Genomic DNA, 57,671 nt, shown 5'->3' on the forward strand with positions numbered 1-57,671 from the left:
GACGCTGCTCGCCGAGGTGATCCACGAGGTCGGCCTGCCGGTCGGCACGTTCAACCTGATCCACGGTCACGGCGCGGGCGCCGCCGGGGAGTTCCTGACCGCGCACCCGGACGTCGACGCGATCGCGTTCACCGGCGAATCGGCCACCGGTACCGCGATCATGCGCGTCGCCGCCGAGCACATCACCCCGGTCTCCTTCGAACTCGGCGGGAAGAACCCGGCGATCGTGTTCGCGGACGCCGACTTCGAGCAGGCCGTGGCGGGCACCCTGCGCTCCGCCTTCACCCACTCCGGGCAGATCTGCCTGTGCACCGAGCGGGTCTACGTCGAGCGCTCGATCCACGCCGACTTCGTGGCCGAACTGGGCCGCAGAGCCGCCGCGTCGACCGATTACGGGCCGATGATCTCGGCCGCGCACCGGGACAAGGTGCTGTCCTACTACCGGCTCGCGGTCGAGGAGGGCGCGACGGTCGTCGCCGGCGGCGGGGTACCGAGCTTCGGCGACGAGCGCGATCGGGGCTTCCACGTCGAGCCGACCGTGCTGACCGGCCTGCCGCAGAGCGCGCGCACCGTGCGGGAGGAGGTGTTCGGACCGATCTGCCACGTGGCGCCGTTCGACACCGAGGACGAGGCGGTCGCGCTGGCCAACGACAGCCCGTACGGCCTCGCGGCGACGGTCTGGACCCGCGACCTGTCCCGCGCGCATCGGGTGGCCCCGCGCGTCGCGGCCGGGATCGTCTGGGTCAACTGCTGGAATCTGCGTGACCTGCGCACCCCGTTCGGCGGGATCAAGGCGTCGGGCATCGGCAGAGAGGGCGGCGAATACTCGCTGGACTTCTTCTCCGAGCCGGTCAACATCTGCATCGCCATCTGAAGGCGTCGAAAATATTGAAGGCATCGAAGGCATCGAAGGCATCGAGGACACCGAAGGCTCTGGAGGGTCCGGAACAGTGACGAATGCCAGCGGGACGGCCGGCGAGGCGACCGACGGGAGAGCCGACCGGGGAGTCGTCGAGGCGGCCGCCGCACGACTGCTCGACGCGGAGCGAACGGGCGTGCCATGCGCACCGGTTCGCGACCTGATCCACGGCGTCGAGCAGGCGTACGCGGTCCAGGAACGACTCACCCTGACCCGGCTCGCCGAAGGCCGCCGGCTCGTCGGCCGCAAGATCGGCCTGACCTCCGCCGCCGTGCAGAGCCAACTCGGGGTGCACGAGCCGGACTTCGGCATGCTGTACGCCGACATGGCGGTGCCCGACGGGGCCGAGATCCCGGTCGGCGCGGTGCCGCAGGCGCGCGCCGAGGCGGAGGTGGCCCTCGTGCTGGCCGCCGACCTCACACACGAGCGGCACACCGTCGCCGACCTGATCCGGGCCACCGCGTTCGTCCTGCCCGCGATCGAGGTGTGCGGCAGCCGGGTGCGCGACTGGGACATCTCCATCGCGGACACGATCGCGGACAACGCCTCGTCCGGGATGTACGTGCTGGGCAACCGCCCCGTGGCGCTCGCCGACGTCGACCTGCGGCTCGCCGGCATGGTCCTGGAGCGGCGCGGCGAACCGGTCTCCACCGGCGTCGGCGCGGCCTGCCTGGGCCATCCGCTGCACGCGGCCCTGTGGCTCGCCGACCGCCTGGTCCGTCTCGGCCGCCCGCTGCGCGCCGGAGACACCGTGCTCACCGGCGCGCTCGGCCCGATGGTGCCGGTCGTCCCGGGCGATGTGCTGGAGGCGCGGATCGACGGACTGGGCGAGGTCCGGGTCGCGTTCGCCGGGAACGACACCAAGGAGAACGACCGATGAGCGGTTCGCACGACGCAGACCTCGTCGCGGCGCTCGCCGCCCGGCTGGACGAGGCCGCGCTCGCCGGGCGGACCGCCGAGCGCCCCACCGACACCGCCGACCTCGACCCGGCGACCGCGTACCGGGTCCAACGCGCCGTGATCGAGCGGCGGATCGCCCGCGGCGAGGCGCAGATCGGCGTCAAGATGGGCTTCACCAGCCGCGCCAAGATGATCCAGATGGGCGTCGACGACGTGATCTGGGGCCTGCTCACCGATGCGATGCTGATCGAGGAGGGTGGGGTTCTGGACACCGCGGGCCTGATCCAGCCGCGGATCGAGCCGGAGATCGCGTTCCTGATCGGCCGCCCGCTCGCCGGCGCGGTCACCCCGGCCGCGGCGGTGCGCGCGGTCGCCGGGGTCGCGGTCGCCTACGAGGTACTGGACTCGCGCTACGCCGACTTCGCCTTCACCCTGCCCGACGTGATCGCGGACAACGCTTCGGCGGCCGGCTTCGGCGTGGGTCCGTGGCAGGACCCGGGTGCGGTCGATCCGGCCAACCTGGGCCTGCTCGTCGAGATCGACGGCCGGCCCGTGGCGACCGGGTCGTCGGCGGCCATCCTGGGCAACCCGCTGCGCTCGCTGATCGCCGCAGCCCGGCTCGCCGCCGGGGCCGGCCTGGAACTGCGGCCCGGGTGGATCGTGCTGGCCGGCGCCGCCACCGCCGCGCTGCCGCTGTCGAAGGGTGTCCATGTACGGGTGTCCGCGGCGGGGCTGGGCCGGGCCGAGGTGAGCACCCGGTGAGCGCCGACGACGCCATCGTGGTCGCGGGCAAGGCCGCCCCGCGCGGCCGGTTCCCGCACGTGCGCCGGGCCGGCGACTTCGTCTACGTATCGGGGACCAGCTCGCGGCGCCCCGACGGCGGCATCGTCGGCGCCCGGGTGGACCCGGCCGGTACCACCGACCTCGACATCCGCGCGCAGACCCGGGCCGTGATCGAGAACATCGCCGATCTGCTCGCCGCCGCCGGGGGCGGGCTCGCCGACGCGGTCTCGGTGACCACGTACCTCGTGAGCATGAACGACTTCGGCGGCTACAACGAGGTCTACGCCGAGTACTTCGACGAGACCGGACCCACCCGCACCACCGTCGCGGTGCATCAACTCCCGCATCCGCACCTGCTGATCGAGATCTCCTGCGTCGCCCACATCCCGCGGCCCGTCCCGTCCGGGGAACGTCCGGGGACGCCGCCACGATCCGAACCGTCTCCTCCGCTGCCTCCGTCGTCGAGTCCTGAGAGGGCGAGATGAGTCTGCCGAAGCCGAGCAACGGCCTGCCGTTCAACTTCACCGCCTGGATCGACGAGCATCGGGACCTGCTCCGGCCGCCGGTCGGCAACGTCCAGATCTGGACCGGGACCGACCTCGTGGTCACCGTGGTCGGCGGCCCCAACCAGCGCACCGACTTCCACGACGACCCGCTGGAGGAGTTCTTCTACCAGCTCCGGGGGTCCATGGTGTTGCGGGTGATGGAGGAGGAGGGCAGGCCACCGGTCGACATCCCGATCGACGAGGGCGATGTCTTCCTGCTGCCGCCGCACGTCCGCCACTCGCCGCAACGACCGGAGCCCGGCAGCGTCGGACTGGTGATCGAGTCCAGTCGGGCGGAGGGTGAGGTCGACGCGTTCGAGTGGTACTGCGTCGAGTGCCACCACTTGGTGCACCGCTCGCCGGTACAGGTGCGCTCGATCGTGGACGACCTGCCGCCGCTGTTCGAGGCGTTCTACGCCGGCGACCGCGCCTGCCCGCATTGCGGCGCGATTCACCCGGGCCGGGTCTGGCCCGAGGCGATGCGGCCGAGGATCGGGTCCCGGCCCGGGGTGGCCGAATGAGCCTCGACCGCGCCGCCCGCTCCCCTTACGCTGCGACCGTCGGCCGGGCCCGGCGGTGGACCACGGAGGTTTCGTGACCGTCATCGACGTCCACGCGCACGTCTTCCCCAGGATCTCGCGGGCCGAGAGCCGGGTGCTGGCGGGCGCGGGCGAGCCGTGGTTGCGGGTGCGCGGGGACGGCACCGGGATGATGATGAGCGGCCCGGACGAGTACCGCCCGGTGCGCGCGCCGCTGTGGGACGCGGAGAGCCGGTTGGTCGAGATGGACACGCTCGGCGTGGACGTCCAGGCGATCTCCTCGACCCCGCTGATGTTCGGCTACGCGGCCGAGACGGCGCGCGCGGTCGAGTGGTGCGACCTGGTCAACGACCGCATTCTCGACTACTGCGCGGCCGACTCGCGGCGGCTGCTGCCGCTGTGCCAGGTGCCGTTGCAGGACCTCGGCGCGGCCCGGGCGACGGTGTCGCGGGCGGTCGCGGCCGGGCATCGCGGCGTACACATCGGCAACCACGTCGGCGAGCGCTACCTCGGCGACGACGGCATCGTCGAGTTCCTGGCGCACTGCGGGGACGAGGGCATCCCGGTCCTGGTGCACCCGTGGGACATGCTCGGCGGCGACCGGATGCGCGACCACATGTTGCCGTGGCTGGTCGGGATGCCCGCGGAGACCCAGCTGAGCATCCTGGGGATGATCCTGCGGGGCGCGTTCGAACGGCTGCCCGCGTCGTTGAAGTTGTGCTTCTGCCACGGCGGCGGCAGCTTCGCGTTCCTGCTCGGGCGGGCCGACAACGCGTGGCACAACCGGGATCTGGTGCGGGCCGACTCGCCCAGGCCGCCGTCGGAGTACGTGCGCAGGTTCTACGTCGACTCGGCCGTGTTCGACCCGCGCGCGCTGCGGTTGCTGGTCGAGGTGATGGGCGCGGACCGGGTGATGCTCGGCACCGACTTCCCGTTCCCGCTGGGTGAGTCGGACCCCGGCGGGGTGGTCCGGGACTGCCCGGAGCTGAGCCCCGACGAGCGGGCGCTGATCCTCGGCGGCAACGCGGCGCGCTTCTTCGCACTCGCCGACCCGGCCGCGGATCGGGCCGTCGGCCGGGCGTCGGCGGGTCGGGTCGGTGGATCGGTGTCGGCCGCCGCGATCAGGCGGGCGGGGCCGGAGGTTCGCCCTCTACCGTGACGCGCGCGACCGTGTCGTAGAAGCACAGGTGACCGGCGATGTCGGGCACCGACTCGATGGGCTTCGGGTATTCCCAGGCCACGTCCGGGCGCGGGGCGGAGTCGGCGCCGCCCAGGTAGGTCCAGTAGGACGCCTCGCCCTTGAACGGACACGTGGTGTGCGTGTCGGTGGGCTCGAAGCGGGTCAGGTCGACGTCGTCCGGCGGCAGGTAGTAGCGGACGGGCAGACCCGTCTCGTAGAGCACGACGGGGCGGGTGGAGCGGGCCACCACCTCGCCGTCGATCTCGACGGTCACGGTCTGGGTGCTGTGCACGGTGGTCACGACGTGGCCGGGTGTGGACGTCGGCATGGGCTCTCCTCCGGCGGGCAGTGATGGTGGTCCTTCGTCGCTACAACCGTCCGAACCCGGGACGCATTCCGGCCGGGCACGGGCCGAACGTGTGAGCAACGTGTGGATCGATGTATGGATCGATTCAATTGGTATAGACCTATTGCTCGCGCCGATGGCACGGGCTAGCGTTTTCCGCGTGCGCGCCGGCACCACATGTTCCACATGTTCAGCCCGAACGACCTTTCCAACGACCCGAGTTGGCCTCGGGTCGAGAACGGAGTCGAGCACATGCGCAAGGCTATGGCGGGTATCGCGTTGGCTGCGGCAATGTTGGGCGTGGGGGTTGCCGCGCAACCCGCGATGGCGGATCCGAGCGGCTTCTACCTCTGGGGTTACTACCCGAACGCCGAGTCGTGTGACGCGGCGGGCAAGGCCACGGTCCCGGCGCACGGACCGGTGTACCTGTGTCTGAACAACGGCGGCACCGTCTACGCCCTTTGGGTGCACTGACGGATCGGTAGCCGGGGACGGCTACCCACCGGCTCGGCAGGCGGGGCGACGTCATCGAGAGATGACGCCGCCCCGCCCGCCGGCGTCACACCACCGCCGGCGTCACACCACCGCCGGCGCCGCGACGATCGCGGCGGCGCCCCGGGAGGAGTCCTTGGCCCGAAAGGCCACGAGGCGCCGATCGCGCCCGACGGCGGTGACCGGGGGGACGAGCGCGAACGCCATTACGAGGTCGCTCTTCTCCGGTTCCATGGTCGGGTAGACCAGCACACAGCCCCGCCGGGGTCCGGCCAGACCATCCGCGACCGGGTCGCCGATCGAGGTGTCGGTGCCGACGATCCGCCGCGCCGCGAATCGATGGGGACCGAAGCTGACCTTGTCGAACAGTCCGCCCTCGCGCCGACGTCGACTCACCACGTCGAGCGGACCGAAGCCGTGCAGTGTCACCGGGTCGAGATTGGGACTCTGCAACTGCGGCGCGATCACCACCCAGTCGTCGATCTTCGCGACGATCTCCGGGTTCTCCAGGTAGGCCAGATCCGGCCGGAACTGGGCGGGTTCGGCCCAGCGCAGCTCGCGCAGCACCGACAGCATCGGAGCGTGCGCGATACGCCCGATGTAGGCGGGGAAGCGCAGCAGCCGATCCTCCACGGGATAGGCCAGTTCGGTGCGCTCCGCCGCCAGCGACCGGATCACCGGCTCGAACCGCTGCACGTTGTGGCGGAGTTCGGCCGGCTTGCTCGGATAGGCCGAGCGCTCGACCCACCGGCCCGGCGATCGGGTCTCCACCAGTTCCGCGTTGAACATCTTGTTGCGCGCCGTCGGCTTGAGCCACGGCAGCCGCTGGGTGACCAGGGGCGGAATCTGAGCCAGCGTCACCTGCGGTGCGCCGTCCACGAGTTCGGCGTACAGCCGGAGCTGGTCGCGGAACTCCTCCTCGTCCCGGCAGATCGCCTCGAACGCCTCGTACAGGTCCCCGTTGCGACCACCCTCGTCGCGGCCGATGTAAAGCCGGACCAGATCCCGGTAGTTCTTGCGGAAGCCGAACCAGCGGCCCATCTGCATGAGCGTGTCCGCTGTCAGCGTCTTGCGGCGGTAGTAGGAGACGGTCAGGCCCTCGATGGTGAAGCCGCGCGAAAGCTTGGCGCCGCCGACCAGGATCCTCCAGACCTTGTCCCGGTCGAAGTCGGCGGCGCGCTGCTCGATCTCCTTGTCGCCGTTGACCACCACGACCGGACTGCCGTTCGAGTCCTCGATCCGCATCGCCGCGATGCCGATGTAGGGGGCGATGTCGGCGAACGAGTCGGGGATCGACGCACCCGCCGCGTGTGCCTCGCTGACCGGGCACACGTCCTCGTCGTACAGTGCGCGCAGGCGCTTGTGCGCCCCCGCGCCGAGATACCCCGCGCGGCGCCAGATCCCGTTGATCAGCTCGGCCTGGTCCCGGTGCACGTGGGTGCGCACCGATTCGTGCACGAGCATCGTGTGGTGGCGGAAGTGGTCCGCGCCCAGCCCGTGGTCCTCGCGAAACAGCTTGATCGCGCCGGTCAGCACGAACATGTCGATCGCGGTGCGCAGATCGCTGTCGTCGTCGTCATGTACCGGTCGCACCGAGCGTACGTGCGCGAGCCCGGCCGAGTTGGCCACAGTGCGCTCGGCGGAGGGGATCGTGGAGTCGATGTCGTGGAAGTCGGCCACGCCCATGTAACCGTCCGGGCGGTCCAGCGAGATGACGAAGTCCTTCGGAAAGATGTCCTCGGAGTCGGCCGGATCGATGAACACGTTCGCGAACGGGGTCGCGGTGTATCCGACGTACTGAGCACGCGGCAGCATGCGGAGCAGTTCCGAGATGATCCCGTTGATCGCCGTGCGCTGGACCTGATCCTGGGCCCACTTCTTCGGGTCGGAGGTGTTGACCGAAGCCTGATCGGATTCGTCGTCGATGATCAGCGCGGGAATCTCACCGCGCTCGGTTTTGATCCGGGCCAGGTCCTTGACCAGCTTCTTCAACACCGACGCGTTCTTCTTGACCACCATCAACCGGGCCGAACTGCGATGCAGGTTCTCGGGCGCGTAGAGCGGTGTGAACCGGTCCGCCTTTTCGAACTCCAGCGCACTGAGTCCTTGGCGCAGCGCCTGGTAGTCGTCCTGATGCCGGGTCAGCCGAACGATGTCGAACCCGCCCAGTCGGGACGGCAACGCGCCGTGTCGGAGGAACCTTCCACCGAGCCGGTCCCGGTCATCGAGGTAGTCGTAGTCCCGGAACGGGAGCGTGCCGGAGTCCGGATCCTGGCCGTAGTAGATGTTCTCGACACCGACCAGTTCCATGTCCAGGCGGCGCTGGGTCTGGGCGCGTAGGGCTTCGATGGTGCCGGTGAGCACGATGACCAGGCGGTAGCCCGCGTCTATTGCCTTGGCGGCTACCCCGGTGAAATTTGCGGTCTTGCCGCTCTGGACATAGCCGACCACCAGGCCCTTGGACTGGTAGGGCTGTTCGGAGGCGGGATCGGCCAGACGTTCGACCACCTTGGTGGTGTTGCGGTCGAGGGCCGAAATGGCATCGGGCTGCCACTGCTTGCGCACGAGACAGCTGCGGTATCCGTCCCAGTAGTGACTACGGAGCCGGGCAACCGTCGGGGTGTACCACGGCTGCCAGTCCTCATCCGTGATCACCACCGCTCCAGTACTGGGCGCAAACGGCGAGCGCCGATCGAGGAGTTCGCGGGTGGTCGATTCGAGGCCGAGCGCATCGTACGTGGCGTTGCGACGCTTGGCGGTGTTGGGCGGGGTGTCGCCGTCCGCGAAATCCCAGCGGCTCAACCGATCACGCCACAGGAAGAGCAACGGGTCGTCGGGGTGGGCGTGGTGCAGGCGTCGGCGCAGCGCCGATTCGTCCAGGGCCGGCAGTGGCCCGGCATGCTCTCCCGCCTGGAAGGAGAGTGCCTTGGCAAAGTTCCTGGGCGGGCCGGACATGCCACCGAATGCGGCTCGGTGCAGGTCCAGCAGTACGAGGTCGTCGTCGTTCACCGAGAGTCGTCCTTCGGGTCGTGCAAGTCTGACGCGACATCGGGAGGCAGCACCCGCAACAGGTCGACCACCACGCCGATTCCGTCCGGTGCAGCCATGGCCGGAGAGCCCGCGTCGGCGACATCGATGCGGTAGTCCACATCGAGGATACGCGCGGCCGTGGCCGGTGGGAGAGTCGCGAGGATACCGCCGGTCAACCGCGGAAAGTGCTCGTCGACCGGCATCGCCAATGGGGCTTCGTGAGGCGACCAACGGTGCTCGCGGGGGACTTCGTACTCGGACCCGAGCCACGACTGGAGCCGCGTGTCGAAGCCGTCCAGCGCCGAGGGAGCCGCGATCCGGACCGACGATCGGATCCCCTCCACAAGTCCGAGCACGGAGCGCCCCGAATCGCTTACGTCGAGCACATGCGAGACGAACCACAGTGGCCGATTCCGATGTGGGGTGAGCTGGCCCAGGCCGTGGATCGTGTGCACCCGGGCGCCGCCCGCGACCGTCTTGACCTCCACGTCGTAGAGACCGACGGTGAAGTCGTGGTCCGCGCACTCGGGGTGTTGCCAGGCGTCCACCGCAGCATGCCAGCCGCGGGCTGCGGCCAGCCCGATCAGTGTCAGCAACTCCCCGAACAGGCCGACCTCGGCCTCCAACGGCATACGGCGTCTGCGCGCCAGGAGTTTGCGCCAAGCCATCACTGTGGTGTGGACGGCAACGACCGGCGCGGTCCCCTCCAGTTGCACCCGATCCGCGATCTCGCAGCACACGATGTGGAACTCGCGCAGCAGGTCGGTCTGTTCGGTGTACACGTGCAGGAACTGCTCGCCGCCGTCCAGGACGCACACCGCCCGCACGCCCTGCATGCCGAGCCGGGGTGCCTTCGTGCCGGCCGGGACCGGGATGCGCAGGGCGGGTCGCCGCCCGCCCGCCTCTAGGTGCCAGTACAGCGGCGGGTCACCCTCGACCGGGATCAACATCGGCGCCCCGTTGTCGAGATGGTCGCGCAGCGCCTCGCAGCCCAGGTGTCGGCTGCACCCGTCCGCGCCGCTCACGCGCCGCCCTCCGAACCGTACTTCGCCGTCTCGCTCTTGACCGCGGTGAGCAGCAACGACTGCCACAGGTCGAGGTTGTCCTTGACCCGGGGGCCGATGCGCTCGCCGGTGAACGCCTCGTTCATCAGCAGGTACAGCAGCGTCTTGAGCACCGGCACGTCGTTGAGCCCGCCGCGCCGGCCGCCGAGCAGCGCCGCGCGGAACTGTTTGTTCAGCAGCAGTCGGCGCTCGTCCCGGTCGATCGAGAAGAACACGTCCCCGCCGAGCGGTACCCAGCGCACCTCGATCGGCTCCTCGCCCGGGACGAACGGCAGTTCCTCCTCGATCGCCGTGCGCAGCTCCGGCGCGAAGCCCTTCCCGGGTGGCAGCACCGCCTTGCGCTCGCGCGTGGTGGTCCGGGCCTGCCGATAGGCGCCCTCGGCGTCCTTGAGGTAGTCGAGGAAGGTGTGCCCGTCGGCGTCCACGGCCCGCTCGACCGCGTCCACGAAGCCCGGTACGGGCTGGAGTTCGGCCTTCTTCACGGTCAGCCCGAACGCATGCTCGGAGTCGGCCGGCAGGTCGAACGCGACCCGGGCCGGCGACAGGTGCTGCTCGCTCTGGCGCAGGCCGTACCAGCCGCCGGCCTGGACGAGCCGGTCGTGGCGGTACGCGTACAGGCCCTGACGGGCCAGGATCCCGCCGGGCAGGCGGAATTGCTCGGCGTTCGAGCGCGGCGTCCAGACGTGCGCGGTCAGCGTCAGCGGGCCGACGCCCTCCAGTTCGGTGGTGAACACGCGCGGATAGCCGGGCAGTCCGGACACGGCGTAGCCGAACGGGTCCACGGCCTGGACCTGCCAGGTCATCGGCGGCACCTCGTCGTCGGTCCCGGAGACCGCGATGGTGATCCGGATCCGCCCGTCGGCCAGGAACCGGTGCAGGTGCAGCCCGAGGTGGTCGGCCAACGAACGCATCGTCTTGGTCACGTAGATGTCGGTCTGCCCGGCGTCACCGCGCGCCGGGAAGTCGCGGACGCCGTCCCACCGCACCGCCGTGCCGTTCCACACCACGTACTCGTCGTACAGGTCGAGGAAACGTTTGGCGAACTCCAACTCGACGATGTCGCACTGGAAGCTCTCCTGCGCCGACTCGGTCCGCCAGCGCCGCCCGACGGTGCCGGCGCGCTTGGCCCGACTGATCACCGTGACGCTGTCGGCGTGGCTGAAGGACGCGGCTTTCAGGCCCATCCCGAACATGCCGAGCGATGTGTCGTCGTACGCCCGCCGCTTGCCGACGGTCATCGCGGTGTCCAACTCGGCCTCGGTCATGCCGCGTCCGTTGTCCACCACGACCAGCGAGGTCAACAGGTCGCCGGTGCGCCGGAAATGCACCACGACCTCGGACGCGCCGGCGTCGATCGAGTTGTCCACGAGGTCGGCCACCGCCTCCTCGAAGCGATAACCCTGACTGGCGAGTCCCTTGATGTACCCGGGATCCGGAGGCAGGTGCTTACTGCCGCTCGTAGGTACGTCGATACGCCAGTCGTCCATGCCCACCCCTGGATCCCCACACCTTCGGTGCGCGCTGTCACGCGCCCGCCCCCACTTGCGCCGGACCGACCGTAGCGGTTGGACCGACGCGCCGAAAGCGGAACCCCCGAGTCGTGACCGGGTGGTGCCCGAGCGGAGATGTGCCGGCCGCGATCATGGCCGGAAAACACGGCCGGAGATCATGGCCGAAGGGCGTGACCGAGGTCCGCCGTCATAGGTCGCGGCGCAGCCGGGAACGGGCGAAGTCCGCCCAGTGCGTGGGGAAGTCGGCCTCGACCCGACGGGCGAGCGCGGCCTCCTCGCCGTAGAGCAGGCCCCACGTGAAGGCGTTCTCGCCCGCGGCATGTGCGGCGATCGCAAGGCGCCGCAGCGCCTTGCGCGTCTGCACGCTGTCCTGGTGCGTGCCGAGCAGGCCCTGCATCGCCTTGGCCCGCTTGGTGAGCCGCTTGGCCGGCTTGCCCAGGGCCGGGCCGGTGGCCTCGCCGGCGTAGCGGACCCGCTTGGCGGCCTTGCGTACCTCGTGCAGGGCGGTGTCCCGGGCCCGGCCGGCGGGGGTGCGCAGTGCGACGCGGGCGCGCCGGAACGTGCGGCGGTCGGCCCGGCGCAGGGCCGCCGCGGCCGGCCGTTGGGCGGGTCGATTCGCCTTGACGGTGAACGGGGGCCGCGCGACCAGGGCGTCCAGCGCGTCCAGCAGCGCGAAGTAGCGGGGGCCGTCGAGATCGGCCAGGATCCGCGCCCGCGCGTCGTTGCGCCGCCGTGCGTCCCAGGCGGTCAGGCGGGCCTCCACCGGCCCGAGCACCGCCTCGGCCGGCAGCGCGGCGACCCGCTCGTGCAGTCGCGCGGCCAATACCTCCTGGTCCCGCGCCCGACCCAGCTCCGCCGCCAGCCACTTCAGTTCAGCGCCCAAAATCCCGGTCACCCGCTCGTCGAGCACCCGCGAGAACACCCGGAATGCACTGCGCAGCCGCCGCGTGGCGACGCGCATCTTGTGCACCGAATCGGGCTCGTCGAGCCGGACCCGGGGGTCGTACGCGAACAGGGTGTCGACCTGCTCCCGGATGTAGTCGAGCGCCACCGCCCCGGCGCTGCCCGCCCGCGGCTTGGCGATCCGCCGCTTCGGCCGCGCTCCCGCCTCGGCCAGTGCGTGTCCGAGCTTGGACGCGGACTCGGAGCGCCGCCAGCCATCCTTGATCAACCGTCGCTCCAGCGCGTCTGCCAACGCCGCGTCGCCGTCCACCAGTTCGACTTCCAGCTCGGACCAGGAGGTGGTGGTCACCTTCGACCCGAGGAAGACGTCCGCGGTCACCGTGTCGTGCGCGATCTCGGCCAGAGTGGGTCCGTCCGCGCGAGCGATCCGCAGCTCGCGCACGGTCCGCAGGCGCACCACCGGCACCTGCTCCGCGCCGCGCGCGTACGCCCGGATCCGCACCGCGAGTTCGTCCGGCACCACCCGCTCGGACGCACCCAGCGGCGCGCGTACCTCGTCGCGCGCGTCCACGCCGGCCGGCAACTTCAGATGCCACCCGGCATCCCCGCCCCCGGTCCGCCGCCGCAGCGTGATGCCGCGCGCGGCCAGCGCCAGGCCGGGCGTGTCGAAGTACATCGCGTCCAACTCGACGGTGTCGCCGACCTCGACCCGCACCCCGTCCGCCACCCCGACGAAGTCCGGCACGCCCACCCCGTCCGGCGCCACATACTTCCGCTCGACCTCACGCACGACCTCTGCCATGGCACGCACCTGCTTCCTGGGGGCGGCACGAGGCGTTCGACCGGGTGGTCGAACGACCCTCGGGGGCGAATGGTCGGCACGTCCGGGACCGGAGCTCGCCGACCGGGCTCGCGGATACGTGTGCCCGAATCGGCCGGTCCGACACGGATCACCCGGGCCGGGTGGGGTCAGGTGTCGAAGGTCCAGCCGAACATGGTGTGGTCGGATTCGGTGGCGGGGGCCGTGGAGCGGTAGGTGGCCATGGCGGCCTCGTTGGCGCGTTCGGTGAGGACCCACATGCCGTAGCAGCCGCGTTTGCGGGCCAGTTCGGCCAGGGCCTCGGTGAGGGCACGGCCGATGCCGAGGCGCTGGTGGCTTTCGGCCACGGCCAGCTCGTACAGGAACATCTCGGTGCCCTTGTCGGGATGGGTCGTCTCGACGCCGGTGACCATCCCGACCGGGGTGGCGGCCACGTAGGCGAGCAAAATGTGATGGCCCGCCTCACCCAGGAAGCGGGCCGCCCAGTCCGGGCGTACCGGTTCGTCGAACAGGTCCCCGGCCGCGAGCACATCGGCCACCGTCGTCACACGCCGAATCGACGCCACATTCGTATCCACGACGACATTCAACGAGATTTGGTCCCATTCCAGAAGCCGCAGTCGGCAATGGACACCCCATGATTGGGGGACCTCTCGGGATGGTACGGGGCGAAATGGCGGTATCGAGCTAGCTGCCGTCGGAGGAGCCGCGTCCGCGGAAGCCCAGCGCGCGGCGTACGTCGCGGCCGGCCAGGCGGGTCTGCTCCCAGACGGTGCGGAACACCGCCCGGACCGGGACGACGGTGTGTCCCCAGGCGCGCCGGGCCGCCCGACCGGCGGGCGCCACAATCGTCCGACCGACCCATGCCGAAGGCCGCACCACCGTCGCCCGCAGCCCGCGACCGGCCATCCGCGCACCCGACCGGGCCCGCCGCCCGCCCCACAGCGCGGGCCGCACGATCACGAACCGCAGCCCCCGGCCGAGGAACCGGACCACGAGCACGACCTTGCGGCCGGCCCATCGCGCGGGGAGCACCGTGAGGACGTACAGGCCCCGGCCGAGCAGGCGGACGAGGAGGACGACCTTGCGGCCGGCCCATCGGGCGGGGAGCACGGTGAGGACGTACAGGCCCCGTCCGGTCGCGCGGCCGAGGCGGATGCCCCGGCGCCAGACCCAGGCCGCCGGCCGCGCCACCAGCACGACGAACCCGACGCGGATTCCGCGTCCGGTCGCGCGCAGTCCGCGCAGGAAGCCGCGAGCGAGCCATCGCGCCGGGACGAACAGGCCGTGGTACAGGCCCTGTCCGACGGCCCGGGTCACCACCACCGCGCCGCGCCACACCCACCGGGCGGGGATCAGTACCAGCCACCGAAGCACGACGAGGACACCGCGCCCCACCAGCGCCAGACCCCGAAGCAGGGCGCCCGCCCCGCGCAGCGCGACCCGACCGCAGGCGACGAGGCCACGCCAGAGCGCCTTCGCCGGTACGACCAGGACGTAGTACAGCCACCGCCCGAAGCCCCGTGCGAGTCCCCGAGCCACGCGCCACGACCACCGCCCGGGCACCAGCACCAGGTAGTACAGCGTGCGCCCGAGCGCATGGCCGGCCCACCGACCGGCCGTGACCAGCCCGGCGGCCAGGGGCCGCAACACCGCATCCCGAAGCCACCGCAGCGGCAGCACGATCCCGTATCGCCCGAGCAGCCGCAGCCCCCGCCAGAGGCCGTTCCCGACCAGCCGCAGCCCACGCCACAGCCCGATCACGGCCCAGCCAAGCCCACGCCACACCACCCGGGCAACCGCCGCCGCCCCGCGCCACAGACCCACCACGGCCCAGCGAAGCCCGCGCCACACCACCCGGGCAACCGCCGTCAGCCCGCGCCACAGCACCTTTTCGACCAGTCGACGCAGCCCCCGGCCGACAACCGCGAGCGCATACGCGATCGGTACCAAGAGCCGGTCCCACAACAACCACCGCAACCCGCGCCCGATCACCGCGACCAGCCGACCCGTCGGGACCAGCACCCAGTCCCGGACCGCGCGCCCGGCCACCTTCACCAGTTCCCACGCCAGTCGGGCGGGCAACAGCACGATCAGCGCGACGATGCGGATCGGCCAGCGGATCAGGTGGTAGAGCAGCCCGGTCGGCTCCTCCGCCGATGCGGGGCTGCCGGACCGGTTGCCGGGCCGATCGCCGGAGCGCTCGACCGGCCGATCGGCCGGCTCCGCGTCGGTGCCCGTTGGAGCGGCCGCCGCCGGGCGATCCTTGCTCAGATCGACCGGAACAATTGCTTCCGCTTGTCTGCCATCGCCCATCGTGTCCCCCGTGTGCACCATCGCGTCGCGCCGACTCCCGTCGGGTCACGTGCTCTTGGGACACACCGAACGGCACGTGCTCACGGTCCGTTCGCAAGGATTTTCGGCTCGACGCGAGTGACCCGCGTCACCCCCGGCGCCGCGCCGCCCGCCTGCACGATCACCGCCCGCGCCACCCGAACGGCCGCCTCCATCCGAGGAGTTCACCCAAGGCAACCGCCCCGCGCCGACCGTACTCACCGCAGACGCATCGCGGTCCCGGACAACCTCAAGCGCCACGCCGGACCGATCATGGGCGCCATCGCCCATGAGCCCGGTTCGCGTCGCCGAATCGTGGTGACGCGAACCGGGCCGGTGCCGATCAGGCTTCCTGGCGCGCGGGTTCGGGCAGGGCCGCGTCGCCTTCCTCCGCCGCTTCGGCGAGCGCGGGGGCGGGCGCGGCGCCGGCCGTGTCCGCCGCCGGACCGCGGCGCAGCACCAGACCGACCGCGCCGACCACCAGGGCGATCGCGATCAGATAGCCGAACGTGCCCTGGAAGGCCGGGACGACCGTGTGCGCCTCGGAGCGGTTCTGCAGGACCAGTGCGGCGATCGCGATACCGAGCGTGCCGCCGATCTGGTTGCTCAGGTACACCGCCGCCGTGGCGCTGGGCACCGACTCGGGTGCCACCGAGCCGAACACCGACGACATCGCCGGCGCCCCGACGAAGCCGAGCCCCGCTCCCGTCACCACCGAATAGCCCACAAGCAGTGCGGTGTTGGTGCCGCCGTCGGCCGTACTGAAGCCCAGGATGCCCAGCGCGGCCAACACCCCGCCGAACGGGATCAGTGCCCGGGCACCGACCTTGTCGAACAGCTGCCCGGCGATCGGCATGCCGATCCACACCCCGACCCCCTGCGGCACCAGCAGCAGACCGGCCGCCATCACGCCCCGGTCCCGGGCGAGTTGGTAGTAGAGCGGGATCAGGAACAGCAGCGAGAAGAGCAGGATGCCGGTCAGGAACACCGCGCCGATGCCGCCGGCGAAGCCGCGGATCCGGAACAGCCGTACGTCGATCAGCGGGTGCTCGGCGCGCAGCGCGTGCAGGACGTAGCCGGCGATCAGCGCGACGCCCGCGATCAGCGCCGCGAGCACGCGCGGTGCCCCGAAGCCGCTGTCGCCCGCGGCCTGGGAGAGGCCGTAGACGACCAGCGCGAATCCTGGGCACAGCAGCGCGATGCCCCGAGCGTCCAGCGGCGGCGGGTCGCCCTCGCGCGGCGGGTCGGCGGGGATCTGCCGGTACGCCAGTGCCAGCGCGACCAGGCCGATCGGCAGGTTGATGATGAACATCCAGCGCCAGTCGACGTGTTCGAGCAGAACACCGCCGAGCACCGGGCCCAGGATCGGACCGAGGGTGACCACCGCGCCGACGATGCCGATCATCTTCCCGGCCCGCTTGGGTCCGGCGGCGACGGCCAGCATGGTCAGCAGGGTCGGCTCCAGGGCGCCGACACCGACGCCCTGGATCACCCGGAAGGCGATCAGGCTGCCCGCGTTCCAGGCGACCGCGGACAGCGCGGAGCCGGCGAGGAAGACGATCAGGCCGGTCAGCCAGACGGTCTTGCCGCCGAAGCGCCCGGCCGCCCAGCCGGCCAGCGGCACGGTCGCGGCGAGGGCCAACAGGTAGCCGGTGGCCACCCATTCGATGGTTTCCAGCGGAGCGTCGAAGTGGGCGCCGAGGGTGTCGATGCCGACGTTGACGATCGTGGTGTCGAGGATGCCCATCACGCCGCCGAGCAGCATCACCAGCATCAGGCGCAGGAGTGGTCCGTCGATCTTGGTCTCGGGATCGGGGGGTGCGGCGGGCATGTACGCCTCCAAGTTACCGATGAGATCAGTTAACTAAACTCGCGAGTAAAAATTAACAGCACGTCTGGTAACGTCGCAACATGGTCGAGGAAACGAAACGGTCGACGACCCCGCCGCCGGCCGCCCCCGCGCCCGCCGCCACCCGCGGCCGGATCGACAAGCGGCGGGCGATCCTGGCCGCCGCCGAGGCGGTGTTCACGCGCGAGGGCTACACACTCGCCGGGATCGACGCGATCGCCGCCGAGGCGGGCGTGTCCAAGCCGACCATCTACAACCACCTCGGCGGCAAGGAGAACCTCTTCCGCACGGTCGTGGTCGAGGCCGCGATCGAATCCAGCGGCCGGATCCTGGCCGCCCTGGAGGCGTTCCCGACCGACGCCGAGGAACTGCATCCGCGCCTGACCGCGATCGCGCACCGCGTGGTGCAGTGCCAGGCGGGCGAGAAGGGCTGGGCGTTGCAGCGCCTGGTGTACGCCGAGGCGGCCCGCTTCCCGGACCTGTACGACACGATCCGCGAGGGCGGCACGGTCCGGATCGTCGACGCCCTGGCGGGCCGGCTGGCCCGGCTCGCGCACGGCGGACACCTGGACATCGACGACCCGGTCACCGCCGCGAACCAGTTCCTCGCACTGATCTCCGGCGACCTGCCCACGCTCACCGCGCTCGGCACCCGGCCCGTGGACGACGTGGCCCTGCATCGCGCGGTGACCGCCGGGGTGACCACGTTCCTGCGCGCGTTCATCCCGCGCGTGGAATCGGCCGACCCGCCCGCGTCCGTCGTCGGGGAGGGCACCCGCGCGTCCGGCCCGGTCACGGCACCGCCCCGCCGCTGAGCACCCGCCCGGCCGTGCGCTCCGCCGGTTCCGGCGCGGCGTCTCGTGCCGCGCCGTCGACGGGTCCCGGCGCACGCGGTATCGCCGCCAGCAACTCCCGGGTGTAGGGCGCCTCGGGCCGGGTGAACACCCGCTCGGCGTCCCCGCTCTCCACCACCCGGCCGTCCTTCATCACCAGGATGCGATCGCTGACGTGCCGGATCACGCCCAGGTCGTGCGAGATGAACAGCAGCGCCAGGCCCAGTTCGGCCCGCAGGTCGGCGAGCAGGTCGAGAATCTGCGCCTGGATGGACACATCCAGCGCGGAGACCGGCTCGTCGCAGACGATCAACTCGGGTGAGGGCGCCAACGCGCGGGCGATCGCCACCCGTTGCCGTTGCCCGCCGGACATGTCGCGCGGCCGACGTGCGAGCAGGTCCGTGGACAGGCCCACCAGATCGAGCAGTTCGGCCACCCGGGCCCGGTGCGCTGCGCGGGTGGGACGCAGCCGGCCGCCCGGCAGCCCGGCGGCGGCGACCGCTTCGCCGAGGATGCGGGCCACCGAGTACCGGGGATCGAACGAGCCGAGCGGATCCTGCTGCACGGCCTGGATCCGGCCGCGCGAGGCCCGGCGGGCGGACTCCGGCAGCGTGCTCCACGGGGCGTCCCGAAAACGCACGGCCCCTGCGTCGGGGCGCTCCCAGCCCAGTACGATCCGCGCGGCCGTGGTCTTGCCGGATCCGGACTCGCCGACCACCCCGAGGGTTTCGCCGGCACGTACCGTGAACGACACGTCGCGGACCGCGTGCTGCCGGGTCCCGTCCGGGCCGCGGAAACTCTTGCCGATGCCGGACACGTCGAGCAGGACATCGCCGACCGGGGGCGGGGGTGGGGTCGCCGCCCGAGTGGGGCCCACCGGCGCGGACAGCCGGGTGCCCTTGGCTCGATCGGTCGGCACCGCCGCGAGCAACGCCCGCGTGTACGAGTGCTCCGGCTCGGCCAGGACCTGCTCGGTGGGCCCGTGTTCGACGATGCGACCCGCGTACATCACCGCGACCCGGTCGGCCAGCCGGGCGACCGCCGCCAGGTCGTGGCTGATCATCAGCACCGAGGTGCCCTCGTCCCGGAGCCGGCCGAGCAGCGCGAGGACCTGGGCCTGCACGGTCACGTCGAGCGCGGTGGTCGGCTCGTCGGCGAGCAGCAATTCCGGCCCGGCGGCCAGCGCCGAGGCGATCAGCGCACGTTGGCGCAGTCCGCCGGAGAGCTGGTGCGGATACTGCCGGGCCCGCCGGGCCGGATCCGGGATGCCGACGTCGGTGAGCAGTTCGAGCACCCGGGTACCGACCTGCCCGCGCGGCAACACCGCATGCGTCCGCAGCGCCTCGGCGACCTCGGCACCGACCGTGCGCAGCGGATCGAGCGAGACCAGCGCGTCCTGGAGCACCAGACCGATCCGCCGCCCGCGCAGTGCGCGCCACCGCTTCTCGGACAGCGCGGTCAGGTCGGTACCGTCGAAGGCCAGCCGACGGGCCGTCACCCGGGCACCGCCGCCGGTGAGTCCGACCAGGGTGCGGGCGGTGACACTCTTCCCGGAGCCGGATTCGCCCACCACGGCCAGGCATTCGCCCCGGTCGAGGGTGAACGACACGTCCCGCACCACCGGTTCGCGGCCGGGGAAGGCGACGTCGAGGCCGTCCACGACCAGGAGGGGCGTGGCCGGGGCCGAGTGCGAGTTCGAGGCGGGGGCGAGATCGGTGCTCATCGGGCAGTCCCTCCGGCGAAGCGGGCGCGGGCGTGTCGGCCGGCCACGTTCACCGCGATCACCGCGCAGGTCACCGCGGCGCCGGGGAACACCCCGATCCACCACGCGGTCTCCAGGAAGCCGCGCCCCTCGGAGAGCATCGCGCCCCACTCGGGGGACGGCGGTTGGGCGCCCAGGCCCAGGAAACTCAGCCCGGACGCGTAGATCAGCGAGGTGCCGAAGCCGACCGTGCCGAGCACCAGGAGCGGCCCGATCGCGTTCGGCAACACGTGCCGCGCGATCAGCACCCCGCGACGCAGGCCGAGCCCGGCCGCCGCCTCCACATAGCCCGATCGGCGCACCACCAGCGCCTCCGCACGAACCAGCCGCGCATAGCCGGGCATGGCCGCCACCGCCACCGCGATCATCACATCGACCGTGCCGCGCCCGAGCAGGGTGACCACGAACAGCGCGAGCAACAACTCGGGCAGCGAGAGCATGATGTCGGCCAGTCGCATGCCCACCTGATCGGCGACCCGCCCGCCCAGGGCCGAGGCCAGTCCCCACAGCGTGCCGCCGATCAGCGCGAACACGGTGGCGCCCAGGCCGAGCAGCAGCGAGGGGCGGGCGCCGTGCAGCACCCGCGCGAATACGTCCCGGCCGAGCTGGTCGGTGCCGAACCAGTGCTCGGCGCCGGGCCCCTGGAGCGCGGCGAGCGGATCGGTCTCGATCGGCGAGGTGTCGGTGAACCACCCCGGGGCGAGGCCGATCAGCGCGAACAACACGAGGACGGCGAGTGCGCACGCCACGCCGGGGCCGACCCGGCCGCGTCGCCGGATCCGTACCGGCCGGACACTCTCGATCGTTGCCTGGGCCATCGGGTCACCCCTTTCGCAGCCGTGGATCGATGACGAGGTAGAGCAGATCGGTGACCTGCGAAATCACCACGAAAACCAGGGCCGCGAGCAGGACGACGCCCATCACCACCGGCATGTCCTTGGTGTTCACCGATTGCAGGGTCAGCGCGCCGATCCCGGGTCGGGCGAAGACCTTCTCGACCAGTACGGTGCCGCCGAGCAGCGTGCCGGTGAGCCAGCCCGACAGGGTCAGCAGCGGAATCGCCGCGTGCCGGAACGCGTGCCGCACACGCACCGCGATCCGGCTCAGCCCGCGCGCTCGTGCGGTGACCACGAACGGCTCGGCCAACGCCGTCTCCAGGCCCTCGCGCAACACCTGGGCCAGCACCCCCGCGATCGGCAGCGCGAGCGTCACGGCCGGCAGCACCAGGGTCTGTACACCCTCGGTGCCGGCCACCGGGAACCACTGGAGCCGGAACGAGAACACGGTGAGCAACACGATGCCCAGCCAGAACGACGGCGTGGAGACCGCGACCAACTCCCAAGCGCCCAACGCCGAACGCAGCCCGGACCGGCGCCCGGCGGTGGTGATCGCCGAGACCACGGCGATCACCACCGCCAACCCGAGCGCGGCCGAGGCCAGTTCGAGGGTCGGTTCGAACTGCTCGCCGATCAGCGCGGAGACGGGCTGCTGGAGCTGATACGACTCGCCGAGCCGCCCGTGCAACAACTCGCCCAAATAGTGCAGGTATTGCCGAAGGACGGTCTCGTCGAAGCCGTAGTCGGCGCGGATCTGCGCCCGTACGGCGGGCGACGCGGTGGTCTGCGGGCCCAGGAGCGTGGCCACCGGATCGCCCGGGAGCAACTTGAGCCCGACGAAGGCGAGCGTCGCCGCGCCGAGCAGCACGGAGGCCACGGCCACCAGCCGGGCGCCGATCGCCCGCAGCAGCCGCAACGCGCGAGGCGGGCCCGCCGGGCCCGGCTCATCGGCGGACACCGCGGCCGCGGCCGGGGCGGACGCGTCGACCGGGGTCGACGCGTCCGCCATCGTCGGTGGAGAACTCATCGCCGCGCGCTCCACACGTCGTGGAACAGCGGCCAGGCGTTCGGGTCCAGGCGCAGTCCGTTGACGTGCTTGCCGGTGGCGAAGATCGTGGTGGCCGCGTAGAGCGGGACCACCGCCGCGTGTTCGATCACCCAGCCCTGGGTCTGCGCGTACAGCCGGTCGCGGGTGGGCCGGTCCAGTGTCGCCGCCGCCGCGTCGGTCCACTGGTCGATCTGCGGATTGCTCAGCCAGGCGGCGTTTTGCCCACCGGTGCTGGGCAGGTTCGCCGAGTTGAAGTACAGCCGCAGTACGTCCGGTTCGAAGCGCGCCCAGCTCATGTCCAGCACGTCGTACTTGCCCGCGTAGGCGTTCGTGGTGAACGCGCCCAGGTCCAGGGCCGGCCGCTGCACCTCGACGCCGATCTTCTTCAGGTCCGACTGCACGGCCTGGGCCAGGATGTCGCGCTGTTCGCGCACCGCGGCGGGCGCGCTGGGCCACTGCACGCTCAAACGTTTGCCGTCGCGGGTCCGGTATCCGTCGCCGTCACGGCCCGTCCACCCGGCCTCGTCCAGCAACCGGCCCGCCAGCGCGGGGTCGTACGGCCAGGAGTTCTCCAGCGCCTTGTCGTAGCCGGGCGTGGCCGGCCCCAACGGGCCCCAGGCACGCCGATATTGGTCGAAGTAGATGGACTGGACGTTCGGCCCGATGTTGATCGCGCGCTGTACGGCTCGCCGCACCCGTTCGTCGTCGAAGGGCGCCCGAGTGGTGTTCAGGAACAGGCTGTAGACCGCGCCCGCGAAGTCGTGGCGCAGCACGCGTACGTCCGAACGTCCCTCCAGGCCCTTGACGTTGACCGGCGGGATCGACCCGGCGATGTCCACCTGGCCGCCGGCGAACGCGCCGACCCGGACCGAGTCCTCGGTCAGGAACCGGAACGTCAGCTTGTCCAGGTAGGCGGCGCCCTGGTGCTTGGCGCCGGCCGGTGCCCAGTTGTACGCGGGGTTGTTCTCCAGGGTCAGACTCTGGCCCTTGGTGTGCGCGGCGAAGCGGAACGGGCCGGTGCCCACCAGTTGTGGTCCGCCCGCGCACAGCTTGTCGCCGTTGGCGGCGAGCGTCTGCGGCGAGTAGAAGCCCAGGTAGGCGGTGCTCGCGGCCTGGAGGAAGGGGGCGAACGGCTTGGTGAAGGAGATCTTCACCGTCGCCGGGTCGAGCACCTCGGTGCCGGCGTAGGGGCCGAGCAGACTCGCCGCGTACTGCGACTTGGTGGTCTTGGCCGCGATCCGGTCGAAGTTGACCTTGACCGCGTTCGCGTCGAACGGGGTGCCGTCGGTGAACTTCACGTCGGTGCGCAGCTTGAACGTGTAGCCGGTCAGGTCCGGCGCGACCTCCCACGAAGTGGCCAACCATGGCAGGAAATTGCCCTGATCGTCCTCGGCGACCAGCGAGTCGAACACGTTGCGCTGGATGGACGCGGTGATGTCCTGGGGGCTCACGTGGATGTCGAAGCAGGTGGGCTCGGTGTTGATCGCCACCGTCACCGACCCGCCCTTGACCGGCGGTCCCGCCGCCGGCTCGGCCGCGTTCGGCCCCGTCTTCGCGGTGGAGGAACAGGCCGACAGGACGAACGCGGCGGCCAGGGCCGCACCGACGATTCTGGGTAGGCGTGGTCGGATGACGCGCATGGTCGAGTCCTGTCGAGAGTCGGGGATGTCACGAAGCGGCGCAGAGCGGGGCGAACACCGGCCCCGGCCCTGAGGAAACTAGCCGCGCCGTCGGGACGCCCAGCACCCCTAGCGGACCCCTACCGACCCTTGCGCGTGCGGACGGGGTGATCCTCGCGTCCGCATGTCGCCTTTCTTTCGCGAGACCTTCGTGTTGACGCGACGCGGGCAGATTTCTAGACTGCCGGTCAGCTATGGAGCGAAAGTCCGAATCACCGATTCCGGACTCTTCCACTTCTTTTTCGGAGACGGCCGTGCAGGGGACCCGTGGAGCGAGCGCCTGGCGCCTCGCGCTGGTGTCCCGCCTCGACGTGGACCTCGCCCGCATGTCCAGCGGGCTGTGTCGCTGAATCCTCCGTGATCCGACCGGGGTCGGATCGATCCCACCCCGACGGCCGAGGTCGCCTCGGCGCGTCGGCAGGCCCGGCGGCCCCCGCGGATCGGGCCCGATAACACGTGTTTCGGCCGTCGTGCGCCGACGAGTCGCCGAACCGGATATTCCGCGACGCCGCGGCCCCGACGTGTCCCCGGCGTGCGCAAATGTTAATCAGAGGCAATAGCTAATTCAACAAGCGGAAACACTTGGATTTCCGCCGGGGGAGTGGCACGTGTTTTTCGTGGGGCGAACCGAGGAACTCAGCCGACTGGATACCGCCCGGGCCCGCTGCGCGACCGGGGTCGGCGGCGCGACCACTGTGTGCGGGCCCGTGGCGGTCGGCAAGACCGCGCTCCTGCACGCCTTCGCCGAGCGGTCCGCCGACGACGAGGCGCTGTTCCTGCGTGCCATCGGCACCCCGATGGAGCAGGACTTTCCGCTCGGGGTGGTGCGCCAACTGCTCCAGTCGGTCCCACTCGCCGACGAGGATCCGGCCCGGATCGACCGGATCCTGGAGGACGGGGCCCATACCGCCGCCTTCGGCGGCACCGACGCCTTGGACGCCACCACGGTCCGGGCGGTACACGAACTCTCGGCGGTGGTATTGACGTTGGCCGAGTCGCGGCCGGTCGTGGTGGTCGTGGACGACATCCAGCACGCCGACCCGGTGTCGTTGCAGTTCCTGGCCCACCTGATCCGGCGGATCCGCACCGCACGGGTGCTGGTCCTGCTGGGCGAACGCGAGTACGCCGCGGCCCCCTCGGCGGCGTTCGCCGCCTTCTCCGCCGACGTCGAACGCCAGCCGCACCACGGGCGGATCCGGCTCGGCCTGCTCGGCCGCGCCTCGGTCGGCGAACTGCTCGAACCCGCCGTCGGCCCGACCGCCGCCGCCCGCCTGACCGCCGATGTGCTCGAACTCACCGGCGGAAACCCGCTGTTGATTCGAGCCTTACTGGAGGACATGGGCGCGGGACAGCGCTCCGACAGCGCCCGGCGCCCACTTCGGGCGACCGCGGCCGACGCCTACTGCCGAGCCCTGGTCGGCTGCCTGTACCGCCTGGACCCGGCCACCGTGGAGGTCGCGCGCGGCCTGGCCCTGCTGGGCGAGTCGGGCGCGAGCGAGGGCCTGGCCGAACTGGTCGGTCTCGAACCCGCCACCGCCACCCGGGCGGCCCGCACCCTCAACGACGCCGGACTGGTCGCCTGCGGACGATTTCGCGACGATCGGGCCCGTGCGGCCGTGCTGAACACGATGACCCGGCCGGAGCGCGAACGCGGACACGGCCGGGCCGCCACGCTGCGACACATCGACGGCGCGCCGTCCGAGGCGGTGGCCAAACATCTCGCGGGGGCCGGGGAGTTCCGCGCGCCGTGGGCGGTGCGCACGCTGCGCGAGGCGGCCGAGGCGGTGGTCGCCGAGGGTGATCTGCGCCTCGCCGTCGACTACCTCAAGCTGGCCGAACGCATCGCCCCGGACGAGTGCACCCGGGTGTCGATCAAGGCGTTCCTGATCGGACTGGAGTGGCTGGTCAACCCGGCCGCCGCCGCGCGACACGTGCCGTGGCTGGCCGCCGCGGTGCGCGACGGGCGGCTCAGCGGCCGGGATGCCCTGGCCTGCGTGCGCTACCTCGCCTGGTACGGCCGGCTCGACGAGGCCAGGACCGTGATCGAGGCGGGTCGCCAATCGTGCGCGCCCGGCGAGTCGGCCGACTGGGTCACCGCCGCCGAGACCCGGGCCGCCCGATTCTGGCTCAAGTACTGGTACCCGGCCGTCGACGCGGACCTGCCCGAATACGGCACCGAGGTGTCCCCGCTGCCCGCGACGATCGGCCGGATCGAGGGATTGGACCTGCTCACCGACGTCCTGGCCGGCCGGCTCGACGCCGACCGGGTCTGCGACCGGGCCGAGCGCATCCTGCGCGGCGCGCGCCTGGAGGACGCCACGGTGGAATCGCTCACCTCCGCGCTGACCGCGCTGGTGTACGCCGACCGGGCCGCCGAGGCCCAGGAGTGGTGCGTCGCGCTGATCGACCGGGCGGCCGGTCGGCGCAGTCCGATCGCCCACGCGCTGTTCTCGGCGGTGCTCGGCGAGATCACCGTGCGCCAGGGCGACCTGCTCGGCGCCGAGGAGAGCGCCGCGACCGCGCTGACCCGGATCGCCCCCGAGGGTTGGGGAGTGGCGGTAGGGGTTCCGCTGGCCGCCCGGATCGTCGCCGCGGTCGCGCGCGGTGACCGGGAGCAGGCCGCCCGGCTGCTCGAACTCCCGGTCCCCGGCGCGATGTTCCACACCCCGGCCGGGCTGCACTACCTGCACGCCTGCGGGCGGTACAACCTGGCCACCGGCCGCGCCGACGCGGCGCTGCACGACTTCCTGTCCTGCGGCGAGCTGATGACGGCGTGGCGGATCGACCTGCCCGGCCTGGTGCCCTGGCGGGTCGAGGCGGCCCGGGCCCACGTGCACCTCGGCGACCACGACGCGGCCCGCGAGTTGTTGGCCGAACAGTTCGACCGGCTCGCGGACGAACCGTCGCGCACCCGGGGGCTCGCGCTCGGCGTGCAGGCGTCCGTGGTCGAACTGCGGCGGCGCCCCGCGCTGTTGTGGGAGGCGATCCGTGAACTCCAGGCCTGCGGCGACCGCTTCGAGTTGTCCCTGGTGTTCGCCCAACTCGGCAACGCCTACCGCGAACTGGGCGACTTCGGCCGGGCCCGACGGGCGGCCCGACGCGCCCGACACCTGTCCGAGGTGTGCCGGGCCGAGCTGCCGCACACCTTGTCGCGTACCGACCGGCTGGCCGCCGTACCCGACCGGGACGGCGCGATATCGCGCCTGCGCGGCACGACACCCGAGCCGGCGCCGATCCACGAACCCGCGACGAACCGCGAGGCGGACCGGATCGCCGAACGGCCCGGGCGACCCGAACACCGCGAAACGGCGCGCATCACCCTGCCGGCCGCGTCCCCGAGTGCTCCGGGCGCCTCCCCGGGCGTCGACGAGCAGCCCGGCGCGGGCCTGAGCGACGCCGAACGCCGTGTCGCGGCGCTGGCCGCCCAGGGCCAGACCAACCGGGAGATCTCCCGCCGGCTGTTCATCACGGTCAGCACCGTCGAACAACACCTGACCCGGGTGTACCGCAAGCTCGGGGTGGCCCGCCGACTGGACCTGCCGCCCTGGCTGGAAGAGGAGATCGCGGGCTGAATCGACCCCGATCGGAGAGCACGACCGAGGGCCGCCGCGCATACGGCGCGGCGGCCCTCGGCATGCCCCGACAGGGGTCGTTGCGGACCCCTTCCGCTATGGGGTCGGTAGGGGATCGACAGGGGTATTCGGGCGGGGCGCGCCGGACGAATCCTGAGGTCGTTCGGCGCACTCGTCGCCGTTCGGGATCGGACCGTTCGGCATGGGGGGCGACACTCCGCGATGATGACGACCAGTGAGAACACCGCCGGCGACCGCGATCGGCACGGTGCCGCGATCGCCGTCATCGGAACCGCCTGCCGGCTGCCGGGCGCCGCCGACCCCGCCGCGTTCTGGCGGCTCCTCGCGGACGGTGTGGACGCCGTCGGCGAGGCGGGCATCGAGCGCCGGCGCGGCGCGGACCTGCGGCCCGGGGGCTACCTCGACCGGGTGGACACCTTCGACGCGGCGTTCTTCGGCATCTCGCCACGCGAGGCCGACGCGATGGACCCGCACCAGCGGCTGGCCCTCGAACTCGGGTGGGAGGCCGCCGAAGACGCCGGCCTCCTGCCCGGATCCCTCGCGGGCACCCGGGCCGGAGTGTTCGTCGGCGCGATCGCCGGCGACTGGTCCACCGTGGTGCACCGGTACGGAACCGACGCGATCACCCGGCACACCTTCACGGGCGTCGCCCGCGCGCTGATCGCCAATCGCCTGTCCTGGGCCCTGGACCTGCACGGCCCGAGCCTGACCGTCGACACCGCGCAGTCCTCCTCGCTGGTCGCGGTACACCTGGCCTGCGAGAGCCTGCGCAGCGGCGAGTCCACCGTCGCGTTCGCCGGCGGCGTGCACCTGAACCTGGCGGCGGAGAGCACCGTCGCCGCGGAACGTTTCGGCGCGTTGTCCCCGGACCACCGCTCGTTCACCTTCGACGCCCGCGCCAACGGCTTCGTGCGTGGCGAGGGCGGCGCGGTCCTGCTGCTCAAACCGCTGGATCGGGCGCTGGCCGACGGCGACCCGATCCACGCGGTGATCCACGGCAGCGCGGTCACCAGCGACGGCGACACCGACGGCCTCACGGTGCCGGACGTCGGCGCCCAGACCGCCGTGCTGCGCCGCGCCGCGACCGCCGCCGGGGTGGCGCCCGACCGGATCCAGTACGTCGAACTGCACGGCACCGGCACCCGCGTCGGCGACCCGATCGAGGCCGCCGCGCTCGGCACCGCCTACGGCGCGGGCCGCACCGGCGCGGACCGGCTCGCGGTGGGCTCGGTGAAGACCAACATCGGTCACCTGGAGGGCGCTTCCGGCATCGTCGGACTGCTCAAGACCGTGCTCGGGATCCGCCGGCGCACGCTGCCCGCGAGCCTGCACCACACCACCGCGAACCCGGCGATCGACCAGGCCGCGAACGGACTGCGGGTGCAGACCGAAGCGGGACCGTGGCCGCACCCGGACCGGCCGCTGCTCGCGGGGGTCAGCTCGTTCGGGATGGGCGGTACGAACTGCCATGTGGTGGTGGGCGAGGCGCCCGCGGTGGTGGCCCCGGAGTCCGCGCCCGACGGCCCCCGTGCGCTCGTCGCCTCCGTCCTGCCGTGGCCGCTGTCCGCCCGCGACCCGCGCGCGTTGCCCGGCCAGGCCGGCCGGCTCGCGACGGTGGACGCCGCGCCCGAGGACGTCGCACTCACCCTCGCGGCCCACCGCACCGCATTCACCCACCGGGCCGTGCTCCTGGGCGAGGACGCGGCCGAACTCCGCGAAGCCGCCGCCGCGTCGGCCGCCGGTCTGCCCAGCGCCGGCGCGGTCACCGGCGTCGCCCACCCGCACACCTCCACCGTGTTCGTCTTCCCCGGCCAGGGCTCCCAGTGGATCGGCATGGCCCGGCAACTCCGCGCCGATTCAACGGTGTTCGCCGCTCACCTGGACGCCTGCGCGGACGCGCTCGCGCCGCACGTCGACTGGTCGCCGCACGATGTTCTGCGGGACGTTCCCGGTGCGCCCGGGCTCGACCGCGTGGACGTCGTACAGCCCGCGCTGTTCGCCGTGATGGTCTCGCTGGCCCGCGTGTGGGAGGCGTTCGGCGTGCGCCCGGACGCGGTGATCGGCCACTCGCAGGGGGAGATCGCCGCCGCGCACATCGCCGGTGCGCTCACCCTGGCCGACGCCGCGCGTCTGGTGGCCCGGCGCAGCCGGCTCCTGGCCGGCCTCGCACCCGGTGGTGGCATGGCCTCCATACCGCTCCCGGCCGACGAGGTGCGCGCCGCACCGGCCGTACAGGCAGGTCGGATCGCGATCGCGGCGATCAACGGCCCCTCGTCCACCGTGGTCTCCGGCGACCGCGACGCGCTGGACACGCTGCTCGCCGACTACACCGAGGCCGGCGTCGACGTCCGGTCCATCCCGGTCGACTACGCCTCGCACTCGGCCCACGTGGAGCCGCTGCGCGTCGACCTGGCCCACGAACTCGACGCACTTGCACCGGTATCGAGCGACATCACGTTCTACTCCACGGTCACCGGCGGCCCGCTGGACACCGCCGGGCTCGACGCCGACTACTGGTACCGCAACCTGCGCGGCACCGTGCGCTTCGAGGATGCGGTGCGCGCCGCGCTCGCCGACGGCCGGCGCGGCTTCGTCGAGGCGAGCCCGCATCCCGTGCTGACCATGGGACTTCGGCAGATCCTCGACGGAGCCGGCACCGAGGATGCCGCAGCCGCGCTGACGGTGGGCACGCTGCGGCGCGACGACGGTGGGGCACGCCGACTGTTGACCTCGCTGGCCCAGGCGTACGTCCACGGCGCTCCCGTGGACTGGACCGCCGCGCTGCCGGCCGACGCCCGACGGACCGAACTGCCCACGTACGCCTTCCTGCCGACACCGCACTGGATCGCGGAACCGACGGCGGCGCCTCAGGACACGCCGGGGGGCGGGGCAGCCGGATCGGCGCGGGTCGACGGCGTCGGCGCCGGTAACACCCCAAGCCACAACGTCGGTTCGCACGGCGGCGACGGCCCCGGTCACGCCGCCCCCGACCCCCTCGTCCTCGTCCGCGCCACCGCCGCCGTCGTGCTCGGCCACGCCGGTCCCGGTGCGGTCGACCCCGATCGCACCTTCAAGGACCTCGGCTTCGACTCGGTCGGCGCGCTGGAATTCCGCGACCGGCTGGCCGCCGCGAGCGGGACCGTGCTGTCCGCCTCGCTGACGTTCGACCACCCGACCCCCCGGGCCGTCGCCGGCCATCTCGCGCACCGCACGGCCGGCACCGTGCCCGCGGATGCCGGCGGGCCCGGGGCCGGCCCGGCGCCGGCCGCGCCCGAGGACGATCCGATCGTCATCGTCGCGGCCGGCGGCCGGTGGCCCGGCGGCGCGGACACCCCCGAGGCGCTGTGGGACCTGCTCGCGACCGGCACCGACACCATCGGCCCGTTCCCGACCAACCGGGGCTGGGACCTCGACGCGCTCCACGACCCCGACCCCGAGCACGGCCGGCCCGGCACGACCTACGTACGCGCGGGCGGATTCCTCACCGCCGCCGACACCTTCGACGCGGGCTTCTTCGGGATCAGCCCGCGCGAGGCCGCCGCGATGGATCCGCAGCAGCGGCTGCTCCTGGAGACCGCGTGGGAGGTGGTCGAGCGGGCGGGCATCGCCCCGAGCACGCTGCGCGGCACCCGGGCGGGCGTCTTCGTCGGCACCATGCCGCAGGAGTACGGGCCGCGCCTGCACGAGGCATCCGAGGACCACGCCGGACACCTGCTCACCGGCGCGCTGACCAGCGTCGCGTCCGGGCGGCTCGCGTACACCCTCGGCCTGGAGGGCCCGGCGCTCACGATCGACACCGCGTGCTCGTCGTCCCTGGTCGCGCTGCACCTGGCGGCGCGTTCGTTGCGCGCGGGCGAGTGCACACTCGCGCTGGCCGGCGGCGTCACCGTGATGTCCACGCCCGGCATGTTCACCGAGTTCAGCAGGCAGCGCGGGCTCGCCCCCGACGGCCGCTGCAAGCCGTTCGCCGCCGCCGCCGACGGGACCGCGTGGGCCGAGGGCGCGGCCCTGGTCCTGCTCGAGCGCCGCTCCGACGCGCGCCGCAACGGGCATCCCGTACTCGCGGTGCTTCGGGGCAGCGCGATCAACCAGGACGGCGCGTCCAACGGGCTGACCGCGCCCAACGGGCCCGCGCAGCAGCGGGTGATCCGCGCCGCGCTGCACGACGCCGGGCTGAGCGCGGCAGAGGTCGACGCGGTCGAGGCGCACGGGACCGGCACCACCCTCGGCGACCCGATCGAGGCCGGGGCGCTGCTGGCCACGTACGGCGCGGACCGGCCGGCCGATCGACCGCTCCTCGTCGGCTCGGTCAAGTCCAACCTCGGACACACCCAGGCCGCCGCCGGCGTGACCGGCGTGATCGCGCTGATCGAGGCCATGCGGCACGGCGAACTGCCACGCACGCTGCACCTGGACGCGCCATCGCCGCACGTGGACTGGGCCCGAGGCGGGGTGCGCCTGCTTGCCGAGTCCACCCCCTGGCCCGACACCGACCGGCCGCGCCGCGCCGCGGTGTCCTCGTTCGGGATCAGCGGCACCAACGCGCACGTGATCCTGGAACAGGCCCCGATCGAGGCGCCGCCGACCCCGGCGGTCCGGGACGACGCCGGGCCGTGGACGTTGTCCGCCGCGAGCCAGGACGCGCTGCCGGCCCAGGCCGCCCGGCTGCGGACACACCTGGCCGAGCGTCCCGACCTCGCGCTCGGCGACCTGGCCCTGGCCCTGGCCGGCACCCGGGACACCCTCGCGCACCGCGCGGTGATCACCGGCAACGGCCGGGACGACCTGCTGCGCGGGCTCGACGCGCTCGTCGACGGCCTCGACGCGGCCAACCTGATCGAGGGCGCCGCCCGCCCGAGCGCGCCGCTCGCCGTGCTGTTCAGCGGCCAGGGCAGCCAGCGCGTCGGCATGGGCCGCGAACTGTACGCATCCGAACCGGTGTTCGCCCGCTCTCTGGACGAGACGCTGAAACACCTGGACGCGGCCCTCGAACGCCCGCTGCGCGACCTGCTGTTCGCCGAACCGGGCAGCGCCGAGGCCGCGTTGCTCGGCGAAACCGCGTACACCCAGCCCGCGTTGTTCGCGATCGAGACCGCGCTGTACCACCTCGCCGAGGCGTACGGAGTGCGCGCCGACCACCTGATCGGCCATTCGATCGGCGAACTCACCGCGGCCCACATCGCCGGCGTGCTCGACCTCCCGGACGCCGCCGCCCTGGTCGTCGCCCGAGGCCGTCTGATGGGCCAACTGCCCGCCACCGGTGCGATGATCGCGCTCCAGGGCACCGAGGACGAGATCGCCGCACTGATCGCCGAACACCCCACCGAGGTCGGAATCGCGGCGGTGAACGGCCCCGACTCGGTGGTGATCTCGGGTACGGCCGACCTCGTCGAAGCGCTCGCCGACCGGTGGCGGGCCGCCGGCCGCAAGAGCAAACGACTCCGGGTGAGCCACGCGTTCCACTCCCCGCACATGGACGCCGTGCTGGACGAGTTCCGCGCGGTGGCGGCGGGCATACGCTTCGGCGCGCCGCGCATCCCGATCGTGTCCAACCTGACCGGGGACCTCGCCGACGCGGCCGAACTCGCCGATCCGAACTATTGGGTCCGGCACATCCGCGAGGCGGTGCGCTTCCGCGACGGCATCCGCCGACTCGCCGATCTCGGCACCACCACCTTCCTCGAACTCGGCCCCGACGCCGTGCTGACCGCGCTCGCCCTGGCAAACCTGGACGACCCGTCGGCGGTCGTGGTCGCCGCGCTGCGTGCCGACCGCCCCGAACCGGCGACCTTCACCCACGCGCTGGCCCGGCTGCACGTCACCGGCACGCCCGTCGACTGGACCGCGACACCCCGCGACGGGCGCGAGGCCGGCCGGGTCGACCTGCCCACCTACGCGTTCCAACGTCGCCGGTACTGGCTGGACACGTCCCGGGCGAGCACCGACCCCACCGCCGCCGGTCTCGACCCCAGCGAACACCCGTTCCTGGGCGCGGATCTGACCCGCGCGGACGGCTCCGGCCGGGTCTGGACCGGCACCCTGTCCACCAGGGACCGACCCTGGCTCGCCGACCACGCGGTCCAGGACACGGTCCTGCTGCCCGGCACCGCCTTCGTCGACCTCGCGCTGTACGCCGCCGAACGGACCGGCGCGGGCGGCATCGGCGAACTCGTGCTGGCCGCACCGCTGGTGCTGCCCGACGCGGAGCCGGTCCGGATCGAACTCGCCGTCGGCGCCGAACAGCCGGACGGCACCCGGGCGCTGACCGTACACTCGCGGGCCGCCGATACCGAGACCTGGACCCGACACGCCACCGGCCGACTGGACCCGGCCCGGGACACGACCCCCGCACCGAACGACACCGCGTGGCCGCCGCCCGGGGCGAGCCCGATCGACGTCGACGACGTCTACGACCGCCTGGCCGCCCTGGGCTACCACTACGGCCCGGCCTTCCAGGGCCTGATCGCCGCCTGGCAGGCCGGCGACGACCTGCTCGCCGAGGTGGAACTGCCCGAACAGGTCGCGGAGATCGGCCACCGAGTCCACCCCGCGCTGCTCGATGCCGCGCTGCACGCCGTGGTGGCACTGCTGCCCGGCGCCGACCCGGCCGCGCCCACCCGGCTGCCGTTCGCCTGGGCCGGCGCCACCGCGCACATCGACGGCGCCCGCGAACTGCGGGTCCGGATCAGTCCGATCGGCCCGGACACGATCGCCCTGACCGCCACCGACGACCAAGGCACGCCCGTCGTGACGATCGACCGGCTGACGCTGCGCGCGATCCCGGCGGACCGGCTCGCGACCCGACCGGGCTCCGACCCGGGATCGGGCCCGGACTCGGCCGCGGACTCCTGGTACCGGGTCGACTGGGTGCCCGTGCCCCCGGGCGAGTCGGCGGCGGAGCAAGGCGGTTGGGACATCCTCGGCGAGCCCACCGACCCGCTCGGTCTCACCGCGCTCGCCGAAGCCGACGACCGGTCCGTCGTGTTCCACCCCGACCTCGACGCGCTGCGGGCCGCCTTGGCGGCCGGCGCGTCCCGACCGGCGCGCGTGCTGGTCCCGTTCGCCCGGCCGGTCCCGGAACTGGGCACCGTCGTGGCCACACACGCGGTCACCGAGCGGGCCGTAACGCTTCTCGGCGCATGGTTGGCCGACCCCGAACTCGGCGACATCCCACCGGTTCTGATCACCCGCGAGGCGATCGCCACCCACCCCGGCGAGGACGTGCGCGACCCGACCACCGCCGGTCTGTGGGGTCTGGTCCGGGCCGCCGCCGGCGAACACCCGTGCCGGTTGCGGGTGCTCGACCTGGACACCCATCCCGACTCGCTCGCCGCGCTGCCCGCCGCACTGGCCGGCCCCGAACCGCAACTCGCCCTGCGAGGCGGCGACATCCTCGCGCCGCGCCTGGCCAGGGTGCGCCCGGACGACGCGCTCGAACCACCGCGCGCCGACGAACCGTGGCGGCTCGACGTCACCGAACCGGGCACGATCGACAACGTTGCGATGTTGCCGGCCCCCGAGGCCGCCACGCCGTTGGCGCCCGGCCAGGTCCGGATCGCGCTGCGCGCCGCCGGGCTGAACTTCCGCGACGTACTGATCGCCCTCGGCGTCTATCCCGGCAGCGCCCGGATCGGCGCGGAGGGCGCCGGCCGCGTCCTCGAAGTCGCCCCGGACGTCACGGAACTCGCCGTCGGCGACCGGGTGATGGGCCTGCTGCCCGGTGTGCTCGGGTCCCGGGCCGTGGTCGACCACCGCCTGCTCACCCCGATTCCGACCGGATGGACGTACGCCCAGGCCGCCACCGTCCCCGTGGCGTTCCTGACCGCCTACCACGGCCTGGTCGAACTGGCCGGACTGCGCGCCGGGGAATCGGTCCTGGTACACGCCGCCACCGGCGGGGTCGGGACCGCCGCCGTACAACTCGCCCGCCACCTGGGCGCCGACGTCCACGGCACCGCGAGCCCGGCCAAGTGGCCCACGCTGCGCGCCCAGGGCCTGCCCGACGAGCGCATCGCCTCCTCCCGCACCCTCGACTTCGAGGACCGCTTCCGCGACACCACCGCCGGCCGGGGTGTCGACATCGTGCTCAACGCGCTCGCCCGCGAGTTCACCGACGCGTCCCTGCGACTGCTGGCCCCCGGCGGCCGGTTCGTCGAACTGGGTAAGACCGACCCGCGCGACCCGGCCCAGGTGCGTGCCGCACACCCGGGGGTCGACTACCGGGCCTTCGACCTGCTGACCCTGGACCCCGCGCACATCGCCCGCATGTTGCGAGCCCTGGACCCGCTGTTCGCGACCGGCGCGCTCACCCCGCTCCCGGTCACCGCGTGGGACGCCCGACACGCGATACCGGCGCTGCGCCGGCTGAGCCAGGCCCGCCACACCGGCAAACTCGTCCTCACCATCGCGCCCACCCCCACCCCCTTCGACCCCGCCGGCACGGTCCTGATCACCGGCGGTACCGGCACCCTCGGTGCCCTCGCCGCCCGCCGCCTGGTCGCCGAACACGGCGCCCGACACCTGCTCCTGGTCGCCCGGCACGGGCCGGCCGCCCCCGGGGCGGCGGAACTGCGCGCCGAACTGGCCGCCGCCGGTGCCACGGTCGAGATCGCCGCATGCGACGTGGCCGACCCGACCGCCCTCGCCGAGCTGCTGGCCGGCATCCCGACCGCACACCCGCTGACCGCGATCGTGCACACCGCCGGTGTGGTCGCCGACGGCGCGCTCACCGGCACCGACCCCGATCGCCTGCACGCCGTACTGCGGCCCAAGGTCGACGCCGCCTGGCACCTACACACGCTCACCGCCGACCTGGACCTGTCCGCCTTCGTGCTCTACTCCTCCGCCGTCGGCGTACTCGGCAACCCCGGGCAGAGCGCCTACGCCGCGGCCAACACCTTCCTCGATGCCCTCGCCCACCACCGGCACAGCCGCGGTCTGGCCGCCACCTCGATCGGCTGGGGCCACTGGGCCGAGGCCGGCGGCCTGGCCGCACACCTGACCGACGTGGACCGGCGCCGGCTCGCGGGCAGCGGCCTGGCCCCGATGCGCACCGACACCGCCCTCGACCTGCTCGACCGCGCCCTGGACACCCCGCTGCCCGCACCGATCGCGGCCCGGATCGACACCGGCACACTGCGCCCGGACGCGGCCGGCGGCGTACTCGCCGGCCTGACCCGCGCGGCCGGCCCGGCCCGGGTGCCCGCCCAACGCGGCGCCGGCCGGGGCAATCGCAAACCCGCCGTCGGCCTGCGTGATCGTCTCGCGGGTCGCCCGGTCGACGAACAGCGCCGCGAACTCCTGCTGTTCGTGCGTCAGACCGCCGCGGCCGTGCTCGGGCACGACGGGCCCGCCTCGATCGCACCCGAACGCGGTTTCCTGGAAGCCGAGTTCGACTCGCTCGGCGCGATCGAGCTGCGCAACCGGATCAACGCCGGCACCGGTCTGGACCTGCCCTCCACGCTGGCCTTCGACCACCCCACCCCGATCGCGCTGGCCGAGCACCTGCGCGACCTGCTCGCCCCGGCCCCGGCCGTCCCGGACGGCGGCCGACTGCTCGCCGAACTCGACCGCTGGCAACTGTCGTTGACCGACCTGCTGGACGCCGGACCCGGCCCCGACGAGGGCTTTCGCACCGATGCGGTCGCCCGGCTGTACGAGCTGCTCGGCCGGCTCGGCGTCGACGCCCCGGAGGATCCGACCTCGGCGGTGATCGCCCGACTCGGCGCGGGCACCGACGACGAACTCTTCGACTTCATCGACAACGAACTCGGCATCTCCTGAGCCGCCGCAGCGCGCTCACCCAGGCAGGAGCAGGCCCGAGCACGCCCGAGCGCGGGCCCGCGTGGATCCACGCGGGCCGGCCCGGCACCCCGACGCGTACCACATCACGGCGAAGCCGCCGCACGGAAAAAGGCTGATACCCCATGGCGAACGAAGAGAAGCTGCGTGACTACCTGACCCGGGTGACCGCCGACCTGCACCAGGCCCGGCGCCGGTTGCGGGAGAACGAGGAGGCCCGCAACGAGCCGATCGCCGTGGTCGGCATCGGCTGCCGGTTGCCCGGGGGCGTGCACTCGGCGGCGGACCTGTGGCGGCTGGTGGCCGAGGGCCGGGACGCGATCGGCGGCTTTCCCACCGACCGGGGCTGGGACCTGGACGGCCTCTACGACGCGGACCCGGACGCGGTCGGCAAGACGTACACCCGACAGGGCGGTTTCCTGCACGACGCCGCCGAGTTCGACGCCGCCTTCTTCGGCGTCTCGCCGCGCGAGGCACTGGCCGCCGACCCGCAGCAGCGACTGCTCCTGGAGACCGCCTGGGAGGCGCTGGAGGATGCCGGGATCGACCCGGCGGCGGTCCGCGGCTCGGCCACCGGCGTCTTCGCCGGCGTGATCGCGCAGGAGTACACGCCACGCCTGTACAAGTCCACGCCCGACCGGGTCGACGGCTACGTGTTGACCGGCAGCACCACCAGCGTCGCGTCGGGCCGGATCTCGTACACCTTCGGCTTCGAGGGTCCGGCGGTGACGGTGGACACCGCGTGCTCGTCGTCCCTGGTCGCGCTGCACCTGGCGGCACAGTCGTTGCGCTCGGGCGAGTGCGACCTCGCCCTCGCGGGCGGGGCCACGGTGATGGCCTCGCCCGGGATGTTCGTCGAGTTCGCCCGCCAGCGCGGACTGTCCGCCGACGGCCGCTGCAAGGCGTTCGCCGGCGCCGCCGACGGCACCGGTTGGGCGGAGGGCGTCGGCCTGCTCGTCCTGGAACGGCTCTCGGACGCCCGCCAGGCCGGCCACCGGGTGCTCGCGGTCCTGCGGGGCAGCGCGGTCAACCAGGACGGCACCAGCAGCCAACTCACCGCCCCCAACGGCCCGTCGCAGCAGCGGGTGATCCGCCGGGCACTCGCCAACGCCGGTCTGACCCCGGCCGACGTGGACGCGGTCGAGGCACACGGCACCGGCACCCGGCTAGGCGACCCGATCGAGGCCCAGGCCCTGCTGGCCACCTACGGCCGGGACCGCACGCCGGAACAGCCGCTGTGGCTGGGCTCGTTGAAATCCAACATCGGCCACGCCCAGGCCGCAGCAGGGGTGGCCGGGGTGATCAAGATGATCCAGGCGCTGCGCCACGGCGTGCTGCCCGAAACGTTGCACGTGGACGAGCCGACCTCGCATGTGGACTGGTCGTCGGGCGGAGTGCGGTTGTTGACCGAGTCCCGGCCGTGGCCGGAGGTGGATCGGCCTCGGCGCGCGGCGGTGTCGGCGTTCGGGGTGAGCGGGACCAACGCGCACGTGATCCTGGAACTGCCGGACGAGGACCGGGAGGTCGCCGAGTCGCCGACGACCGTGTCGGCGCCGTCGATTCCGTGGGTGCTCTCCGCCAAGTCGGTACCGGCGCTGCGCGCGCAGGCGACTCGACTGACCGACGTGCCCGGCGCGGCCGAGGTCGGCTTCGCACTCGTCTCTTCCCGTGCGGTCTTCGGCGAACGTGCCGTCGTCCTGGGCGCGGACCGTACGGAACTGGTCGCCGGCCTGAACGTGTTGGCCCGGGGCGAGCAGACCCCGACCGTGGTCACCGGCTCCGCCGGCGCACCCGGCCGCACCGTCTTCGTCTTCCCAGGCCAGGGCTCGCAGTGGACCGGCATGGCCGCCGACCTGTACGCCCAGGCGCCGGTGTTCGCGGCCCGCTTCGACGAGTGCGCCAAGGCCGTCGAACCGCATCTGGACTGGTCGTTGGTCGACGTACTGACCGGGGTCGAGGGCGCGCCGTCGTTGGATCGGGTGGACGTCGTCCAGCCGGTGTTGTGGGCGGTGTTGGTGTCGCTGGCCGCGGTCTGGCGGGCGTACGGGGTCGTCCCGGACGCGCTCGTCGGGCACTCGCAGGGCGAGATCGCGGCGGCGGTGGTGGCCGGCGGGTTGTCCCTGGAGGACGGCGCCACGGTCGTCGCCCTGCGCAGCCGGGCGATCCTGGCCCTGTCCGGGCGGGGCGGGATGGCGTCGGTGGCGCTGCCCGAGCCGACGGTGCGGGAGCGGATCGCCGCGTGGGACGGGCGGATTTCGATCGCGGCGGTGAATGGGCCCGGGCAGGTGGTGGTGTCCGGCGAACCCGATGCGTTGGCCGAGTTGGTGGCGGCCGTGACCGACGAGGGTGGTCGGGCGCGGTTGATTCCGGTGGATTACGCGTCGCATTCGGCGCAGGTGGAGGAGATCCGGGCGCGGATCGTCGCGGATCTGGCCGGGATCGCGCCGGTGTCCGGGACGATCCCGGTGTGGTCGACGGTGACCGGCGACTGGCTGGACACCGCCGAGATGGACGGCGCCTACTGGGCGACCAACCTGCGCGAGACCGTGCGCTTCGCAGAGGCGGTACGCGGGCTGGCCGAGACCGACCACGGTGTGTTCGTCGAGGTGAGCCCGCATCCCGTGCTGACCACCGCGATCCAGGACACCCTGGAGGCGGCCGGCGCGGTCGACCCGGTCGTGGTCGGCACGCTGCGCCGGGAGCAGGGCGATCTGCTTCGGCTGCACACCTCGCTGGCGGAGGCGTTCGTGCGCGGGGTGCCGGTGGCCTGGGAGGCCGCGTTCGCGTTTGCCGAGGGCACCCTGCCGCGGGTCTCGCTGCCCACCTACGCCTTCCAGCGCGAGCGGTTCTGGCTGGACACAGGCGAGCACACCGAACCGGTCGAGGCCGCGGCGGACGCGGCCTTCTGGGAACTCGTCGAGGGTGGCGACCCGGCGGGGTTGTCGGCCGCCCTGGGGGACGTGGACGGGGATCTGGCCGAGCCGTTGGGCGCGGTACTGCCGGCCCTGTCGACCTGGTGGGAGCGTCGGCGGTCCGGCGCGGTGACCCAGTCCTGGCGACACCGGATCGTATGGCGTCCGGTAGCCGATCCGGGGCGGTCGCGGCCGGATGGGATCTGGCTGCTCGCGGTGCCGGACGACCCGGAAGCCGCGCCGTGGGCCACATGGTTCGGCGATGCGCTCGCGGCGGCCGGCGCCCGGGTGGTGCCGCTGGCGGTGGCCCGGGAGGACGCCGATCGTGGAGCGCTGCGGGACCGCCTGACGGACGCGGTCGCGGCGGCGGGCGGACCCGTCGCCGGCATCGTGTCGCTGCTTGCCCTGGCCGAGGGCCCGGTGCCCGGCTTCGCCGCGGTGCCGTGGGGTGCGGCGGCCACCCTGGCGCTGGTCCAGGGCCTGGGGGACGCGGGTGTGGTCGCCCCGGTGTGGGCCGTGACCGGCGGTGCGGTGTCGATCGGCGCCGAGGACCCGGTGCGGGTGCCCGAACAGGCCCAGGTATGGGGCTTCGGCGGGATCGCCGCGGCCGAACTGCCCGAGCTGTGGGGCGGCTTGATCGACGTCCCGGAGCGGATCCCGACCGCGGCGGCGGCCGAGCGACTGGTCGCCGTGCTCTCCGGGGCCACGGGCGAGACGGAGATCGCGGTGCGCGACGCGGCGATCTGGGCGCGCAGGCTGGTCCGGGCCGCGCCGGACGCCGGCCCGGACCCGACGCCCTGGCAGCCCACCGGGACCGTGCTCGTCACCGGCGGCACCGGCGCGCTGGGCGGGCATGCGGCCCGCTGGGTGGCCGAACGCGGCGCGCCGCACGTGTTGTTGGTGAGCAGGTCCGGGGCCAACGCCCCGGGAGCGGCGGCGCTCGCGGCCGAGGTGGGCGCGTTCGGTGCCCGGGTCTCGTTCGCCGCGTGCGACGTCGGCGACCGTGCGGCGCTGGCCGACGTACTCGCCGCCATCCCGGCCGACCTGCCGCTGACCGCCGTCGTGCACACCGCCGCGGTGCTCGACGACGCGGTGATCGCCGATCTGACCCTCGATCAACTCGACCGCGTGTTGCGGGTCAAGGTGGACGGCGCCCGACACCTGGACGAACTCACCCGTGATCTCGACCTGTCCGCGTTTGTACTGTTCTCCTCGCTCGCGGGCATCTGCGGCGTGCCGGGACAGGGCAACTACGCGCCGGGCAACGCCTATCTGGACGCGCTGGCGGCCCGCCGCCGGGCCGCCGGACTGCCCGCGACGGCCATCTCGTGGGGTCACTGGGCCGGTGGCGGCATCGCCGCACCCGAGGTGGAGGAACGGCTCGGGCGCCAGGGATTGCGGATGCTCGATCCCGGACTCGCCATCCGGGTGCTGGGCCGGGTTCTCGACGCCGGCGACAGCCACCTGACGGTCTGCGACATCGACTGGGACGTGCTGTTCCGCGACCGCCGCGCCCCTCTGGTCACCGAACTGCTCGACGGGACCGGCGGCGCCACCACCGGTGCCCGCCCGGCCGCGCTCGACGCCCCCTCCGCCGACGGCTTCGCCGCCCGACTCGCCGCGCTCGCCGCGGCCGACCGCCCGCGCTTCCTCGTGGAGGCGGTGCGGGCCCAGGCAGCCGTCGTCCAGGGGCACGCGAGCCCCGCCGCGGTGGACGCCGCGAAGCCCTTCCGGGATCAGGGATTCGACTCGCTGACCTCGGTGGAACTGCGCAATCGACTGTCCGTCGAGACGGGTCTGAAGTTGCCCGCGACGCTGGTCTTCGACTACCCGACCCCGAACGCGCTCGCCGAGTTCCTGCGCGGCGAACTGCTGGGTGAGGTCGAGGCGGCGGACGTGGTCGAGACGGCCTCCGGGGTGGACACCACCGACGATCCCGTGGTGATCGTCGGGATGGCCTGCCGGTTGCCCGGCGGGGTGGCCTCGCCCGCCGATCTGTGGCGCCTGGTGACGGCCGGGACGGACGCGGTGGGCGGGCTGCCCACCGACCGCGGCTGGGACGTCGAGGGGCTCTACGACCCCGATCCGGACCGGGTCGGCACGTCGTACACCCGCAACGGTGCCTTCCTGCCGGAGGCGACCGAGTTCGACGGCGCCTTCTTCGGCATCTCGCCGCGCGAGGCGCTGGCGATGGACCCGCAGCAGCGGCTGCTCCTGGAGACCTCGTGGGAGGCGCTGGAGCGGGCCGGGATCGACCCGGACACGCTGCGCGGCAGTCGGACCGGGGTGTTCGCCGGGTTGGCCGGCCAGGACTACCTGCGCGACCTGACCGCGACCCCGGAGGGCCTGGAGGGCTACCTGGGCACCGGCAACGCGGGCAGCGTCGCCTCGGGCCGCATCTCGTACACGCTCGGCTTCGAGGGTCCGGCGGTGACGGTGGACACCGCGTGCTCGTCGTCGCTGGTCGCGCTGCACCTGGCGGCCCAGTCGCTGCGCTCGGGCGAGAGCGATCTGGCGCTGGCCGGCGGGGTCGCGGTGATGGCCTCGCCGAACATGCTCGTCGAATTCTCCCGGCAGCGCGCCCTGTCCGTCGACGGCAGGTGCAAGGCGTTCGCCGGAGCGGCCGACGGCACGGGCTGGGCCGAGGGTGTCGGGCTCGTGGTGTTGCAGCGCTTGTCGGACGCGCGGCGCGAGGGTCGCCGGGTGCTCGCCGTGCTGCGTGGTTCGGCGGTGAACCAGGACGGCGCGTCGAACGGGTTGACGGCGCCGAACGGTCCGTCGCAGCAGCGGGTGATCCGCGCGGCGCTGGCCAACGCCGGGTTGTCCGCCGGTGAGGTGGACGTGGTGGAGGCGCACGGGACCGGGACGACGCTGGGTGATCCGATCGAGGCACAGGCGTTGTTGGCTACTTACGGCCGGGGTCGGGACACGGACCGGCCGTTGTGGCTGGGCTCGTTGAAGTCCAACATCGGCCACGCCCAGGCCGCCGCCGGGGTGGCCGGTGTGATCAAGATGGTGGAGGCCCTGCGGCACGGCGTGTTGCCGAAGACGCTGCACGTGGACGAGCCGACGCCGCACGTGGACTGGTCCTCGGGTGGGGTGCGACTGCTGACCGAGGCTCGTGCCTGGCCCGAGGTGGATCGGCCCCGGCGGGCGGCGGTGTCCGCCTTCGGGGTGAGCGGGACCAACGCGCACGTGATCCTCGAACCGGCCCCGCCGGAGCGCGAACCGGCCGACGAACGACCCTCCCTCGACGATGTGTTTCCGTGGGTGTTGTCGGCCCGGACACCGGACGCGCTGCGCGCGCAGGCCGCCCGGGCGCGGGGCGTACTCGACGAGAACCCCGTGGATGTGGCGTTCTCGCTGGTCGCCTCGCGGGCGTTGTTCGCGGAGCGCGCGGTACTGGTCGGCGCGGTGGATCGGGCGGCGAGCCTGGAGGCACTGGCACGCGGTGATCGCCCGGCGGGCGTGGTGAGCGGGACGGCCGGGCCGGTCGGCAAGACCGTGTTCGTCTTCCCGGGGCAGGGCTCGCAGTGGGCCGGTATGGCGGCGGAACTCTACGGCGAGTCACCCGTGTTCGCGGCGCGGTTCGAGGAGTGCGCGACCGCACTCGCCGAGTTCGTCGACTGGTCGCCGGTGGAGGTGTTGACCGGGGTCGAGGGTGCGCCGTCGTTGGATCGGGTGGATGTGGTCCAGCCGGTGCTGTGGGCGGTGTTGGTGTCGCTGGCCGCGGTCTGGCGGGCGTACGGGGTCGTCCCGGACGCGCTCGTGGGGCACTCCCAGGGGGAGATCGCGGCGGCGGTGGTGGCCGGCGGGTTGTCGCTGCGCGACGGTGCGCGGGTGGTGGCGCTGCGGAGTCGGGCGATCGTGGCGCTGTCCGGTCGGGGCGGGATGGCCTCGGTGGCGGAGCCGCTCGTGGCGGTGCGCGAGCGCATCGCGGCCTGGGACGGACGGATCGCGGTCGCGGCGGTGAACGGCCCCGGGCAGGTGGTGGTTTCCGGCGACCCCGACGCGTTGGCCGAGTTGGTGTCGGCGGTGACCGCGGCGGACGGCCGGGCCCGGCTGATACCGGTGGACTACGCGTCGCATTCGGTGCAGGTGGAGGAGATACGCGCCCGGATCGTCGACGATCTGGCCGGGATAGCGCCGGTTTCCGGGACGATTCCGGTCTGGTCGACGGTCACCGGGGAGTGGCTGGACACCGCGGAGATGGACGGCGCGTACTGGGCGACCAACCTGCGCGAGACCGTGCGCTTCGAGGAGGCGATTCGGGGTCTGGCCGGCACCGGGCACGGGGTGTTCGTCGAGGCGAGTCCACACCCCGTGCTGACCGCCGCGATCGAGGCCACGCTCGACGAGGTCGGTGTGGAACACCCCGTCGTGGTCGGCACGTTGCGGCGCGACCAGGGTGGCGCGGAGCGCCTGTACACCTCGCTTGCCGAGGCGTTCGTGCGCGGGGTCGCGGTGGATTGGACGGCCGGCTTCGCCGGGGTGGGGGCGCGGCTCGTCGAGCTGCCCACCTACCCGTTCGAGCGCAGGCGGTATTGGATTCGGGACACCGAACAGGGGGCCTCGACGACCGGTTCCGGGTCGGCCTCGACGGCGTCGATCGACGCCGCGTTCTGGGACCTGGTGGAGCGTGGCGACGGGGCCGAACTGGCCGCGGCCCTCGGGGCGGACGCCTCGGCGGAGTCGTTGGGCGAGGTATTGCCCGCGTTGTCGTCGTGGTGGGACCGGCGGCGCTCGGACGCCACGATCGACGCGTGGCGGCACCGCATCGTCTGGCGCCCGGTCGGCGGCACCGCGTCCGGCAGGCTCGCCGGTACCTGGCTGCTTCTGGTCCCGGAGGGGGAGGCCGCGACGGCGTGGGCGGACTTCCTGACGGCGGTCCTGACGGCCGCGGGCGCCCGGGTGGAGCCGATCCCGGTGGCGCGTGGGGCGGGTGAACGGGCCGCGCTGCGGGACCTGGTGACGGGACCGCGCGGGCCGATCGCCGGCGTGCTCTCGTTGTTGGCGCTGGCCGATGGCACGGCGCCCGGGTTCGACGCGGTGCCGTGGGGTTCGGCGGCCACTGTGGCGCTGGTGCAGGCGCTGGACGACGCCGGGGTGTCGGCGCCGCTGTGGGTGGCGACCGACGGTGCGGTGTCCGTCGAGGCGGGGGATCCGGTACGGGTGCCCGAGCAGGCGCAGGTGTGGGGCTTCGGCGGGGTCGTCGCGGCGGAGAGTCCCGGGTCGTGGGGCGGCCTGATCGACCTGCCGGGCGAGTACCCGACCGGGGATGCCACGGCACCGGTGTGGACCCGACTGACGGCCGTGCTGGCCGGGGCGGCGGACGAGAAGGAGGTGGCGGTACGGGCGAGCGGGCTTCGGGGCCGCCGACTCGTGCGTGCGCCGCTCGGCGCGACACGGCCGGCCGCGACCTGGCGGCCGTCCGGCACGGTGTTGATCACCGGGGGCACCGGCGCGCTCGGCGGACACGTGGCCCGCTGGGTGGCCGAACGCGGCGCGGAGCATGTGCTGTTGGTCAGCCGCAGCGGCGCGGACGCACCCGGCGCGGCGCGGCTCGCGCAGGAGATCTCCGCGCTCGGCGCCGAGGTCTCGTTCGCCGCGTGCGACGTGGCCGATCGAGCCGCGCTGTCGGCCGTACTGGACCGGGTCCCGGAAGCGTTCCCGCTGACCGCGGTGCTGCACGCGGCGGCGATCCTGGACGACGCGGTGATCGGGGACCTGACTCCAAAGCAGCAGCAGCGGGTGTCGCGGGTCAAGGTGGACGGCGCCCGGCACCTGGACGAACTCACCCGTGATCTCGACCTGTCGGCATTCGTGCTGTTCTCCTCGGTGGCCGGCATCTGCGGGGTGGCCGGGCAGGGCAACTACGCGCCGGGCAACGCCTATCTGGACGCGTTGGCGGCCCGCCGCCGGCAGGCCGGGAAGGTCGCCACCTCGGTGTCGTGGGGACACTGGGCCGGGGGCGGGATCGCCGCGCCGGAGATCGAGGAACGACTGGGCCGACAGGGCCTGACCATGCTCGACCCGGCCCGCGCGGTGCAAGCGCTCGGACACGTCCTCGACGCCGACGAGAGCCACCTGACGGTCTGCGACATCGACTGGGACGCGCTGTTCCGGGATCGGGCGCACCCGCTGGTCGCCGAGCTGCTTCGGGCGCCGGCCGCCGGATCGGCCACGACGCACGGTGCCGCCGGTGCCGACACGCCCGCGAGCAGGCTGACCGCGCTGCTCGCCGAACTCCCCGAGGAGCAGCGCCGCCCGCATCTGGTCGACCTGGTCCGGACCCAGGCGGCGATCGTGCACGGGCACGCCTCGGCCGCCTCGGTCGAGGCCAAAAAGCCGTTCCGGGACCAGGGATTCGATTCACTGACCGCTGTCGAACTGCGCAATCGGCTGACCGCCGAGACCGGTCTGAAGTTGCCCGCGACGCTGGTCTTCGACCACCCGACCCCGAATGCGCTCGCCGAGTTCCTGCGCGGCGAACTCGTGCCGCGGACCGTCGCGGACGCCGAGACCGTGCGGGTCGAGATCGACCGTCTGGAGGCGCTGCTCGCGCACGCGGCCGGCGACCCGGCCGAACACGCGGCCTCGGCCGCGCGGTTGACCACGATCGCCGCCCGCTGGGCCGCCGCCGCGGTGCCCGGCACCGGGCCCGACGGCCCGGAAGTCGGCGCGATCGACGAGGAGATCGACGCGGCCACCGACGCCGAACTCATCGAATTCATCGGCAAGCAGTTCGGCATCTCCTGATCCGCCGGCATTCCCCGACCCGCCGGTAGCTCCCGACCGGCCGGTCCACGCGAAAGGCACAACCACCATGAGCGACCAGCAGATCCGCCACCTGCTCAAGCGGCTGACCGTCGAACTGCACGACACACAGGCCCGGTTGGAGGAGGCACGGAACCCGACGCCCGAGCCGATCGCGATCGTCTCGGCGGCCTGCCGGCTGCCCGGCGGCGCGGAATCCCCCGAGGAGCTGTGGCGCATCCTGGCCGAAGGCATCGACGTGGTCGGCGACTTCCCCGCCGATCGAGGTTGGGACGTCGAGGAGTTGTATGATCCGGACCCCGATCGACCGGGGAAGTCGTACACCCGCCAGGGCGCGTTCCTGCCCGACATCGCGGGCTTCGACGCCGAGTTCTTCGGCATCTCGCCACGCGAGGCACTGGCCACCGACCCGCAACACCGGCTCCTTTTGGAGACCGCGTGGGAGCTGTTCGAGCGGGCCGGCATCGACCCCACCACCCTCGCCGGCAGCCGCACCGGGGTCTTCGCCGGCCTCAACGGCCAGGACTACGCGGCCCGGTTGAGCCGGGTGCCCGACGAGGTCGGCGGCTACATCGGCAACGGCAACGCGGCCAGTGTCGCCTCCGGGCGGATCGCCTACTCGTTCGGCTTCGAGGGCCCGGCCGTGACGGTGGACACCGCATGCTCGTCCTCGCTGGTCGCGCTGCACCTCGCGGCCCACTCGCTGCGCAGCGGCGAATGCGACCTCGCGCTGGCCGGCGGGGTGACGCTGATGGCGTCGCCGCTGGGCTTCGTCGAGTTCTCCCGACAGCGCGGGCTGGCCGCGGACGGGCGTTGCAAGGCGTTCGCCGGCGCCGCCGACGGCACCGGCTGGTCCGAGGGCACCGGTCTGGTCCTGGTCGAACGGCTCGCGGACGCCCGCCGCCTGGGCCACCGGGTCCTCGCGGTGCTGCGCGGCAGCGCCGTCAATCAGGACGGCGCCTCCAACGGCCTGACCGCGCCGAACGGACCTTCGCAGCAGCGGGTGATCCGCCAGGCGCTGCGCGACGCCCGGCTGACCGCCGCCGACATCGACGCGGTCGAGGCACACGGCACCGGAACCACCCTGGGCGACCCGATCGAGGCCCAGGCGCTGATCGCGACCTACGGTCGGGACCGGCCCGAGGACCGGCCGCTGTGGATCGGCTCGGCCAAGTCCAACATCGGCCACACCCAGGCCGCCGCCGGGATCGTCGGCGTGATCAAGATGATCGAGGCGATGCGGCACGGCGTACTGCCCAGGACGCTGCACATCGACGAACCGACCCCGCACGTGGACTGGTCGGCGGGCGCGGTCCGGCTGCTCACCGAGGCCCGGGCCTGGCCGGAGACCGACCGGCCCCGGCGGGTGGGGATCTCGGCCTTCGGCGCGAGCGGAACCAACGCACACCTGATCCTCGAACAGCCCGAGGCCGCCGATCGGGGCCTGCCGGCCGAACCGGGGCAGGCGAGTACGCGGCGACCGTCGGGAGCGACGCCCTGGCTGCTCACCGCCAGGACCCCAGCCGCGCTGCGCGCCCAGGCGGCCCGACTGGCCGCACATGTGCGTGGTGCGGCGCCGGGGAGTGCCGATGTGCTCGACGTCGGCTATTCGTTGGCCACCGCCCGGGCCCGGTTCGACGAACGCGCGATCGTGGTCGCCGACGACCCGGCGGGCTTTTTGGCCGGCCTCGACGCGCTCGCGGCCGACACGCCCGCCGCCGGCCTCGTACGCGGCGGCGCGGGCGGATCGGGGCCGCTGGCCTACCTGTTCACCGGGCAGGGCAGCCAGCGTGTCGGCATGGGCCGCGAACTGCACGCCGCACAACCGGTGTTCGCCGCCGCCTTCGACGAGGTCGCCGAGGCGCTCGACGCCGAGCTGGCCGGGCACGTTCCGTACCCGCTGCGCGACGTGGTGTTCGGCCTGGTCGAGGACGCGGCCGAACAACTCGACCGGACGGTGTATGCACAACCGGCGCTGTTCGCGATCGAGGTGGCGCTGTACCGGCTGTACGCGTCCTGGGGCCTGCGGCCGGACTTCGTCACCGGACATTCGCTCGGCGAACTGACCGCCGCACATGTGGCGGACGTACTCACCCTTCCCGACGCCGCGACCCTGGTCGCGGCCCGGGCCCGGCTGATGCAGGCGATGCCCACGACCGGCGCGATGGTCGCCGTCCAGGCCACGGAGGAGGAGGTCGCCGCCGCGCTGACCGGTCGGGAGAGCGAGGTGGCGGTGGCGGCGATCAACGGGCCACGCTCGATCGTGCTGTCCGGGGCCGCCGAGGCGACGCTCGCGGTCGCCGCCGAGTTCGCCGCACGGGGCCGCAAGACCAAACAACTGCGGGTCAGCCACGCGTTCCACTCGCCGCTGATGGCCGGGATGCTCGACGAGTTCGGCCGGATCGCGGCCGGTCTGACCCACCACGCGCCGCGCATCCCGGTGATCTCCAACCTCACCGGTCGACCCGCCGACGCCGGGCGACCGCTCGACGCCGCGCACTGGGTGGCACACGTTCGGCACGCGGTGCGGTTCCGGGACGTGATCGCCCACCTGGCCGACGCGGGCGTGACCACCTACCTGGAACTGGGACCCGACGGGGTGCTGACCGCGATGGCCCAGGACAGCCTGGCGGACGCGGACGCGGGTGAGGGCGGCAACGCACCGGCGTTCGCCGCCGCGCTGCGCCGGGATCGGCCGGAGAACGAGACCGCGCTGCTTGCCTTCGGCACGGCCCATGTGCACGGCGCGGCGGTGGACTGGCCCGCGTGGTACGCCGGTTCCGACACCCGGCGGGTCGACCTCCCGACGTACGCCTTCCAGCACCGGCGGTTCTGGATCGACCAGCCCGCCGTGGGTGCCGACGACGCCTCCGGGCTCGGGCTCGGCGCGGCCGATCACCCGCTCCTCGCCGCGTCGTTGCGGGTGGCGGGCGGTGCGGCCGACGGCGGCGCGGAGACGGTGGTGCTGACCGGGCGGTTGTCCCTGCGCAGCCATCCGTGGCTGGCCGGACACGTGGTGTTCGGGTCGGTCCTGGTGCCCGGAACTGCGTTCGTGGAGGCGGCGATCCGGGCCGGGGACGAGGTCGGCCTGGACACCGTCGAGGAGTTGGTGATCGAGGCTCCGCTGATCCTGCGCGAGCGCGACGCGGTACAGCTTCAGGTGGTCGTCGGGGCTCGTGAATCCGCCGACCGTCGGCCGATCGCGGTGTACGCACGACCGGCCGACGCCGATGGCGACGCGCCCTGGACCCGGCACGCGGTGGGCTTCCTGAGCACGTCGCAGGACCCGCGGCAGGCCGCCGAGGCCCCGGCCCGGTCCGGCGACGCCGGGACGTGGCCGCCCGCCGGCGCGAGCCCGATCGACGTCTCGCAGGCGTATGCGGCCCTGGCCGAGGCGGGCATCGACTACGGCCCGGCCTTCCGCGGCCTGCGCGCCGCCTGGCGGCTCGGCGGCGAGATCCTGGCCGAGGCCGCGCTGCCGGCCGACGAACACCGGGACGCGCCCCGATTCGGCATCCACCCGGCCCTGCTCGACGCCGCGCTGCACATCGCCTCGGTGCGGAGTCTGGCCGACCCGGACGCGGCCGAGGGGCGCCGACTGCCGTTCGCCTGGAACGGGGTACGGCTGCACGCATCCGGCGCGACGGAGCTGCGGATCCGGATCGGCTCGACCGGCCCGGGCGAGCTGACCTTCACGGCCGCCGACGGGAACGGCACGCCGGTGGTTTCGATCGAGTCCCTGGCCACCCGGACGGTGACGGCGGATCAGCTGGAGGGGGCGCGAACGCCGGAGCGGGACGCGCTGTTCGAGGTGGAGTGGGTCGCGGGAGCGGCGCCGGTCGGGACTCCGGGCGAGGACGGCCGGGAGTTCGGTGCCGGCGCGGTGGTCGTGGCGGTGCGGCCGACGGAGCAGGACGCGTCGGCTTCGGCACATCGGGAGACCGCGCGGGTGCTGGAGGTCCTGCGGTCGGAGGCCGAGCGGATCGTGGTGCTCACACGCGGCGCGTTCGCGGTGGCCGCGGGGGAGGATCCCGACCCGGCCGCCGCGGCGGTGGCCGGTCTGGTGCGGTCGGCGCAGGCCGAACAGCCGGGCCGAATCGTACTGATCGACTACGACGGGGAGCCGGCCTCGGAGGCCGCGCTCGGCGCGGCCCATGCGGGTGCGCGTGACGCCGACGAACCGCAACTGGCGGTGCGCGGCGGGGCGTTGTTCGTGCCGAGACTGCGGCGGATCGAGGCGGCGGCGGTCGGGTCCGGATCGGTCGGTTCGGGGACGGCCGGTTCGGCAGCGGTCGGTTCGGGGTCGGTCGAGGATACGCGCGGTTGGGATCCGGACGGGACCGTCCTGGTGACCGGCGGTGTGGGTGTGCTCGGGGCCCTGGTCGCCCGTCACCTGGTGACCGAACACGGCATGCGGCGGCTGCTGTTGACCGGCCGTCGCGGACTCGACACGCCGGGCGCGGGCGAGTTGTCGGCCGAGCTGACCGAGCTCGGCGCGGAGGTCACCGTCGCGGCGGCCGACGTGGCCGATCGGGACCAGCTGGCCGCACTGATCGCGAGCGTGCCGGCGGCCTATCCGCTCACCGCCGTGGTGCACGCGGCGGGCGTGATCGACGACGGCGTGGTCGACGCGCTCACGCCCGAGCGGCTGGCGGCGGTACTGCGGCCCAAGGTCGACGCCGGATGGCACCTGCACGAGTTGACCCGGCATCAGGACCTGGCGGGCTTCGTGCTGTTCTCCTCGGTCGCGGGTGTGCTCGGCGGGCCCGGACAGGGCAACTACGCGGCGGCCAACGGCTTCCTGGACGCGCTCGCGCTGCACCGGCGGGCGCTCGGGCTGCCGGCGGTGTCATTGGCGTGGGGGATGTGGGCCGAGGCGGGCGGGATGACCGCCGGGTTGGCGGAGGCGGACCGGCGGCGTGCGGCCCGGGCCGGCATCCGGCCGCTGGCCACGGCGGACGGACTGCGCCTGTTCGATCACGTGGTACGGCCCCGAGGCGGCGCCGACGGTCCGGACGCGGCCGTGCCGATCCCGGCGCCGCTGGATCTGGCCGGCCTGCGGGCCCGGCCGGACGCGGTACCGGCGCTGCTGCGCGGGCTGGTCCGGCCGAGCCGACGGATCGCCACGGCGGCGGCCCCGTCGGCGGGTGGCGGCGCGTTGACCGCCCGACTGGCCGGCCTGAGTCCGGCCGACCGGGAGCGGGAACTGCTCGACCTGGTCCGCGCCGAGGTCGCGGGCGTCCTCGGCGCCGACCCCGAAACGCTCGGTGCACGACGTGCGTTCGGCGAGGTGGGCATGGACTCGCTCACGGCGGTCGAGCTGCGCAACCGGCTGGGCGCGACCACGGGTCTGCGGCTGCCCGCGACGCTGGTCTTCGACCACCCGACCCCGGCCGCCCTCGCCGAGTTCCTGCGCGGCGAATTGCTGGGCGAGGCGGCGGGCGTGCCCGAGCCGATCCCGGCCGTGGCAACGCCCCTGTCGGGCACGGACGATCCCATCGTGATCGTCGGTACCGCCTGCCGGCTGCCGGGCGGCGTCTCGTCCGCCGGCGACCTGTGGCGGCTGGTGGCCTCCGGTACCGACGCGGTGGGGGCGTTCCCCGAGGATCGTGGGTGGGACGTCGAGGACCTGTTCGACCCGGACCCGGAGGCGGCCGGCAAGTCCTACACCCGACACGGTGGATTCCTCTACGACGCCGCCGAGTTCGACGCCGGCTTCTTCGAGATCTCGCCCCGGGAGGCGCTGGCCACCGACCCGCAGCAGCGACTGCTCCTGGAGACGACCTGGGAGGTGATCGAGCGGGCCGGGATCGACCCGACCACGCTGCGTGGCAGCCGGACGGGTGTGTTCGCCGGGGTGATGTACCACGACTACGCGCCGCACCCGGGCAACGTACCTGCCGCCCTGGAGGGTTACGTCGGCAACGGCAACGCGGGAAGTGTCGCGTCGGGCCGGATCTCGTACTCGTTCGGCTTCGAGGGCCCGGCGGTCACGATCGACACGGCGTGCTCGTCGTCCCTGGTCACCCTGCACCTGGCCGCACAGTCGTTGCGCCTGGGCGAGAGCGACCTGGCGATCGCGGGCGGGGTCGCGGTGATGGCCTCCCCCGGCGCGTTCACCGAGTTCTCCCGGCAGCGCGGACTGTCCGTGGACGGCCGCTGCAAGGCGTTCGCGGGCGCGGCGGACGGCGTCGGCTGGGCCGAGGGCGTCGGACTGGTGCTCCTGGAGCGGCTGTCGGACGCCCGGCGCAACGGGCATCGGGTACTGGCGGTCGTCCGGGGTTCGGCGGTCAACCAGGACGGTGCGTCGAACGGGTTGACGGCGCCCAATGGCCCGGCGCAGCAGCGGGTGATCCGGGCGGCGTTGGCGAACGCGGGCGTGCCGGCGGCCGAGGTGGACGTGGTGGAGGCGCACGGGACCGGGACGACGTTGGGTGATCCGATCGAGGCGCAGGCGTTGTTGGCGACCTACGGGCGGGATCGGCCGGCGGATCGACCGTTGTGGTTGGGGTCGTTGAAGTCGAACATCGGCCACGCCCAGGCCGCCGCCGGGGTGGCCGGGGTGATCAAGATGGTGGAGGCGCTGGGCCACGGGGTGTTGCCGAAGACGCTGCACGTGGACGAGCCGACGCCGCATGTCGACTGGTCGTCGGGCGGGGTTCGACTGCTGACCGAGGCCCGTCCCTGGCCGGAGACCGGGCGCCCGCGCCGGGCCGGAGTCTCGTCCTTCGGGGTCAGCGGGACCAACGCGCACGTGATCCTGGAGCAGGCTCCGCCGGACGCCGCCCCTGAGGTCGCCGACCCGCACCGGGACCCCGACGTGGTGCTCCCGTGGCTGATCTCGGCCAAGCGGGCACCGGCCCTGCGCGGCCAGGCCGCTCGGCTGATCGACACGCTGGCGCAGGCCGACCTCGAACCGGTGGACGTCGGCGCGGCGCTGCTCGCCTCGCGCGCGGCCCTGGAGGAGCGCGCCGTGCTGATCGGCGCCTCGGACACACTGCCCGACGAGCTGGGCGCGCTGGCCCGGGGCGACTCCGCGGCAGGTGTGGTGACCGGGTCCGCGACGGGCACCCTCGGTCGGACCGTGTTCGTGTTTCCGGGTCAGGGTTCGCAGTGGGCCGGGATGGCCGCGGAGCTGTATGGCCAGTCTTCGGTGTTCGCGTCGCGGTTCGGTGAGTGCGCGAAGGCGTTGGAGCCGTTCGTGGACTGGTCGGCGGTGGATGTGTTGACCGGGGCGGAGGGTGCGCCGTCGTTGGATCGGGTGGATGTGGTCCAGCCGGTGCTCTGGGCGGTGTTGGTGTCGCTTGCCGAGGTCTGGCGCTCGTTCGGGGTCGTCCCGGATGCGGTGGTGGGGCACTCGCAGGGTGAGATCGCGGCGGCCGTGGTGGCCGGCGGGTTGTCGCTGGATGACGGCGCGCGGGTGGTGGCGCTGCGGAGTCGGGCGATCGTGGCGCTGTCCGGGCGTGGCGGCATGGCATCGGTGGCGGAGTCGGTGGAGGTGCTTCGGGAGCGTATCTCGGCGTGGGATGGGCGGATCTCGGTTGCGGCGGTGAATGGTCCGGGTCAGGTGGTGGTGTCCGGGGAACCGGACGCGTTGGCCGAGTTGGTGGCGGCTGTGACCGACGAGGGTGGTCGGGCGCGGTTGATTCCGGTGGATTACGCGTCGCATTCGGCGCAGGTGGAGGAGATTCGGGACCGCATCGTTGCCGACCTGGCGGGGATTACGCCGGTTTCCGGGTCGGTGCCGCTGTGGTCGACGGTGACCGGTGAGTGGCTGGACACGGCCGAGATGGATGCCGCGTACTGGGCGACCAACCTGCGCGAGACCGTGCGCTTCGAGGACGCGGTGCGCGGGCTGGCTGTGTCCGGGCACGGCGTGTTCGTCGAGACCAGTCCGCACCCCGTCTTGGTGGCGGCGATCCAGGAGACCCTGGAAGTCGCAGCGGCGGGCCGTTCCCTGGTGGTCGGTACGTTGCGCCGCGATCAGGGCGGCGCGCAGCGCCTGTACACCTCGCTGGCCGAGGTTTGGGTACGCGGGGTGGAGGTCGACTGGAGCGTGGCCTATGCGGGATTCCACGCCCGGCCGGTCGAGTTGCCGACCTACGCCTTCCAGCACGAACGCTTCTGGCTGGACGGGAGCCGGACGGCCGTGGGTGGAGGTACAAGCGCGCTCGGGCTGCCGGGTGCGGCCGAATCGGGTGCCGATTCGGCAGCCGGGCCGGTACTCCCGGGTCGTCTCGCCGGTCTGGCCGGCTCCGAACGCGTGACTGCCGTACTGGAGTTCGTGCGGGCCGAGACGGCGGTCGTGCTCGCGCACGGGAACGCGGCCTCGATCGAGCCCGAACGTGCTTTTCGGGAGCTGGGGTTCGACTCGTTGACCGCCGTGGAGCTGCGCAACCGGCTGAACACCGGCTCGGGTCTGGAGCTGCCCGCGACCTTGATCTTCGACTACCCCACCCCGGCCGATGTCGCCGAATTCCTCGCCGAGCGGCTTGCCGCCGCCGACCCCGGCCTGCTCCTGCCCGATGCGCTGGCCGAACTCGACCGGCTGGACGCCACGTTGACCGCCGATCTCGGCGACTCTGCCCAGCGGTTGGCGATCATCGAGCGACTGCGGGTGCTGACCGCCAAGTGGGACGCCCCGGCACTCGGCTCGGCATCCGGCTCGGCGTCCGCCGACCCGGACGAGATCGATCTGGACAGTGCCACCGACGAGGAACTGTTCGGCCTGCTCGACGGCAACGTCGAATCCTTCTGATCCCCGGACCCCCGACCGACCACCCCAGGCCCCATCACTCAGGAAAGGCAGCTCCATGTCCGACGAAGACAAGCTCCGGGGATATCTCAAACGTGCGCTGGCCGATGTCCGCGAGGCCCGCAAGCGGGTCCGCGAGGTGGAGGCGAGTCGGCGCGAGCCGATCGCGATCGTCGGGATGGCCTGCCGGCTTCCGGGCGGGGTGACCTCGCCCGAGGACCTGTGGCGGTTGGTCGAATCCGGCACCGACACGGTCGCCGAGGCGCCCACCGATCGCGGCTGGGACCTGCGCGACCTCTACGACCCGGATCCCGACCGGCCGGGCACCACCTACACGGTGGCCGGCTCCTTCCTGCCGGACGCGGGCGACTTCGACGCGGCGTTCTTCGGGATCTCGCCGCGCGAGGCACCGGCCACCGACCCCCAGCAGCGGCTGCTCCTGGAGACCGCGTGGGACGCCTTCGAGCGGGCCGGGATCGACGTCACCGGCCTGCGCCGCAGTCGCACGTCGGTGTTCACCGGGATCGCGGGGATCGACTACGCGCCCGCGCTCGACCAGGTGCCGCCGGAGCTGGAGGGCTATCTCGGCACGGGCACGCTCGGCAGCGTCGCGTCGGGCCGGATCTCGTACACCTTCGGCTTCGAGGGTCCGGCGGTGACGGTGGACACCGCGTGCTCGTCGTCGCTGGTCGCGCTGCACCTGGCAGCACAGTCCCTGCGCGGCGGGGAATGCGATCTCGCGGTCGCGGGCGGTGCGACGGTGATGGCCTCGCCGATGGGCTACGTCGAGTTCTCCCGGCAGCGCGGGCTCTCCGTGGACGGCAGATGCAAGGCGTTCGCCGCGTCGGCCGACGGCACCGGTTGGGCCGAGGGGGTCGGCGTACTGATCCTGGAACGGCTCTCCGACGCCGAACGCCTGGGCCACGAGGTGCTCGCGGTGGTACGTGGCAGTGCGGTCAACCAGGACGGCGCCTCCAACGGCCTGACCGCGCCGAACGGTCCGGCGCAGCAGCGGGTGATCCGGGCGGCATTGGCCGGCGCCGAACTGTCCGCCGACGACGTGGACGTGGTGGAGGCGCACGGGACCGGGACGACGTTGGGTGATCCGATCGAGGCGCAGGCGTTGTTGGCGACCTACGGGCGGGATCGGCCGGCGGACCGGCCTTTGTGGTTGGGGTCGTTGAAGTCCAACATCGGTCATGCGCAGGCGGCTGCGGGTGTGGCCGGGGTGATCAAGATGGTGGAGGCGCTGCGGCACGGCGTGTTGCCGCGGACGTTGCACGTGGACGAGCCGACGCCGCACGTGGACTGGTCGTCCGGCGGGGTGCGGTTGTTGACCGAGGCCCGGCCGTGGCCGGAGGTGGATCGGCCCCGGCGGGCGGCGGTGTCGGCGTTCGGGGTGAGCGGGACCAACGCGCATGTCATCCTCGAACAGCCCGCCACCGAGGGTGAACCTACCGACGAGCGACCGGTGTCGGATGACGTCCTCCCGTGGGTGTTGTCGGCGAAGACCCCGGAGGCGTTGCAGGCCCAGGCGGCGCGGTTGCTCGACCGGCTCGATCGGGACGCCGCCTCGCCATCGACCGCCGACGTCGGTTTCTCCCTGGTCACCACGCGGGCGGCGTTCGCGGAGCGCGCGGTGGTGATCGGTGACCGTCGAGGGTTGATCGAGAACCTGGACGCGGTGCGGCGCGGCGAATCGGCGGCCGGAGTGGTCTCGGGGTCGGTCGGTCCGGTGGGTCGGACCGTGTTCGTGTTTCCGGGTCAGGGTTCGCAGTGGGCCGGGATGGCCGCGGAGCTGTATGGCCAGTCTTCGGTGTTCGCGTCGCGGTTCGGTGAGTGCGCGAAGGCGTTGGAGCCGTTCGTGGACTGGTCGGCGGTGGATGTGTTGACCGGGGTGGAGGGTGCGCCGTCGTTGGATCGGGTGGATGTGGTCCAGCCGGTGTTGTGGGCGGTGTTGGTGTCGTTGGCGGAGGTGTGGCGGTCCTTCGGCGTGACGCCGGATGCGGTGGTGGGGCACTCGCAGGGTGAGATCGCGGCGGCGGTGGTGGCCGGCGGGTTGTCGCTGGATGACGGCGCGCGGGTGGTGGCGCTGCGGAGTCGGGCGATCGTGGCGCTGTCCGGGCGTGGTGGGATGGCGTCGGTGGCGTTGCCCGAGCCGACGGTGCGGGAGCGTATCTCGGCGTGGGATAGGCGGATTTCGGTTGCGGCGGTGAATGGTCCGGGTCAGGTGGTGGTGTCCGGGGAGCCGGATGCGTTGGCCGAGTTGGTGGCGGCTGTGACCGACGAGGGTGGTCGGGCGCGGCTGATTCCGGTGGATTACGCGTCGCATTCCGCGCAGGTGGAGGAAATTCGCGCGAGGATCGTCACGGATTTGGCCGAGATTGTGCCGGTTTCCGGGTCGGTGCCGCTGTGGTCGACGGTGACCGGTGAGTGGCTGGACACGGCCGAGATGGATGC

General features: G+C 73.0%; 23 protein-coding genes and 1 pseudogene (2 of these 24 only partly in view). 12 read left to right on the forward strand and 12 right to left on the reverse strand.

Annotation, left to right across the window (positions count from 1 at the left end; genetic code table 11):
• From ACFXKZ_RS06535 to ACFXKZ_RS06560, 6 genes are all read left to right on the forward strand, one after another.
• On the forward strand, window positions 1-874 hold the 3' portion of the coding sequence (locus ACFXKZ_RS06535; RefSeq protein WP_379997031.1) for a 2-hydroxymuconic semialdehyde dehydrogenase. It extends 590 nt beyond the left edge of the window; the window shows 874 of its 1,464 coding nt (coding positions 591-1,464); its start codon lies beyond the left edge, outside the window; the stop codon is at window positions 872-874.
• Between the two features lie 76 nt (window positions 875-950).
• Entirely contained in the window at window positions 951-1,799 is an 849-nt protein-coding gene (locus ACFXKZ_RS06540) for a 2-keto-4-pentenoate hydratase (protein WP_379997033.1), read from the forward strand.
• Entirely contained in the window at window positions 1,796-2,581 is a 786-nt protein-coding gene (locus ACFXKZ_RS06545; RefSeq protein ID WP_379997035.1) for a 2-keto-4-pentenoate hydratase, read from the forward strand. The genes ACFXKZ_RS06540 and ACFXKZ_RS06545 overlap by 4 nt, the downstream gene beginning before the upstream one ends.
• Before the next feature lie 14 nt (window positions 2,582-2,595).
• Window positions 2,596-3,087, forward strand: coding sequence for a RidA family protein (locus ACFXKZ_RS06550; protein WP_379997328.1), 492 nt, complete (start codon window positions 2,596-2,598; stop codon window positions 3,085-3,087).
• The gene (locus tag ACFXKZ_RS06555) at window positions 3,084-3,668 is read left to right on the forward strand and encodes a 3-hydroxyanthranilate 3,4-dioxygenase (protein ID WP_379997037.1); all 585 of its coding nucleotides are present in this window, start codon (window positions 3,084-3,086) and stop codon (window positions 3,666-3,668) included. The genes ACFXKZ_RS06550 and ACFXKZ_RS06555 overlap by 4 nt, the downstream gene beginning before the upstream one ends.
• Window positions 3,669-3,741: 73 nt before the next feature.
• Window positions 3,742-4,845 (forward strand): amidohydrolase family protein, encoded by a 1,104-nt coding sequence (locus tag ACFXKZ_RS06560; protein WP_379997039.1) that lies wholly within the window; start codon window positions 3,742-3,744, stop codon window positions 4,843-4,845.
• Here ACFXKZ_RS06560 and ACFXKZ_RS06565 read toward each other — a convergent pair.
• A complete protein-coding gene (locus tag ACFXKZ_RS06565; protein WP_379997041.1) occupies window positions 4,808-5,194 on the reverse strand; it encodes a DUF427 domain-containing protein in 387 nt (128 codons plus the stop codon). The two genes, ACFXKZ_RS06560 and ACFXKZ_RS06565, sit on opposite strands and share 38 nt — an antisense overlap.
• A gap of 270 nt (window positions 5,195-5,464) precedes the next feature.
• Here ACFXKZ_RS06565 and ACFXKZ_RS06570 point away from each other — a divergent pair, with 270 nt between their 5' ends.
• A complete protein-coding gene (locus tag ACFXKZ_RS06570; RefSeq protein ID WP_126641178.1) occupies window positions 5,465-5,686 on the forward strand; it encodes a hypothetical protein in 222 nt (73 codons plus the stop codon).
• 102 nt (window positions 5,687-5,788) lie between these two features.
• Here ACFXKZ_RS06570 and ACFXKZ_RS06575 read toward each other — a convergent pair whose 3' ends face one another.
• The 7 genes from ACFXKZ_RS06575 to ACFXKZ_RS06605 all read right to left on the reverse strand — a co-directional run bounded on the left by ACFXKZ_RS06575 (window position 5,789) and on the right by ACFXKZ_RS06605 (window position 17,197).
• Window positions 5,789-8,713, reverse strand: coding sequence for a Z1 domain-containing protein (locus tag ACFXKZ_RS06575; protein WP_379997043.1), 2,925 nt, complete (start codon window positions 8,711-8,713; stop codon window positions 5,789-5,791).
• On the reverse strand, window positions 8,710-9,759 hold the full coding sequence (locus ACFXKZ_RS06580; RefSeq protein WP_379997045.1) for a PD-(D/E)XK motif protein: 1,050 nt from the start codon (window positions 9,757-9,759) through the stop codon (window positions 8,710-8,712). The genes ACFXKZ_RS06575 and ACFXKZ_RS06580 overlap by 4 nt, the downstream gene beginning before the upstream one ends.
• Window positions 9,756-11,285, reverse strand: coding sequence for an ATP-binding protein (locus ACFXKZ_RS06585; protein ID WP_379997047.1), 1,530 nt, complete (start codon window positions 11,283-11,285; stop codon window positions 9,756-9,758). The genes ACFXKZ_RS06580 and ACFXKZ_RS06585 overlap by 4 nt, the downstream gene beginning before the upstream one ends.
• Before the next feature lie 211 nt (window positions 11,286-11,496).
• The gene (locus tag ACFXKZ_RS06590) at window positions 11,497-13,014 is read right to left on the reverse strand and encodes a CHAD domain-containing protein (protein WP_379997049.1); all 1,518 of its coding nucleotides are present in this window, start codon (window positions 13,012-13,014) and stop codon (window positions 11,497-11,499) included.
• Window positions 13,015-13,181: 167 nt separating this feature from the next.
• Window positions 13,182-13,610 carry a GNAT family N-acetyltransferase gene (locus ACFXKZ_RS06595; protein ID WP_379997051.1) on the reverse strand — a complete coding sequence of 143 codons (429 nt, stop codon included), beginning with the start codon at window positions 13,608-13,610 and terminating at the stop codon, window positions 13,182-13,184.
• Between the two features lie 109 nt (window positions 13,611-13,719).
• Window positions 13,720-15,348, reverse strand: a complete 1,629-nt coding sequence (locus tag ACFXKZ_RS06600) for a hypothetical protein (RefSeq protein WP_379997053.1) — start codon at window positions 15,346-15,348, stop codon at window positions 13,720-13,722.
• Window positions 15,349-15,709: 361 nt separating this feature from the next.
• Window positions 15,710-17,197, reverse strand: coding sequence for a DHA2 family efflux MFS transporter permease subunit (locus tag ACFXKZ_RS06605; RefSeq protein ID WP_379997055.1), 1,488 nt, complete (start codon window positions 17,195-17,197; stop codon window positions 15,710-15,712).
• An 80-nt stretch (window positions 17,198-17,277) separates the two neighbouring features.
• Between ACFXKZ_RS06605 and ACFXKZ_RS06610 the strand changes: the two genes are divergently transcribed.
• Complete coding sequence (locus ACFXKZ_RS06610) at window positions 17,278-18,030, forward strand: TetR/AcrR family transcriptional regulator (RefSeq protein WP_379997057.1); 753 nt, start codon at window positions 17,278-17,280, stop codon at window positions 18,028-18,030.
• On the opposite strand, the gene ACFXKZ_RS06615 is transcribed toward ACFXKZ_RS06610, so the two are convergent.
• Genes ACFXKZ_RS06615 through ACFXKZ_RS06630 form a run of 4 tightly spaced genes read right to left on the reverse strand, consistent with a single transcriptional unit; the run spans window position 18,008 to window position 23,334 of the window.
• Window positions 18,008-19,771 carry a dipeptide ABC transporter ATP-binding protein gene (locus ACFXKZ_RS06615; protein WP_379997059.1) on the reverse strand — a complete coding sequence of 588 codons (1,764 nt, stop codon included), beginning with the start codon at window positions 19,769-19,771 and terminating at the stop codon, window positions 18,008-18,010. The genes ACFXKZ_RS06610 and ACFXKZ_RS06615 overlap by 23 nt on opposite strands.
• The gene (locus tag ACFXKZ_RS06620; RefSeq protein ID WP_379997061.1) at window positions 19,768-20,628 is read right to left on the reverse strand and encodes an ABC transporter permease; all 861 of its coding nucleotides are present in this window, start codon (window positions 20,626-20,628) and stop codon (window positions 19,768-19,770) included. Before ACFXKZ_RS06620 ends, ACFXKZ_RS06615 begins: the two co-directional genes overlap by 4 nt.
• 4 nt (window positions 20,629-20,632) lie before the next feature.
• The gene (locus ACFXKZ_RS06625) at window positions 20,633-21,673 is read right to left on the reverse strand and encodes an ABC transporter permease (protein ID WP_379997063.1); all 1,041 of its coding nucleotides are present in this window, start codon (window positions 21,671-21,673) and stop codon (window positions 20,633-20,635) included.
• Window positions 21,670-23,334 (reverse strand): ABC transporter substrate-binding protein, encoded by a 1,665-nt coding sequence (locus ACFXKZ_RS06630; RefSeq protein ID WP_379997065.1) that lies wholly within the window; start codon window positions 23,332-23,334, stop codon window positions 21,670-21,672. Before ACFXKZ_RS06630 ends, ACFXKZ_RS06625 begins: the two co-directional genes overlap by 4 nt.
• A 647-nt stretch (window positions 23,335-23,981) precedes the next feature.
• Here ACFXKZ_RS06630 and ACFXKZ_RS06635 point away from each other — a divergent pair.
• The 4 genes and pseudogenes from ACFXKZ_RS06635 to ACFXKZ_RS06650 all read left to right on the forward strand — a co-directional run.
• Entirely contained in the window at window positions 23,982-26,945 is a 2,964-nt protein-coding gene (locus tag ACFXKZ_RS06635; RefSeq protein ID WP_379997067.1) for an AAA family ATPase, read from the forward strand.
• A gap of 225 nt (window positions 26,946-27,170) precedes the next feature.
• Window positions 27,171-36,749, forward strand: coding sequence for an SDR family NAD(P)-dependent oxidoreductase (locus ACFXKZ_RS06640; protein WP_379997069.1), 9,579 nt, complete (start codon window positions 27,171-27,173; stop codon window positions 36,747-36,749).
• A gap of 143 nt (window positions 36,750-36,892) precedes the next feature.
• A complete protein-coding gene (locus ACFXKZ_RS06645) occupies window positions 36,893-46,438 on the forward strand; it encodes a type I polyketide synthase (protein ID WP_379997071.1) in 9,546 nt (3,181 codons plus the stop codon).
• Between the two features lie 163 nt (window positions 46,439-46,601).
• Window positions 46,602-57,671, forward strand: a pseudogene (locus ACFXKZ_RS06650) (acyltransferase domain-containing protein); its annotated part runs 1,264 nt beyond the window's last position; the annotation flags it as partial.

Source organism: Embleya sp. NPDC059237 (assembly GCF_042754105.1).
Classification (GTDB): domain Bacteria; phylum Actinomycetota; class Actinomycetes; order Streptomycetales; family Streptomycetaceae; genus Embleya.

Excerpts from the sequence above, each read along its gene's own strand:
- ACFXKZ_RS06605 (WP_379997055.1), bottom strand. The coding sequence starts at position 17,197 with ATGCCCGCCGCACCCCCCGATCCCGAGACCAAGATCGACGGACCACTC.
- ACFXKZ_RS06570 (WP_126641178.1), top strand. The coding sequence starts at position 5,465 with ATGCGCAAGGCTATGGCGGGTATCGCGTTGGCTGCGGCAATGTTGGGC.
- ACFXKZ_RS06585 (WP_379997047.1), bottom strand. The coding sequence starts at position 11,285 with ATGGACGACTGGCGTATCGACGTACCTACGAGCGGCAGTAAGCACCTG.
- ACFXKZ_RS06625 (WP_379997063.1), bottom strand. The coding sequence starts at position 21,673 with ATGAGTTCTCCACCGACGATGGCGGACGCGTCGACCCCGGTCGACGCG.
- ACFXKZ_RS06600 (WP_379997053.1), bottom strand. The coding sequence starts at position 15,348 with ATGGGCGATGGCAGACAAGCGGAAGCAATTGTTCCGGTCGATCTGAGC.
- ACFXKZ_RS06590 (WP_379997049.1), bottom strand. The coding sequence starts at position 13,014 with ATGGCAGAGGTCGTGCGTGAGGTCGAGCGGAAGTATGTGGCGCCGGAC.
- ACFXKZ_RS06645 (WP_379997071.1), top strand. The coding sequence starts at position 36,893 with ATGGCGAACGAAGAGAAGCTGCGTGACTACCTGACCCGGGTGACCGCC.
- ACFXKZ_RS06615 (WP_379997059.1), bottom strand. The coding sequence starts at position 19,771 with ATGAGCACCGATCTCGCCCCCGCCTCGAACTCGCACTCGGCCCCGGCC.
- ACFXKZ_RS06555 (WP_379997037.1), top strand. The coding sequence starts at position 3,084 with ATGAGTCTGCCGAAGCCGAGCAACGGCCTGCCGTTCAACTTCACCGCC.
- ACFXKZ_RS06620 (WP_379997061.1), bottom strand. The coding sequence starts at position 20,628 with ATGGCCCAGGCAACGATCGAGAGTGTCCGGCCGGTACGGATCCGGCGA.
- ACFXKZ_RS06630 (WP_379997065.1), bottom strand. The coding sequence starts at position 23,334 with ATGCGCGTCATCCGACCACGCCTACCCAGAATCGTCGGTGCGGCCCTG.
- ACFXKZ_RS06565 (WP_379997041.1), bottom strand. The coding sequence starts at position 5,194 with ATGCCGACGTCCACACCCGGCCACGTCGTGACCACCGTGCACAGCACC.
- ACFXKZ_RS06640 (WP_379997069.1), top strand. The coding sequence starts at position 27,171 with ATGACGACCAGTGAGAACACCGCCGGCGACCGCGATCGGCACGGTGCC.
- ACFXKZ_RS06545 (WP_379997035.1), top strand. The coding sequence starts at position 1,796 with ATGAGCGGTTCGCACGACGCAGACCTCGTCGCGGCGCTCGCCGCCCGG.
- ACFXKZ_RS06610 (WP_379997057.1), top strand. The coding sequence starts at position 17,278 with ATGGTCGAGGAAACGAAACGGTCGACGACCCCGCCGCCGGCCGCCCCC.